41 protein-coding genes, 1 tRNA gene and 2 pseudogenes (2 of these 44 only partly in view) are annotated in these 57,671 nt (G+C 70.0%); 7 read left to right on the forward strand and 37 right to left on the reverse strand.

Annotated elements, in window-relative coordinates:
- The 7 genes from ACIBU0_RS38955 to ACIBU0_RS38985 all read right to left on the reverse strand — a co-directional run.
- Positions 1-181 carry the 5' end (the start) of a PDZ domain-containing protein gene (locus ACIBU0_RS38955; RefSeq protein WP_398828230.1) on the reverse strand. Its footprint begins 611 nt before the window's first position, so only the first 181 of its 792 coding nucleotides appear in the window; its start codon is at positions 179-181; its stop codon lies beyond the left edge, outside the window.
- A gap of 66 nt (positions 182-247) precedes the next feature.
- Positions 248-1,096 (reverse strand): chorismate synthase, encoded by an 849-nt coding sequence (locus tag ACIBU0_RS38960; RefSeq protein ID WP_398828232.1) that lies wholly within the window; start codon positions 1,094-1,096, stop codon positions 248-250.
- A gap of 74 nt (positions 1,097-1,170) precedes the next feature.
- On the reverse strand, positions 1,171-1,812 hold the full coding sequence (locus tag ACIBU0_RS38965; protein ID WP_398828234.1) for an IclR family transcriptional regulator: 642 nt from the start codon (positions 1,810-1,812) through the stop codon (positions 1,171-1,173).
- Positions 1,813-2,232: 420 nt separating this feature from the next.
- Positions 2,233-4,035, reverse strand: coding sequence for a DEAD/DEAH box helicase (locus ACIBU0_RS38970; RefSeq protein WP_398828236.1), 1,803 nt, complete (start codon positions 4,033-4,035; stop codon positions 2,233-2,235).
- A gap of 116 nt (positions 4,036-4,151) precedes the next feature.
- Positions 4,152-4,526 (reverse strand): type II toxin-antitoxin system death-on-curing family toxin, encoded by a 375-nt coding sequence (locus ACIBU0_RS38975; RefSeq protein WP_398828238.1) that lies wholly within the window; start codon positions 4,524-4,526, stop codon positions 4,152-4,154.
- Positions 4,523-4,723 (reverse strand): hypothetical protein, encoded by a 201-nt coding sequence (locus tag ACIBU0_RS38980; RefSeq protein WP_398828240.1) that lies wholly within the window; start codon positions 4,721-4,723, stop codon positions 4,523-4,525. Before ACIBU0_RS38980 ends, ACIBU0_RS38975 begins: the two co-directional genes overlap by 4 nt.
- A gap of 69 nt (positions 4,724-4,792) precedes the next feature.
- On the reverse strand, positions 4,793-6,247 hold the full coding sequence (locus ACIBU0_RS38985; protein WP_398828242.1) for an MFS transporter: 1,455 nt from the start codon (positions 6,245-6,247) through the stop codon (positions 4,793-4,795).
- 202 nt (positions 6,248-6,449) lie between these two features.
- Here ACIBU0_RS38985 and ACIBU0_RS38990 point away from each other — a divergent pair.
- Positions 6,450-6,524: transfer RNA gene (locus ACIBU0_RS38990), tRNA-Cys, on the forward strand.
- 280 nt (positions 6,525-6,804) lie between these two features.
- A complete protein-coding gene (locus ACIBU0_RS38995) occupies positions 6,805-8,067 on the forward strand; it encodes a hypothetical protein (RefSeq protein ID WP_398828245.1) in 1,263 nt (420 codons plus the stop codon).
- Positions 8,068-8,083: 16 nt separating this feature from the next.
- Here ACIBU0_RS38995 and ACIBU0_RS39000 read toward each other — a convergent pair whose 3' ends face one another.
- From ACIBU0_RS39000 to ACIBU0_RS39060, 13 genes and pseudogenes are all read right to left on the reverse strand, one after another.
- Entirely contained in the window at positions 8,084-8,560 is a 477-nt protein-coding gene (locus ACIBU0_RS39000; RefSeq protein ID WP_398828247.1) for a GNAT family N-acetyltransferase, read from the reverse strand.
- A 44-nt stretch (positions 8,561-8,604) separates the two neighbouring features.
- Entirely contained in the window at positions 8,605-9,819 is a 1,215-nt protein-coding gene (locus ACIBU0_RS39005; RefSeq protein WP_398828249.1) for an SUKH-4 family immunity protein, read from the reverse strand.
- Positions 9,820-10,070: 251 nt separating this feature from the next.
- Positions 10,071-10,385 (reverse strand): annotated as a pseudogene (locus tag ACIBU0_RS39010) (phosphotransferase); the annotation flags it as partial.
- A gap of 123 nt (positions 10,386-10,508) precedes the next feature.
- Positions 10,509-12,818 (reverse strand): xanthine dehydrogenase family protein molybdopterin-binding subunit, encoded by a 2,310-nt coding sequence (locus ACIBU0_RS39015; protein WP_398828252.1) that lies wholly within the window; start codon positions 12,816-12,818, stop codon positions 10,509-10,511.
- A complete protein-coding gene (locus tag ACIBU0_RS39020) occupies positions 12,815-14,581 on the reverse strand; it encodes a 2Fe-2S iron-sulfur cluster-binding protein (protein WP_398828255.1) in 1,767 nt (588 codons plus the stop codon). The genes ACIBU0_RS39015 and ACIBU0_RS39020 overlap by 4 nt, the downstream gene beginning before the upstream one ends.
- A complete protein-coding gene (locus ACIBU0_RS39025) occupies positions 14,578-15,471 on the reverse strand; it encodes an FAD binding domain-containing protein (RefSeq protein WP_398828257.1) in 894 nt (297 codons plus the stop codon). Before ACIBU0_RS39025 ends, ACIBU0_RS39020 begins: the two co-directional genes overlap by 4 nt.
- A gap of 226 nt (positions 15,472-15,697) precedes the next feature.
- Positions 15,698-17,308, reverse strand: coding sequence for a beta-N-acetylhexosaminidase (locus tag ACIBU0_RS39030; RefSeq protein WP_398828259.1), 1,611 nt, complete (start codon positions 17,306-17,308; stop codon positions 15,698-15,700).
- Positions 17,309-17,323: 15 nt separating this feature from the next.
- A pseudogene (locus ACIBU0_RS39035) lies at positions 17,324-18,166 on the reverse strand (carbohydrate ABC transporter permease).
- On the reverse strand, positions 18,163-19,053 hold the full coding sequence (locus ACIBU0_RS39040) for a carbohydrate ABC transporter permease (RefSeq protein WP_398828261.1): 891 nt from the start codon (positions 19,051-19,053) through the stop codon (positions 18,163-18,165). Before ACIBU0_RS39040 ends, ACIBU0_RS39035 begins: the two are co-directional and overlap by 4 nt.
- Complete coding sequence (locus ACIBU0_RS39045; RefSeq protein WP_398828264.1) at positions 19,050-20,342, reverse strand: extracellular solute-binding protein; 1,293 nt, start codon at positions 20,340-20,342, stop codon at positions 19,050-19,052. The genes ACIBU0_RS39040 and ACIBU0_RS39045 overlap by 4 nt, the downstream gene beginning before the upstream one ends.
- Positions 20,343-20,553: 211 nt before the next feature.
- Complete coding sequence (locus ACIBU0_RS39050; RefSeq protein WP_004000877.1) at positions 20,554-20,835, reverse strand: DUF3039 domain-containing protein; 282 nt, start codon at positions 20,833-20,835, stop codon at positions 20,554-20,556.
- 14 nt (positions 20,836-20,849) lie between these two features.
- Complete coding sequence (locus tag ACIBU0_RS39055; protein WP_398828366.1) at positions 20,850-22,103, reverse strand: RNA-guided endonuclease InsQ/TnpB family protein; 1,254 nt, start codon at positions 22,101-22,103, stop codon at positions 20,850-20,852.
- Positions 22,104-22,208: 105 nt separating this feature from the next.
- Positions 22,209-22,781: a YqgE/AlgH family protein gene (locus tag ACIBU0_RS39060; RefSeq protein ID WP_030054423.1), complete on the reverse strand. Its 573-nt coding sequence runs from the start codon at positions 22,779-22,781 to the stop codon at positions 22,209-22,211.
- A 253-nt stretch (positions 22,782-23,034) separates the two neighbouring features.
- Here ACIBU0_RS39060 and murA point away from each other — a divergent pair, with 253 nt between their 5' ends.
- A complete protein-coding gene (gene murA, locus ACIBU0_RS39065; RefSeq protein WP_398828268.1) occupies positions 23,035-24,375 on the forward strand; it encodes a UDP-N-acetylglucosamine 1-carboxyvinyltransferase in 1,341 nt (446 codons plus the stop codon).
- A 160-nt stretch (positions 24,376-24,535) separates the two neighbouring features.
- Here murA and ACIBU0_RS39070 read toward each other — a convergent pair whose 3' ends face one another.
- From ACIBU0_RS39070 to ACIBU0_RS39115, 10 genes are all read right to left on the reverse strand, one after another.
- The gene (locus ACIBU0_RS39070; RefSeq protein WP_007498188.1) at positions 24,536-24,817 is read right to left on the reverse strand and encodes an HU family DNA-binding protein; all 282 of its coding nucleotides are present in this window, start codon (positions 24,815-24,817) and stop codon (positions 24,536-24,538) included.
- A gap of 318 nt (positions 24,818-25,135) precedes the next feature.
- Positions 25,136-26,560 (reverse strand): NAD-dependent malic enzyme, encoded by a 1,425-nt coding sequence (locus ACIBU0_RS39075; RefSeq protein WP_398828270.1) that lies wholly within the window; start codon positions 26,558-26,560, stop codon positions 25,136-25,138.
- A 339-nt stretch (positions 26,561-26,899) separates the two neighbouring features.
- Positions 26,900-29,320, reverse strand: a complete 2,421-nt coding sequence (locus tag ACIBU0_RS39080; protein ID WP_398828272.1) for a HelD family protein — start codon at positions 29,318-29,320, stop codon at positions 26,900-26,902.
- A gap of 264 nt (positions 29,321-29,584) precedes the next feature.
- Positions 29,585-30,367 (reverse strand): anti-sigma factor family protein, encoded by a 783-nt coding sequence (locus tag ACIBU0_RS39085; protein WP_398828275.1) that lies wholly within the window; start codon positions 30,365-30,367, stop codon positions 29,585-29,587.
- 59 nt (positions 30,368-30,426) lie between these two features.
- The gene (locus ACIBU0_RS39090; protein ID WP_010039908.1) at positions 30,427-30,948 is read right to left on the reverse strand and encodes a sigma-70 family RNA polymerase sigma factor; all 522 of its coding nucleotides are present in this window, start codon (positions 30,946-30,948) and stop codon (positions 30,427-30,429) included.
- A 319-nt stretch (positions 30,949-31,267) separates the two neighbouring features.
- Positions 31,268-31,864, reverse strand: coding sequence for a CGNR zinc finger domain-containing protein (locus tag ACIBU0_RS39095; RefSeq protein WP_398828278.1), 597 nt, complete (start codon positions 31,862-31,864; stop codon positions 31,268-31,270).
- A 228-nt stretch (positions 31,865-32,092) separates the two neighbouring features.
- Complete coding sequence (locus ACIBU0_RS39100; RefSeq protein ID WP_398828280.1) at positions 32,093-33,244, reverse strand: uroporphyrinogen-III synthase; 1,152 nt, start codon at positions 33,242-33,244, stop codon at positions 32,093-32,095.
- A 170-nt stretch (positions 33,245-33,414) separates the two neighbouring features.
- The gene (locus ACIBU0_RS39105; protein ID WP_398828282.1) at positions 33,415-34,797 is read right to left on the reverse strand and encodes a nitrate/nitrite transporter; all 1,383 of its coding nucleotides are present in this window, start codon (positions 34,795-34,797) and stop codon (positions 33,415-33,417) included.
- Positions 34,798-35,007: 210 nt separating this feature from the next.
- Positions 35,008-35,940: a hypothetical protein gene (locus tag ACIBU0_RS39110; RefSeq protein WP_398828285.1), complete on the reverse strand. Its 933-nt coding sequence runs from the start codon at positions 35,938-35,940 to the stop codon at positions 35,008-35,010.
- A 481-nt stretch (positions 35,941-36,421) separates the two neighbouring features.
- The gene (locus ACIBU0_RS39115; protein ID WP_398828288.1) at positions 36,422-36,895 is read right to left on the reverse strand and encodes an ATP-binding protein; all 474 of its coding nucleotides are present in this window, start codon (positions 36,893-36,895) and stop codon (positions 36,422-36,424) included.
- 233 nt (positions 36,896-37,128) lie between these two features.
- Here ACIBU0_RS39115 and ACIBU0_RS39120 point away from each other — a divergent pair, with 233 nt between their 5' ends.
- Together ACIBU0_RS39120 and ACIBU0_RS39125 are read left to right on the forward strand one after the other, a co-directional pair.
- On the forward strand, positions 37,129-37,980 hold the full coding sequence (locus tag ACIBU0_RS39120; RefSeq protein ID WP_398828290.1) for a helix-turn-helix domain-containing protein: 852 nt from the start codon (positions 37,129-37,131) through the stop codon (positions 37,978-37,980).
- 7 nt (positions 37,981-37,987) lie between these two features.
- Entirely contained in the window at positions 37,988-38,170 is a 183-nt protein-coding gene (locus tag ACIBU0_RS39125; protein WP_398828292.1) for a DUF397 domain-containing protein, read from the forward strand.
- 231 nt (positions 38,171-38,401) lie between these two features.
- On the opposite strand, the gene ACIBU0_RS39130 is transcribed toward ACIBU0_RS39125, so the two are convergent.
- Both ACIBU0_RS39130 and ACIBU0_RS39135 read right to left on the reverse strand, forming a co-directional pair.
- Positions 38,402-38,818 (reverse strand): DUF2750 domain-containing protein, encoded by a 417-nt coding sequence (locus ACIBU0_RS39130; protein WP_398828294.1) that lies wholly within the window; start codon positions 38,816-38,818, stop codon positions 38,402-38,404.
- A 33-nt stretch (positions 38,819-38,851) separates the two neighbouring features.
- The gene (locus tag ACIBU0_RS39135; protein WP_398828296.1) at positions 38,852-46,132 is read right to left on the reverse strand and encodes a polymorphic toxin-type HINT domain-containing protein; all 7,281 of its coding nucleotides are present in this window, start codon (positions 46,130-46,132) and stop codon (positions 38,852-38,854) included.
- A 485-nt stretch (positions 46,133-46,617) separates the two neighbouring features.
- Between ACIBU0_RS39135 and ACIBU0_RS39140 the strand changes: the two genes are divergently transcribed.
- Positions 46,618-50,100, forward strand: a complete 3,483-nt coding sequence (locus ACIBU0_RS39140; RefSeq protein ID WP_398828298.1) for a DNRLRE domain-containing protein — start codon at positions 46,618-46,620, stop codon at positions 50,098-50,100.
- A gap of 75 nt (positions 50,101-50,175) precedes the next feature.
- Here the strand turns inward: ACIBU0_RS39140 and ACIBU0_RS39145 are convergent, their stop codons facing one another.
- The 5 genes from ACIBU0_RS39145 to ACIBU0_RS39165 all read right to left on the reverse strand — a co-directional run bounded on the left by ACIBU0_RS39145 (position 50,176) and on the right by ACIBU0_RS39165 (position 56,747).
- Positions 50,176-50,628 (reverse strand): hypothetical protein, encoded by a 453-nt coding sequence (locus ACIBU0_RS39145; RefSeq protein ID WP_398828300.1) that lies wholly within the window; start codon positions 50,626-50,628, stop codon positions 50,176-50,178.
- Positions 50,629-50,659: 31 nt separating this feature from the next.
- Positions 50,660-51,976 carry an acyltransferase gene (locus ACIBU0_RS39150; protein WP_398828302.1) on the reverse strand — a complete coding sequence of 439 codons (1,317 nt, stop codon included), beginning with the start codon at positions 51,974-51,976 and terminating at the stop codon, positions 50,660-50,662.
- Complete coding sequence (locus ACIBU0_RS39155; protein WP_398828305.1) at positions 51,973-54,177, reverse strand: glycosyltransferase; 2,205 nt, start codon at positions 54,175-54,177, stop codon at positions 51,973-51,975. Before ACIBU0_RS39155 ends, ACIBU0_RS39150 begins: the two co-directional genes overlap by 4 nt.
- Positions 54,177-55,625: a hypothetical protein gene (locus ACIBU0_RS39160; RefSeq protein WP_398828307.1), complete on the reverse strand. Its 1,449-nt coding sequence runs from the start codon at positions 55,623-55,625 to the stop codon at positions 54,177-54,179. Before ACIBU0_RS39160 ends, ACIBU0_RS39155 begins: the two co-directional genes overlap by 1 nt.
- A 144-nt stretch (positions 55,626-55,769) precedes the next feature.
- Positions 55,770-56,747: a LysR family transcriptional regulator gene (locus tag ACIBU0_RS39165; RefSeq protein WP_398828309.1), complete on the reverse strand. Its 978-nt coding sequence runs from the start codon at positions 56,745-56,747 to the stop codon at positions 55,770-55,772.
- A 101-nt stretch (positions 56,748-56,848) separates the two neighbouring features.
- Here ACIBU0_RS39165 and ACIBU0_RS39170 point away from each other — a divergent pair, with 101 nt between their 5' ends.
- A protein-coding gene (locus ACIBU0_RS39170) for an MFS transporter (RefSeq protein ID WP_398828311.1) crosses the window boundary here: on the forward strand, positions 56,849-57,671 show its 5' portion. The gene runs 611 nt beyond the window's last position; 823 of the gene's 1,434 nt are visible here — the first part of the coding sequence; its start codon is at positions 56,849-56,851; the stop codon falls past the right edge of the window.

Below are 57,671 nucleotides of genomic sequence, written 5' to 3' on the forward strand. Positions count from 1 at the left end.
GGGTCGGCGCACCGGAGATGGTGATCACCGGGTCGCCCTTGTTCTCTCCGAGGACGTCCGCGGTCAGGCCGGGCTGCGTCAGCGAGAACGGCAGCGGTGCGAAGGCCGCCGTGGCGAGCAGGGCCACGACCGGCAGGGCGCAGACGGCGACGGCCCGGGGGCGCGTGAGGCGAGAGAGCACGGGATCAATCTAACGTGACGGCGAGTTCCGGCCAGGCGCAGGTCGGAGCTGCCCAGGGTGCCCCATTCAGGTCACATCCGGGTCTCGCCGTTCCTTGGCGGAGCGAGGCTCCCGGCGGGTGAGCGTGTACCAGCCGTCCCGGGACATCGACGTGGCCGTGAACCCGTCGGCGAAGGCCTTGGTGAACACCTCGCGCACGGCCCGCCGCCAGCGCAGTGCGAGCGCCGGGTCCGCGGCCCGCAGCGCGACCACGTCGTCCGGGACGCGACACCATATGTACCGGTCGTCGGGATCACGGCGGGCCAGCGGCTCGCCGTCGGGGGCGGTGTGCGTGACGGGGGCGGCGTGCGGGGTGGGGGCGGAGGCCGTGTGCAGGGTGGGTGCGGCGCGGTGGTCGGCCGTCTCGGCCGGTCCGTCGTACGACGGTGAAGGCGCCGTGAGGTCCCAGGTCACCGTCAGCCGGTCGCTCTCGTCGCCGTCGTTCACGCCGTCGGCCATGGGGCCGTAGAAGTCGACGAGGTAGTCGGTCCCCTCGGCATCCAGCTTGACCAGGTTGAAGCGGGCGTTCCGGCCGACCAGCGGATCGAAGGTCCAGCGCATGGTCCTGGCCCCGTTCTCCAGGGCCCACTCCCGCTGAGCCTGCTTGACCCGGAACCCGAGGCCCCGGTCGGCGGCGGTGATGAGGGAGTACGTCTCTCTCGCCGCGGGCGGCCCGAACACCGCGACGGACGCCCCGGCCAGCCGCGCCCCGTCGTACGCGGCATGCACCGCGCCGCCCGCGTGGGCGAGGCTGTGCAGCGTCTCGGGCAGTAACGGCGGGGCGCTGCGCGGCGTCTGCCATACGTCACTGAAGAAGTCGGCGACGGCCGCGAACCCGGCGACGTCGTGCACGGTGCGGATGCTGAGTGAGGTCATGAGTCGAGTGTCGGAGGCGGCGGCTGCCCCTGCCTAGAGCGCGCGCAGGCCCGCGGCCTCCGGCCCGAGACCCCTCAGCGCAGCGCCTCCGCCACCTCCCGCGCCGCGTCCACGACCCGTGGCCCCACCCGCTCGGGCACCGCGTCGGCCAGCATCACCACGCCCACGCTGCCCTCCACCCCCGTGACCCCCAGCAACGGCGCGGCGGCCCCGCTCGCTCCGGCCTCCAACTCGCCGTGGGTCAGGGTGTAGCCGGGCTCTCCGCTCGGCTGCTGCCGCGCCGCGAGTATCGCCCGCCCCGCGGCCCCGCGGTCCAGGGGATGCCGGAAACCGGCCCGGTAGGCCACGTGATAGTCCGTCCATGTCGGCTCGACCACGGCGACGGCCAGCGCCTCCGTGCCGTCCACCAGTGTCAGATGGGCCGTCGCCCCGATGTCCTCGGCCAGCGAACGCAGCGCCGGCAGTGCGGCCTCGCGTACCAGCGGATGCACCTGCCGGCCCAGTCGCAGCACTCCGAGCCCGACCCGGGCGCGGCCGCCCAGGTCACGGCGTACGAGTGCGTGCTGTTCGAGCGTGGCGAGCAGCCGGTACACGACGGTCCGGTTCACGCCCAGTTTGTGGGAAAGCTCGGTGACGGTCAGCCCGTGGTCCGTATCGGCCAGCAGCTTGAGGACACGCAGTCCTCGGTCGAGCGTCTGAGAGGTCTCCGCGGTCACGACGCCCACTCCTTAAGTGGTGAGGTCGACGGCCCCCTCGCGGCGGATGCGTGCACCGAGTCCCGTCGGTGACGCGCTTCAGAGGCCGCCGATCGGCCGGCGGCCCGGAATCCTTTCCGGGCCGCGTCGCTTCACGGCTGCGCTCCGCGGCGGCGCTGCCACGGGGCGTGTGCGTAGCGGGACATTAGCGAAGCCGGTTCGCTGAGCGGAAGGCTCCGTCCAGAATCCGGGCAGGGGCGGGTACGGACCGCTCCGGTTTGCCCTGGAACGTACGGCGCGTGCAGCGCCCCTAAGGGGCGCCGGGCTGTGTCGATATGCGGCTCCGCCGCGCGGGCGCGACAAGCCCCACCGGCCCGCAGCCAAGACGCGACGAGCACCCCTCCCAAAAAAAACCGGCCCGGGCTCAGCGCCCAGCGTCCGTCACCTCATGCGGGTGGCCCACTCCTGCACCTTGGCGATCCGCTGCCGCAGCTGCCCCGCCGTCGCCTCGGCGCTCGGCGGTCCGCCGCACACGCGCCGCAGCTCGGTGTGGATGACGCCGTGCGGCTTGCCGCTCTGGTGGACGTACGCGCTGACCATGGTGTTGAGCTGCTTGCGGAGCTCCATCATCTCCTTGTGCGTGACGACGGGCCGCCGCTCGGCGGGCAGTTCGAGGAGGTCGGCCTCGGCGTCCGGCTTCTTGCGGCTGTGCGCGATCTGCCGGGCCTGCCGCTTCTGGAGCAGAAGCTGGACCTGCTCGGGCTCCAGCAGCCCCGGGATCCCGAGGTAGTCCTGCTCCTCCTCGCTCCCCGGGTGGGCCTGCATGCCGAACTCGGCACCGTCGTACAGCACCCGGTCGAAGACGGCGTCGGACTCCAGCGCCTCGAACGGCAGCATGTCCTGCTCGCCGGTGTCCTCGTCCTGCTCCTTGTTCGCCTCCTCCATCTCCTTCTCGGATTCGGCGTACGGGTCCTCCTCGCCCTCCTTCTTCGGCTTGTCGAGGGCGTGGTCGCGCTCGACCTCCATCTCGTTGGCGAAGGTGAGCAGGTCCGGGATGGTCGGCAGGAAGACGGAGGCGGTCTCGCCGCGCCGCCGGGACCGTACGAAACGGCCGACGGCCTGGGCGAAGAAGAGAGGGGTCGAGATGGTGGTGGCGTACACCCCGACGGCGAGCCGGGGCACGTCGACGCCCTCCGACACCATCCGCACGGCGACCATCCACCGGTCGTTGTTGTTGCTGAACTCGTCGATGCGGTTGGAGGCGCCGGCGTCGTCGGACAGGACGAGGGTCGCCTTGCTGCCGGTGATCTCGCGGATGAGCTTGGCGTAGGCGCGGGCGGAGTCCTGGTCGGAGGCGATGACGAGGGCGCCGGCGTCCGGGATGGCCTTCCTGACCTCGGTGAGCCGCTGGTCGGCGGCGCGCAGCACGCTGGGCATCCAGTCGCCGCGCGGGTCGAGGGCGGTACGCCAGGCCTGGCTGACGGCGTCCTTGGTCATGGGCTCACCGAGCCGGGCGGCGATCTCGTCGCCCGCCTTGGTCCGCCAGCGCATGTTGCCGCTGTAGGAGAGGAAGATGACCGGCCGCACGACGCCGTCCGTGAGCGCGGATCCGTAGCCGTAGGTGTAGTCGGCGGCGGACCGCCGGATGCCCGCGTTGTCCTCCTCGTACGTCACGAAGGGGATGGGGTTGGTGTCGGACCGGAAGGGCGTACCGGTGAGGGCGAGCCGTCGGGTGGCGGGCTCGAAGGCCTCCAGGCAGGCCTCGCCCCAGGACTTGGAGTCACCGGCGTGGTGGATCTCGTCGAGGATCACGAGGGTCTTGCGCTGTTCGACGCGGTTGCGGTGCAGCATGGGCCGCACACCGACGCCCGCGTACGTCACGGCGACGCCGTGGTAGTCCTTGCCGAGCGGGCCCGCGCTGTACTCCGGGTCCAGCTTGATGCCTATCCGCCCGGCTGCCTCCGCCCACTGCTTCTTCAGATGCTCGGTCGGCGCGACCACGGTGACCTGCTGCACGACGTGATGGTGCAGCAGCCACGAGGCCAGGGTCAGGGCGAAGGTCGTCTTCCCGGCGCCGGGCGTGGCGACCGCGAGGAAGTCACGCGGCTGCTCCTGGATGTACTTCTCCATCGCCCCCTGCTGCCAGGCACGCAGCTTGCTGGCGGTGCCCCAGGGGGCGCGGCCGGGGAAGGCGGGCGAGAGGTGGTGCGAGTGCGAGGCAGAGCTGGCGGCGGTGGTAGTCACGGTCTCCGTGGAGGGGTAGGGCGGCTCGGCTGGGTATGACAACCGGGCCACCCTACCGGCGGGGCGTGGGTGTCCAGGGGCGGACCAGGCCGGGTCACGTACGGGTGGGATCCACGTCACAGCCGCCGCAGGCGCCCCGCGATCGCCGGGATATCGCTCTCGTCCCCGGAGGCGACATCGATGACCAGGTCGTACGCGATGTCCTGGTCACAATCGGCGACATCCACCCCGTTGACGCCGAGGAAGGTCGCGGCGGCCAGCCAGGCGGTGCGCTTGTTCCCGTCGACGAGGGGGTGGTTCGTCGCGATGGCGTGCAGCAGGGCGGCCGCCTGCTCGTACAGGTCCTCGTAGGCTGCCGTGCCGAACATGCGCGCGCGTGGGCGGTGCACGGCGGAGACGAACAGCCCGGTCTCCCGGACCTCCGGGTCACGCCCGCCGAAGGCGATCCGGGCGATGTTCGTGACCTCCGCGACGGTGAGGTGCCTGGTCATTCGCCGAGCCTCCGGAGCAGATCGGCGTGCGCGTCGGCAAGCAGCTCGGCCCTGACCCGCACCGGCGACGACTCGCGCGCCAGCCGGTGCAGTACGGCGTCCAGCGCGATGTCCTCCGGGACACGGCCGGTGGCGTCCGCGAGGTCGTCGAGCTCATGCCGAACATCCGGCGGCAGGGGGATCGTGAACTCGTGCATGGCGAGAGAGTACGGCTCCGATGACATGCCTACGACCGCTTTCGACCGCCTGCCCTCCGGTGCCCCGACTCACCGCTCCCGCAACCGCGTAGTCACCCAAGCCCCCACCAACGCCACCCCCGCCATCGGCAGGAACACCGCCGCGAACGCCGCCGGATGCGACCCGGCGCCGGCCGCCTCCACCGCCGTATGACTCACCGCGCCCCCGCCCAGCGCGGCGAACGCGGCGCCGCCCGCCGAGAGGAGGACGACGTTGGACAGGGCGTCGGATATCTGGAGCGCGGCGGAGTTGGTGCCGGCCTCCTCGGGAGCGGAGAGGTGAAGCAGGAGCACGCTGCTGGAGGAGATCACCAGCCCCATCCCGAAGCACCCGAACGCCCACGCCACGGCGACGGTCCAGGCGGGCACGGAGTCGACCAGCACACTCGGCGCCGCGGCGATCGCGGCGGCGACCAGCACCATCCCGACCGTCATCAACCGCTCCCGGTACGGCTCCACCCGCGGCCGCGACTGCACCCACGACCCCAGCGCCCACGTCACCCCGCCCGCCGCGAGCGAGAACCCGGCGAGCGTCGGCGACAGCCCGCGCTGCGTGACCAGCATCAGCGGCACGAAGGACTCGGCGGCGATGAAGGACCCCGCGGCGACCCCGCGCAACAGCACCACGGACGGCAGCCCGCGCGCCGCCCGGTAGGTGCCGCGTGGGAGCAGCCCGAGCACGGCCGGCACGAGGAGCGCGGCGCCGACGACGCCGGGGGCGAGCGCGAGCCAGCGCAGGTCCTGGGCGGCGTACTGGAGCAGACCCGCGCCCAGGGAGATGCCCAGCGCCAGCCGGATACGCCGCCGGTCGAAGGAGGCGCTGCCCGCCGCGTCGTCGACCGGCCCTGCCGCCCGCAGCCGTATCTGCGGCAGCGCGAGCGCGAGCGGGAAGACGACCAGCACCGGAATGCCCACGAACACCCAGCGCCAGCCCAGATGCTCGGTCACCGCTCCCGAGGCCAGCGGCCCCACGATCGACGGCACGACCCAGCTCGCCGCGAACGCCGCCATGATCGCCGGCCGCAGCCGCTCGGGGTAGGCCCGCCCGACGACGACGTACAACGCGACGATGACGAGTCCTCCGCCGAGGCCCTGCACGGCCCGCCCGAGAATGAACAGCCACATGGCCCCGGCGGTCCCGGAGAGCAGCAGCCCGGCACCGAAGGCCGCGATCCCTGTCGTCAGCGCCCCCAACGGCCCCCGCCGGTCCGACCACTGCCCCGAGAGCACCATCCCGAACAGACTGGTCGTGAAGTACCCCGAGAACGCGAAGGCGTACAACGACACCCCGTCCAGCTCCCGCGCGGCCACCGGCATCGCCGTCCCGACGGCCGTCGCCTCGAAGGCGATGAGCAGCACGACGGAGACGATCCCGACACTGAGCGCCCGATAATCCCTGCTCAGCACGGTCTCCTCGGACTCGGGGACCGAAGGGACGACGGAAGTCTTCGCGACGTCGGGGCGGCGCGGCTCGAGGGCAGTCATGGTCGCCAGCGTAAGGGCCACAACTGACATTGACCCCTGTCGGGAGACGGCCCCGCCCTGAGACCTTGGTCGTACGACCGCGGCCTTTCATGAACGGGGTGTGGCAGTCCCATTGCGGCACCCCCGATTCCCTTGAGCCCCTCCCCGGCCCGCCCGTACGGTCGACTCACCGATCAAGCCGGACCAACCGGACTTGAACGACGGCCGTGTGCCCGAGTGGTTCAGGGGCTCGCCTGCAAAGCGAGTTACGTGGGTTCGAATCCCGCCACGGCCTCCATAGCGGCGTTGCGGCCGACCACTGGCGGGTGGTCGGCCGGGCGTGGTCCCGAGTGGTTCGGGCGCTCGCCTGCGCCGCATCCATCAGCGAGCTCCGCTCGCGGGGAGTTACGTGGGTTCGAATCCCGCCACGGCCTCCAGCTTCTCCCCTTGCCCCCAATCCCTTCTCTCCCTCTCCTCAAACGGCAGCACAACCCTGGACGCCCTCCGGTTGTCCAGCACATGGCCGGACGGCAAACCTCCGGTCGTCGTGCTTCCTGTCCCGACGAGGAGATCCTTCCGTGCGCCAGCGCATCCGCCCCTCGCACCTTCGCCCCTCGGCGGCCTTCGTGGCCGCTGCCGCGATCGTCGCCGCCGTTCCCGCGGTCGCCGCTCCCTCGGCGTACGCCGAGGACGGTGAACCTTCCCTGGTGATCTCGAATCTGCCGCGGACGTCTCCGAAGCCGGGTGAGGTGTACGACGAGTCCGTCGTCATCACCAACAAGGGCACCGCGGCCGCGGACGGCCTCACCTTCCGGATCCGGCTGACCCGGGGGCTCGACTTCCCCGAGCCCGTCGAGGGCTGCACCTACTCGACCGTCGAGGACGAGGTCAGGCAGGCGCTCTGCGAGCTCGACACCGTCCTCGAGCCCGGCGCCTCCGTCGAGACGCCCGTGCGGTTCAAGGCGCTGCCCAAGGCGCTGATGGAGGCCGTGGAGTACGGCACCGGGCCCACCGGTGGGACTCCGGGCGAGGGGTTCGGTGACAGCTACCGGCGTCTGGCGCTGACCGCGGACAGCTCGGCCGATCTCGTCGCGGTCGGCGAGTACACCGAGGCTCTCGCCGGCGGCAAGCAGTCGGCCACGGTCCAGCTGCGCAACGACGGCCCCGGCTGGATCCAGAACAACGACAGCGACGACCAGCCCGCCCTCATGGTGCAGATCCCGCCGGGTGCCTCCGCCGTGGAGGTCCCGAAGGAATGTGCTCCGTTCGGGATCGACGGCCCGTCCGGTCCCGGCGGAACGCCCGGCAAGCCCAAGTACGTCTGCTCCCCCGACGACCACACCATCGAGGTCGGCGAGTCCAACGCGTACACCTTCATGCTGAAGATCGACTCCGGTGTGAAGGGCACCATCAAGGGCGAGGTGAAGGCGACCTCCGTCTACGACATCCACCCGGCGTTCGACAAGAACACCGCCAACGACAAGGACTGGCTCCGCATCGACATCCCCACCGACAACGAGGAGGGCCCCGCCACCTCCGGCGGCTCCTCCACCGGCGGCGGCTCCTCGGACGGCGGCTCCACGACGGGCGGCGACGGCAACGACCCCGCCGGCCAGTCCACCGGCGGCACCGGAGGCACGGGCGGCACGGGCAGCTCGGGTGCCGCGTCGGCCGGCACCTCGACCAGCGGCTCCACCACCGGCTCCGTCGACGGCAACCTGGCCGGCACCGGCTCCGACGGCACCCCTCTCATCGCCGGTGCCGCAGCGGCCGCGGCAGCCCTCGGTGGCGTCCTGGTCATGGCCGTACGCCGCCGTCGCGCGACCGCCAAGTCCTCCTGACCTCAGGGAGAAGCCGTCACCCGCGCGCGACGCGAGCCTGGAGCAGGCGCGGCGAGGTCTCGAAACCCTGGCGGGCGTAGGCGGGGATCGCACGGGGCGAGGAGTGGACGGTGACCCGCTCCAGGCCGAGGTCCCTCGCCCTGGCCAGAGTCTCGGTGATCAGCCGGCCGCCGAGCCCCGCGTCGCGCGCCTCCGGGACCACGTACACGCACTGGAGGTCACCGGAGGCCCGGTGCAGCGCATGCGGCGTCGGCACGCGGTGGACGACGGCCAGCCAGGCCATGCCGAGGAGCTGTCCGTCAGCGCTGACGACGACCATGCAGCGGTGCGAGGAGGCGTTCCGCTCGGCCCAGCCCACGAAGTGGCGGACGAAGTCCTCGCGGTCGACGGCTGCCGGTGCGGCACTGCCGTTCTCAAGGATCCAGTGCCAGCGCAGGCCGACGACGGCCGCCAACTCGCCCGGCTCGGCCGGGCGAATGGTGATGTCGTCCATACCGGCAGGGTGGATCTGTCGCGCGTCACCGTCCGGCGGTCGGTTCACCGCACCGCCCCCACCGCCTCCAGGACCCCGCCGGCCACGTCCTGGAACACCTCCGTCCAGTAGTGCCGGCCGCCCCCGCCCGCCGCGGTGACACCGGTCGGGTCGACCGTCGACAGGACCTGGAGCATCGTCATGGCCAGCTGGTCGTAGGTGTCGGTCGTCAGCTCATGGCCCGACTCCTCGTCGATCGCCTGCTCGCGGTGCAGCAGCCAGAGCGTGAAGGCGAGGGTCGAGACGTCGGTGTTCAGCGGGAACAGCCGCGCCTCGGGCTCGCTGAAGTTCAGCACCGCGCCCGTCGCGCCGTCGATGACCAGGCTGTTGTCCTCGACGAGGTGGCCGAGGCGTATCAAGTGGTGGGCCCCGGCGGGCAGTTCGGCGCCCCGTTCGTCGTCGGCGCAGTACTCGGCCAGCGTCTGCAGCGGGGCGTCCGTGTCCAGGGTGAACAGGTAGCCGTCCTCCGGCAGGCCCACCTCGCGCAGGAAGCGGCGGGTCGGCTCGTGCGTGAGCGTGGCGGGGAAGTCGACCTCCTCGAAGCGCACCACCTTGCCCTGGCCGAATTCCTGGTCCAGGAGGCGCTGGGGCAGGTCCAGGGCCAGTCCCGAGGCTCCGGCGCGGCCGGCCACGAGCGCGAGCGGGCGGATGAGGGCCGCCATCTTCCAGAACGGCGCCGGCGCGCCGTCCGTGCCGTCCTCGAACACCGCCAGCAGGTGCCGCGATGCCTCCGCGACCGCCTTCGGGCCGTAGCGGCCGACGTAGGAGGCGAACTGGCCGCGCAGTCCCGCCAGTTCGTCCGTCGCCTCCGCGAAGCGGACCAGCGTCCGCAGGGACGGGGCCAGCGGGCGGCGGTCCATCAGGTCGGGGCGGTCGTGCAGGAGGTACGTCGTCGAGATCTCGCCCGTCGCGCCGTCCAGCAGGACCGACTCCGTCTCCAAGGCGCCGCCGGGGCCCAGGAGTCCGCCTATCACCAGCTGGTCCCGCAGCTCCGCGGCCAGCCGGCCGTCCGGATCGCCCGTCGAGTCCGCCACCGTCCGCAGGCCCTCGCGGCACAGCTCGGCGAAGCTCAACACGCCGCTGTCACACGGCAGTCCGGGGCCCGTCAGCCATCGCCGCGTGGAGGCGTGCGTGACGTACGGATCCAGCGCGGTCTCGGTCAGGACGATCGCCGTATCGCCGGTGTGATCACCGGTGTAAGTCGTAATGGTCGTGCTCATGGACTCCCCCGCATGTGCTCGCTCACAGCCCCGGGCAGGACACAGCCGATCGACCAGCCCGCCGGGCTCGGCGGCCGTCCCACTGCTCAGAACACTACGCGCCACCACTGACAACGCACCGGACCAGCGAGAACACCGGCCACGCCGCGAACGGCACCACCACCGGCCACTCTTTCGGGCCCGCACCGCCACCGGCAACTCATTTGGGGGCGTGCCGCCTTCACCACTGCTCCAACAGAGAAGACGCAGCCGACCTTGGCTTGTTCCCGTCCCGCCAGAATCGTTTCAACGGTCTCCCGCACTGTCAGTTCCGAGGAGTCCACCCACAGCCCGATACGCGGCGTCTGGGCCCGCAGTGCCCCGTCCAGCTCCTCGACCGTCCAGGCCCCCGTGAAGCCGGCCTCGGCGTAGGCGTCCGCCGTCGCCGCCGACAGCCGGTAGCGCAGCCGTAGTTGGGCGTCACCCTCGCCGTCGGCGCCGGGCTCGTACTCCACACGCCCCGAGACGATCATCCGCCGGAACACGTCCCCACGGACATGCGCCGCCCTCGGCGGCCTCTCCGCCAGCGCCTGCGCGACCGTCGACTTCCCGACCGCTCCCCCGCTGTCTGAAGGGCGCGGGCGGTGCCCTCATCGCCGGTGATCAGGACGACCCCGCCCGTCAGGACGGCCGGGAGTGCGGCCGGGGGCTCACTGCCCGGTCACCACCGCCGCCTGCGGCCGGATCGGCAGGCGGTTGACCGGGCGGCCCGTCGCGGCGCGTACGGCCGACGCGATGGCCGCCGGCGAGGTCACCACCGGCACCGCGCTCACCGCCTTCGCGCCGAAGGGCGCGACCACGTCCCGCTCCTCGACCAGCTTCACGATCCGGATGTCCGGGGCGTCCAGGGCCGTCGGCAGGGAGTAACCCGTCAGGTCCGGGTGACGGATCACGCCGCGTGCGCTGCGCAGGTTCTCCGTGAGCGCTATGCCCACGCCCTGCGTCACGCCCGCCTCGATGCGCGCCTCCAGCTGGGCCGGGTTCAGCACCCGGCCGACGTCCTGGGCGAGCGCCAGCTCGACGACCCGTACCGAGCCCAGTTCGATGTCGACGTCGACGACCGCGCGGATCGCGCAGAAGGACATGCCCACGAAGGCGTCGCCCTGGCCGGCGTCGTTCAGCGGTTCGGTCGGGTGCGGGCGGCACTGGGCCGTCGCCCACAGCTCCTTGCCGTCCATCGCCTCGGTGACGGTCGTCGACAGGACGCCGTCGTACGAGGTGATCTTGCCGTCGGTGATCTGGAGCAGCTCCGTGGACATGCCGAACTTGTGCGCCAGGGGCTGCAGGAGCTGCGTGCGGACCATCTTCGCCGCGCGTTCCACGGCGCCGCCCGACACCCAGGTGTGGCGGCCCCGGCAACCCGCGCCCGCCGGGGGCTGGTCGGTGTCCACGGGCGCGACGTGCACCTCGTCGATGCCGAGCGTCTCCTGGACGATCTGCCGGGCCAGCGTGGTGAAGCCCTGGCCCGTCTCGACGGCCGCGCACAGCACCGTCGCCACGCCGTCGTGGACCTTCACCGTCGCCGTGGAGACCTCGTCCGCGCCCTCCGCGCCGAGCATGTGCACCATGCCCAGGCCGTAGCCCACGCCCCGCCGGACGGCACCCGGTTCGCCGGCGCCCTCGGGGCCGCCGGGCAGCAGCCACTCGTCCTCGGGCGTGTCCTTGGGGAGGGCCGGAAGCGGGTAGTCCCGTACGGCCTGGAGCAGTTCCGCGACCGGCGCCGGGCAGGTCACCGTCTGGCCGGTGGGGAGGACGTCCCCCGTCGCCATGGCGTTGCGCAGGCGCAGCTCGGCCGGGTCCACGCCGAGTTTCTTCGCCAGCTTGTCCATCTGCGCCTCGTACGCGGCGCACACCTGCATGGCGCCTTCGCCGCGCACATGGCCGGAGGGCGGGTTGTTGGTGCGTACGGCCCAGCCCTCGATGAAGGCGTTCGGGACGACGTACGGGCCGCAGGCGAAGGAGACCGCGGCGGCCAGGGCCTCGGAGGACGTGTCCGCGTACGCGCCCGCGTCCAGCAGGATCTGCGCCTCGACCTTCACCAGCTTGCCCTCGGCGTCGGCGTGGTGGCGGTAGCGCAGGAGGGTGGGGTGCCGGTGGGTGTGGCCGAGGAAGGACTCCTCGCGCGTGGCCGTCAGCTTCACCGGGCAGCCGGTCTTGAGCGCGAGCAGGCCGAGCGGGAGCTGGAAGCCCTGGTCCTCGCGGTCGGCGGTCGCGCCCGGGACTCCGGTGACGACGACCTTGACGCGCTCGGGTTCCAGTCCGTAGCAGGCTGCGGCCCGGTCACGGTCGGTGTGCGGGTCGGTGGAGGCGAGGTAGAGCTCCACGCCGCCGTCGGGGCGCGGTACGGCGAGGCCCGCCTCGGCGCCGATGGGAGCCGGGTCCTGGCGGCCGATGCGGTACAGGCCCTCGACCACGATGTCGCCGGCCGCGTCGGGGTCGCCGTGCCGCAGCGGGATGTGGCGGATCAGGTTGCCGTCGGGGTGCAGCGGCTCGGCCTCGAAGGCCTGCTCGGGGTCGGTGACCGGGTCGAGGACGTCGTACTCGACGATGACGGCCGCGGCGGCCAGGCGCGCGGTGTCGGGGTGGTCGGCGGCCACGGCGGCGATGGGCTCGCCGTGGTGGCGTACGACCTCGGAGGCGAAGACCGGGCGGTCGGCCTTGCCGCGGCCGTACAGCGGGCTGCCCGGCACGTCCTCGTGCGTGACGACGGCCCGGACGCCGGGCATCTCACGCGCGTGGGAGGTGTCGATGGACTTGATGCGCGCGTGCGGGTGCGGCGAGCGCAGGACGGCCGCCCACAGCAGGCCCTCGGCCCACAGGTCGGCCGCGTACGGGAAGGTGCCCTCGGTCTTGGCGCGGGCGTCGGCGGCCGGCAGGGAGGCGCCGAGGCCGTGCGGGATCGGCTCGGGGGCGGGTGCTGCCTCCGCGGGGGTGGTCGCGGTGGCGGCTTCGTTGCTCACGCCTGGCCTCCGTCCTGTCCGTACGCCTGGTCATGCGGTCCCGGCGATCCGTGTGCCTCGAACAGCGACGGGTGGACGCCGCCGGCGCCGGGGCCCGCCTGATGAGGGATACGCGGCTCGTCGCCGTCGTGTTCGGGCGCGTCGGCCGCCGCGTGCGCCTCGCGCTCGGCGACGACCTCCTGGACGGCCCGGACGACGCCCCGGTAGCCGGAGCAGCGGCACAGGTTGCCGCACAGCGCCTGGCGGGTCTCCAGCTCGGTCGGTGCCGGGTTGCCCTCCAGCAGGTCGTGCACGGTCATCGCCATGCCCGGCACGCAGAAGCCGCACTGCACGGCGCCGCACCGCGCGAGCGCCCGCTGCACGTCGGAGGGCTGTCCGTCCTCGGCCAGGCCCTCGACCGTACGGACCTCGCTGCCGGCCGCGGTCACCGCGGGTACCAGGCAGGACGCGACGAGCCGCCCGTCGACCTGCACGTTGCAGGCGCCGCACTCGCCCTGCGAGCAGCCGTCCTTGGCGCCCGCGAGGCCGAGCCGCTCGCGCAGCACGTAGAGCAGCGACTCGCCGATCCAGGCGTCGGAGACGGGCCGGTCGGCGCCGTTGACGCGCAGGACGTAGGAGGCGAGGGGGTGCTCCTCGCCAGGAGGCGGGGGTACGTCGTCGGAGGCGGCGGGCCGCTCGGGTGCGCCGGCCGCCTCGTGGGCCTCGGGCGCCGAGTCGCCGCCCTCGGCCGGAGTGGGCTCGACGTGAGCCTCCGCGGGGCCCTGTGCGGCCGCTGGGGCGCCTTGGACGTCCGGGGCGCCCTCGTCGGGCGCGGGAGCGTCCTGCGGGGCGTGTGCGGCGGTTTCGGCGCCGGCCTCGGCGGGCGGTGCGGACGCGGGAGCGGTGTCTCCGGCGGCGTGCGCGGACTCGGCCGCGGCGTGTGCCGGGGAACCGGGTTCCACGCGTGCGTGTCCGGTCGGCGCGGGCGCGGCCCCTGCCGACTGCCCGTGCGGGGCCGGGGCGGACTGCTCGCCGGAGTGGTCTGCGGGGTGTGCGCCGGGCCGGTCGGTGGCGTGTACGGCGCGCTGGTCGCCGGGATGTGCTCCGCGCTGCCCCGGCACGTGCCCGGCGGCCGTCGGCTGTGCGGCCGTATGCCCGGTTCCGGTCGGCTCCTCGGTCACCGCCGCGGCCTGCTGGCCCCAGGGCTGCCCCGTCGCCTGCGTCGCCCACGGGGCGGGCGCGCCGCCCGGCAGCGTGGCCGGCGGGGTGCCGCCCCACTGCTCGACCAGCGACGACGTGGTGAACTCGCCCGATTCGTCCGGAAGGTCACCGTCGGCGACGGGAATCGACCACTGTCCGGTGACGTCGTGACCGGGCGCACCGGCGGCCTCCTGGCCCGCCTGGCCTGCCGCGGTCTCCGAGAAGTTCCACTGCTGGGTGGCGCCGGGGTGGTACGTGAACTGGCCGCTGCCCGTGTCCTGCGGGCCGGCGTTCGGGTCGGGCCACTGGGCACCCTCGGCCGGCGCGCCCGCGACCGGCCAGCCGCCGGGGGCCGCGGGGTCGGTGCCCGCCGTCGAGCCCGGCGCGACCGTTATCTGCGGCGGCACGTACCCGTGGCCGGGCGCGGCCAGCGGACTGTCGGAGGAGGCCAGCAGGGCGTCGATGCCCCCGTCCGGGAGTTTCACGAAGGCGGTGGCGCCGTCGTCGTACTCGCCCTGGGGCAGCGGGTCCCAGCGGCCCGCGCCGCCCTGGGGCGCGCCCTCTCCGTGCTGGTCGTCGGTCACGTCAGCGCCCTCCCCAGTGCTCGTCGGGCCAGCGCGGCGACGGTGCGCCGCAGGTGCAGTACGGCGGGCGGATGCTGCGTCACGGAACCGTCCTCGGCCGGGGCCGGGTCGGGGATGCAGGCCGCCGCCACGTACTCCCCGAAGGCGTGCAGCGCCTCCGGGACGATCGCGCGGTTGTTGTCCCAGTCGATCAGCTGGGCGACCCAGTGCTCGGCCTCCAGGGGCCTGAGCGGCATCGGCGCTATGGCGCCCACGGCGCACCTGACTCCGCGCCGGGCGGGGTCGAGGACGACCGCGACGGACGCCATCGAGCGCCCCGGGCCGGTGCGGCCGGTGGCCTTGAGGAAGACCTGCGGGGCGTGCAGCAGCGGCACGCGCACGTAGCCGATGAGTTCGCCGGCGCGCAGCATCTCCATGCCGGCCAGCAGGTGCGACACCGGGATCTCCCGGCGGGCTCCGCCCGGGCCCGCGATGATCAGGGTCGCTTCGAGGGCGGCGAGGACCGGCAGCGCGTCACCGGTCGGGGACGCCGAGGCGATGTTGCCGCCGAGTGTGCCCGCGTTGCGGATCTGCGGCGGGCCGGCGGCGCGTGCGGCGGCCGCGAGGGCCGGGATCAGGGCGGCGAAGTCGGGGCGGCCCATGCGGGCGTGCGTGAGGCCGGCGCCGAGCAGGGCGTGGCCGTCCTGGTACTGCCAGCCACGGATCTCGCTGATCTTGCCGAGGCCGACCAGTGCGGCGGGCCTGAGCTGTCCGGAGTTGACGGCGGCCATGAGGTCGGTGCCGCCCGCGACCGGCACGGCGGCGGGCATGGCACTGAGTGCCGCCACGGCCTCGTCCAGCGTCGTGGGCAGCGTGACGGCCTGCGCCGCCTGCGGTGCACTCGTGGTCAAACCGGCTGCCCCTTCCCGCTGCCCCACATGGTCCCACCTGTGCTGCCGTACGGTACGTGCTGACAGGGCGGACGTGGCAACTCTGGCACATCTTCGCAGGACCCGAAGACAGGGGTCCGCTAGGAGGCATTCGCCCACCTCACCGGGGAGATGGTCCGTTTTCGCACGGCATCACCGGTGCGTTCCGATTGACACTCTTCGGTGACGCCTTGCCGGTTTTTTTCCATTATCTGTTCGGGGGCGGGCCGTCGATCGGGCGGCCGAGCACACCGGGCCGCCGCTGCCACGGCCGCGGCCCCGTCGGTGGCCGGTACGCGACCCCCAGGGCGTCAAGTCGCCGGTAATGGGCGGCCATCCGCCGCTCGAAGCCGGTGAAGTCCCGCTCTGCCGGGGCCGGAAGGCGGCTCCAGGCCACCTCGGCGAAGGCGGCGAGGCGCGGGAACGTCTGGTAGTCCACGCGCGCGGGGTCTTCCATCACCTCGGTCCACACGTTGGCCTGCGTACCGAGCACGTGCCGGGCCTCGTCCGGCGTCAACTCCGCGGGAACGGGCTCGAACCGGTAGACGTCCTCCAGGGTGCGGACGTAGCCGATGGGGACCGGCTCGTCCGCGCCCGCGTCCTGACGGTGGTCCAGGTAGACCTGCTGCTCGGGGCACATGACGACGTCGTGGCCCGCGCGGGCCGCCGCGACGCCGCCCGCGCAGCCGCGCCAGGACGACACGGCCGCGCCTTCGGCGAGCCCGCCCTCCAGGATCTCGTCCCAGCCGATGAGCCGGCGCCCGCGCGCGGCGAGCCAGGTGTCGAAGTGGCCGATGAACCAGGCCTGGAGCTCGTCCTCGTCCTTCAGGCAGAGTTCCCTGATCCGCTCCTGCGCGGTGGCCGACTGCCGCCACTGGTCCTTGAGGCATTCGTCACCCCCGACGTGAATGAACTCCGAGGGGAACAGCTCCAGGACTTCCTCGAAGACCCCCTCGTAGAAGCGCAGGGTGTTGTCAGTGGGGGCGAGTACGTTCGGATTGATCCCCCAGTTGTCCCAGACGGAGAGGGTGGTGGTGTCGATGACGTCGGCGTTGCCGAGTTCCGGGTACGCGGCGATGGCGGCCTGCGAGTGGCCGGGTACGTCGATTTCCGGGACGACGGTGATATGCCGCTCGGCGGCGTACGCGACGATCTCGCGGATGTCGTCCTGGGTGTAGTAGCCACCGTGCGGCTTCTCCTCCCACAGCGGGGAGGCCCGATGGCCGATTTTCGTGCGCGCCCGCCATGAGCCGACCTCGGTGAGCCGGGGGTACTTCCTGATCTCGATGCGCCAGCCCTGGTCGTCCGTCAGGTGGAAGTGGAAGACGTTGAGTTTGTGGGCGGCCATCAGGTCCAGGTAGCGCAGGACGCCGTCCTTGGGCATGAAGTGCCGGGCGACGTCGAGCATGAGGCCGCGCCAGCGGAATCGGGGGGAGTCCCGGATCTGCGTCAGGGGCAGCCGCCACGTACGGCCGGGAAGGGGTGCGCGCCGGAAGGCGTCGGGGCCGAGAAGCTGGCGCAGCGTCTGGGCGCCCCAGAAGACACCGGCGGGCGAGCCGCCCTGGATGTGGACGCCGTGGGGGGCGATGACGAGGCGGTAGGCCTCGGCGTCGAGGCCGGGCCGGACGGACAGATGGAGGACGTCGTACTCGCCGCCGTTCCTGGGCGGCAGCGCGAGCCCGGTCGCCGCGCCGAGCGTCGCGCGCAGCAAGCGCGCGGTGTCCTCGGTGCCCGGCCCGGCCTCGATCCCGAAGCCGTCGCCGAGTTCGAGGAAGCCCTCGGCCCGCTCCATCTCGTGAGGTACCGGAATGAGATCCATGAATGATCAGGCCTTTCAGTCCTTGACCGCGCCGCCGAGCCCGGACACCAGGCGCCGCTGCACGAGTACGAAGAAGATCAGCACCGGAATCGTCATCACCGTCGACGCGGCCATCACCCCGCCCCAGTCCGGCTCGTCCGGCTTGTAGAACACGAGCAGGGCCATCGGCAGGGTCGACTGCGAGGTGTCGCTGATGATGAACGACTTGGCGAACAGGAAGTCGTTCCAGGCGGAGATGAAGGAAAACACGCTCGTGGCCACGAGCCCCGGGAAGACCAGTGGGAAAAGGATCTGCCACAGGAATCGCGACCGGCTCGCCCCGTCGATGCAGGCGGCCTCCTCCAGGGCCTCGGGAACCGCCTTCACAAAGCCCCGCAGCATCCAGATCGCGAAGGGCAGCGAGAAGGCGATGTGCGGCAGGATCAGCGAGCCGAGCGTGTTCAGTTAGCCGAAGTCCCGCATGAGGAAGAACAGAGGGATGGTCAGGGCCTCCACGGGCACCATCTGGGCCACCAGAAACATGATCAGCAAGGTCGTCCGAAACCGGAAGCGGAATCGTGTGACCGCGGTCGCCGCGAGAAACGCGATCAGCGCCGAGACGACCACGACGGTGCCCGCGACGACAAGGCTGTTGAGGAAGTACCGGCCGAATTCGTTCTGCTCGAAGACCCGCCGGAAGGAATCCAGGGAAGGCGCGAGCGTCCAGGGCCGAGGCTCGCTCGACTCGATCTCCCCGGCCGGTTTGAAGGCGCCGAGCACCATCCAGTACAGCGGAAACGCCACCACCACGGCGATCAGCAGCGCGGACGCCTCCGCGAGCAGCCGCCAGGGGCGCCGTACGAAACGCACCGAACTCACAGCTCCTCCCCCTGCCTGCGCAGCAGCCGCAGATACACCAGCGTCACCGCCAGCAGGATCAGCAGCATCACCACGCCGATCGCCGAACCCAGGCTGTACTGCGAGGACGCGAACGCCTTCTGGTAGGCGTACACGTTCAGTACGAGGTTCTGGCCCGCGATGCCGCCGCCGTTCGTCATGACGTAGATCTGTGTGAAGACCTTGAAGTCCCAGATCACCGACTGGATGGTGACGACCACCAGGATCGGCCGCAGCATCGGCGCCAGCACCGACCGCCAGATGCGCCACTGCGAGGCCCCGTCCAGCGCGGCGGCCTCCAGCACCTCGGCCGGTACGGCACGGATGCCGGCGTACACGGTCACCATCACGAACGGGAAGGAGCACCACACCACTTCGAGCAGGACGAGGAGGAAGGCGCTGAAACGCCCGTACGTCCAGGAGTGGTCGCCGATTCCCAGGATGCGGTTCACCGGCCCGAAGTCCGGGTCGAACAGGAACAGCCACACCGTCGACCCGGTGATCGCGGGCGTCGCCCACGCCCCCGACGCGGCCAGCATCAGCGCCAGCCGGGGCACCGCACGCACCCGCGTGAGCAGCACGGCGAGCGCACAGCCGACGGCGAGGGTCGAGACGACGCAGGCCGCCGCGAACAGCACGGTGGCCAGCAGCACCTGCCAGAACTGCGGGTCCCTGAAGAGCTCCGTGTAGTTCCCCAGGCCTTGGAAAGTGGTCGGTTCACCGCCGCTGACCTGGGCCTGCGTGTACTGGAAGAGGGAGATCAGGCCGAGCTGGTAGATCGGGTAGACGAGCAGCCCGCCGAGGACGACGAGGGCGGGGGCGAGATAGAGCCACGGGGTCCACGTGGTGCGGTCGGTCACTGAGGTCACCCGGCGGAGCCGAACGCGTCGTCCATCTTCTTCGCCGCATCTGCCGAGGCGCCGGCCACGTCCTTCTTACCGCTGATGACCTCCTGGAACATCGTCGGCAGAACGAGCGAGGAGTCGATCTCGGACCAGGCGGGCGACGCCGGGACGAACTTGGTCCCCGCGGCGAGGGTCTCCGCGAACGGCTTCACGTACGGCTCCTCGGCCGCGACCTGTTGCCTGACATCGGAGAAGGTCGGCAGGAATCCCATCGCCCCGAACATCGACGCCTGGGTCTTCTTCGAGGCCAGCCGCTCCATGAGGCCGACCGCCAGCGTCCGGTGCGACGTGCTCTTGAGCACCCCGATGTTGTTGCCCCCGGCGAACGCCGGCGCGACGGACCCCGCCTTCACCCCCGGCAGCGGCACGACCGCGTACTTGCCCTTCACCTTTCCGGCCTCCACGGCCGCGTGGCTGAAGTCGCCGCCGATCGCCATGCCCGCCTTGCCGGCCGCGAACGCGGTGATCGTGTCGTTGCCGCCCATGCCCGCGCACTTGGCGGCGGGACAGTTGTCGTCGGTGAACAGGGACGTGTACGCCTTGATGCCCTTCCGGGCCGCCGCGCTGTCGATCGCCGAGGCGTACGAGCCGCCCTTGTCCGTGGCGATCTCACCGCCGTTGGCCCACACGAACGGCATCGCGCCGTACGTGTACGCCCCGCCGACCACGAGCCCGTACAACTCGGGTTTCGCGGCGCGGATCTTGCGGGCGGTCGTCGCCAACTCGGCCATGGTCTTGGGCGCTTCGAGGCCGAGCTCGGCGAAGACGTCCGTGCGGTAGTACAGGGCGCGGACACCGACATAGAAGGGCGCGCCGTAGACCTTTCCGTCGACGGTGACGGACTGCTTGGCGGTGGGGTCGGTGTCCTTCGTCTCGCTCCAGGCGCCGAACTCCTTGGTGACGTCGAGGAGTCCGCCGTCCTTCACATAGCCGGCGGTGTCGGTGTTGCCGTACTCCATCACGTCGGGGGCGGACGCGGGGTCGTTGAAGGCGGCCTTGACGCGCTGGGCGCGGGTCTCGACCGGGATGTACTCGACCTCGACCTTCGTGCCCGCGTGGGCCTTCTCGAAGGAGGCGACGACGGCGTCGACGACCTTCTCCTTCGGCTTGTTGCCGACTTCCTGGAAGAGCCAGACCCTCAGCGTGCCGGTCCTGTCGTCCTTGTCGGAGGCGGAGTTGTCGGACGTCTGCGGGGCGCAGGCGGTGGCGGCCATGACGGCGAGGAGCACGGCCGGGCGGGCGGGGAGCTTCATGGAGCAATCCTCCGAGCGTTGCAACATACGCAATGACTGTTTTGCTCTGCACAACACCACGGAGGCTAGGGACCGCATGAACACGTCGACAAGAGGTCTCAACCACTCTGTGACCAGCCGACGCACCCCGCGCAACGGCAAAAGACACAAAGGCCCCGGAGCGCACCAAAACGCGCTCCGGGGCCTCAGGAGGTCCGGCTGTGAGGGGCTGCTACTTCTTGCCGTCGCCCTTGTCGTCGCCGCCGGCGCCCATGGACTCGTAGATCTCCTTGCACATGGGGCACACGGGGTACTTCTTCGGGTCGCGACCAGGCACCCAGACCTTGCCGCAGAGCGCCACGACGGGGGTGCCGTCGAGGGCGCTCGCCATGATCTTGTCCTTCTGGACGTAGTGGGCGAAGCGCTCGTGGTCGCCGTCGCCGTGGGACACCTGTGGCGTCGGCTCTACGAGGGTCCCCGTACCAGTCCCGCGCTCGGGCTCGAGAGTGCTCATAACGCCAAGGGTAATCAACTGCCCGAGACTGTGGGTCTCAGGCTTGCACAACGGGCATCACTGGATGTGACACGTCGCTTGCGTTCAGTCCCAATCCGCTGCTTCCCAGGTGGGACAGGGGTGGTTGACTGCACCCCGCATCGCCACAACTGCCAGGCACGGGCCTGGATGTTGCGGGAGCTGTTCCGGTCTGCGTGATCAACGAATCCGCAGTTCCGGCACGCGAACCAGGCCTGCGAGACCCGGTTTGCTTTGTCAATGTGCGCGCATTGGGCGCAGGTACGGGAGGTGTACGCCGGATCGACGTAGATCACCGGTACTCCCGCCCTACGGGCCTTGTACGCGATGAACTGCCCCAGCTGCGCGAAGGCCCAGCTGGAGTGAGTGGCCCGTTGGGGCTTCCGAAGCCGTACCCGCTCGCGGATGCCCGTCAGATCTTCCAGGGCGATGCCGCGACCGGTGCGTTCCGCCTCGGCCACCACGTGTTTCGCGATCTTGTGGTTGATGTCCTTGGCCCGCCGCGCCTCCTTGCAGCGCCGCTTCTTCAGACGCCGCTTGGCGGACGGAGTGTTCTTGCGTTGCAGCTTGGCCCGCAGGCCACGTTCCCGGGTGCGGATGCGGTTGAGTTCACGTCCAGCCATGATCTCGCCATCCGAGGTCGTGGCGATATTCACGATGCCCAGGTCGACCCCGAGGAAGGCCACCGGTTCAGTGTTCAGGTCAGCCTGCGGCACCTCACAGGTGGCATTCAGGAACCACATGCCGTCCCGGCAGAAAAGATCGGACTCGCCCTTGCGATACAGAGCCAGGGTGACCAGCTGTTCCGGCGAGGCAGTGAAGGCGACGTCCTTCATCCGCCCTGTGAGGGTCCAGATCGACAGCCGTCGCTCCGAGATCTGCCAGGACAGCATCCGGTCGTCATACGGCTGTGCCCCCTCCAGCCGAAAGACGATCGGCTTATCAGTGGCCTTGCGGTAGCGCCTCGAGCCGGGCTTCCCGAGGTTTCCCGCCCTAAGGTTCGCCTTCAGCGTCGCGTACGCGTCACACGTCTTCTTGATGACGTGTTGAGCGGCCTGAGAACCGAGCGCCCAGCGAGTCCTCACCTCTTCGTAGGTGAGCTTGCGCAGCGCGAAGTTCTTCTTCACATTCTTCTGGAACGCAACCTGGCTGGCCCAAGTCGCAGCCTCGTTGCATGCACGCAGGGTTACCGTAAGTGCCGCCTCCTGCAGGGGCGTTGGCAGTAGCGTCACCTGTACCACGAGCTTCACGCCCGCGACGCTATGGGTCGCCACCAGGCCCAGTATTCGAATGAACAGACCGCCACTCGAAAGAGTGATCTATCGCTTTACGGTGTCCGCCCTCCGAGGTCGTCGTCAGTTGAGCGACGGGTCGTCCGGATACGTGGCCACCATCGCGAGCTCGTTGCGCTGGCGGCGCAGCACCTCGCGCCACAGTCGTTCCGGAGACGGGGACGAGACGTCCCCCGGCTCGGACTCGACGACGTACCAGGCGCCTTCCACCAGCTCGTCCTCCAGCTGGCCGGGTCCCCAGCCGGCGTATCCGGCGAAGATCCTCAAGGACCCGACGGCCGAGGCGAGCAGCTCCGGCGGTGCCTCCAGGTCGACGAGTCCGATCGCGCCGTGCACCCGGCGCCAGCCCAGCGGGGCGCTCTCGCCGTTCGCGTCGCCGGGGATGACGGCGACACCGAGTGCCGAGTCGAGGGAGACCGGGCCGCCCTGGAAGACGACACCGGGTTCGCCGGCGAGGTCCGCCCACCCCTCCAGGATGTCGCCCACGTCCACGGGGGTCGGACGGTTGAGGACGACACCGAGGGAGCCCTCCTCGTCGTGGTCGAGAAGGAGCACCACCGCGCGGTCGAAGTTCGGGTCCGCCAGGGCGGGCGTTGCCACGAGCAGCCGCCCTGTGAGCGAGGACACCTCGGTCATGCCAGACATGATCCCGCATCTTCCCTTCGCGTGGGGAGGCAATCCCGGTTCGCGAGTGAATGCAGCTCAGGGCGGAAAGGAGCGTCCCCGGGCGCACGGGGGCGGCGGTGACCGTTCGTGCCCGACGGCGAACGGTTCGTGTTGTGACAGAGCTATGACGTTCCTGAGCCGTCCTTGGGCTTACAGAAGGGGGGTCGGCGGCGATTACCCTTTCCCTTCTGGCCCCTGCCCAACTCATCGGAACGCGAGATACATGACCGTCAACGACGATGTCCTGCTTGTCCACGGCGGAACCCCGCTGGAGGGCGAGATCCGTGTCCGCGGTGCGAAGAACCTCGTACCGAAGGCCATGGTGGCTGCTCTGCTGGGCAGCGCGCCAAGTCGACTGCGCAACGTGCCGGACATCCGTGACGTGCGTGTCGTACGCGGTCTGCTGCAGCTGCACGGGGTCACGGTCCGTCCGGGTGAGGAACCGGGCGAGTTGGTGATGGACCCCTCCCACGTGGAGAGCGCGAACGTCGCTGACATCGATGCCCACGCGGGTTCCAGCCGTATCCCGATCCTCTTCTGCGGCCCCCTGCTGCACCGCCTCGGCCACGCGTTCATCCCCGGCCTCGGCGGCTGCGACATCGGCGGCCGGCCCATCGACTTCCACTTCGAGGTGCTGCGGCAGTTCGGCGCGCGGATCGAGAAGCGGGCGGACGGGCAGTACCTGGAGGCTCCGCAGCGGCTGCGCGGCACGAAGATCCGGCTGCCGTACCCGTCCGTGGGCGCGACCGAGCAGGTCCTGCTGACGGCCGTCCTCGCCGAAGGCGTCACCGAGCTCTCGAACGCGGCCGTGGAGCCGGAGATCGAGGACCTCATCTGCGTGCTGCAGAAGATGGGCGCCATCATCGCGATGGACACCGACCGCACGATCCGCATCACCGGTGTGGACTCGCTCGGCGGCTACAACCACAAGGCCCTCCCGGACCGCCTGGAGGCCGCCTCCTGGGCGTCCGCGGCGCTCGCGACCGAGGGCAACATCTACGTCCGTGGCGCCCAGCAGCGCTCGATGATGACGTTCCTCAACACCTACCGGAAGGTGGGCGGTGCCTTCGAGATCGACGACGAGGGCATCCGTTTCTGGCACCCCGGTGGCCAGTTGAAGTCCATCGCCCTCGAAACGGACGTGCACCCCGGTTTCCAGACCGACTGGCAGCAGCCGCTGGTGGTGGCCCTGACGCAGGCGACCGGCCTCTCGATCATCCACGAGACGGTCTACGAGTCCCGTCTCGGCTTCACCTCCGCCCTGAACCAGATGGGCGCCCACATCCAGCTCTACCGCGAGTGCCTCGGCGGCTCCGACTGCCGCTTCGGTCAGCGCAACTTCCTGCACTCCGCGGTCGTCTCGGGCCCCACCAAGCTCCAGGGCGCCGACCTGGTCATCCCCGACCTGCGCGGCGGCTTCTCGTACCTCATCGCGGCCCTGGCCGCCCAGGGCACGTCCCGCGTCCACGGCATCGACCTGATCAACCGCGGCTACGAGAACTTCATGGAGAAGCTCGTGGAGCTGGGCGCGAAGGTGGAGTTGCCGGGCAAGGCGCTGGGGTAAGTCCAGCCCGGCATGGTCCCCCGCTCGAGCGAAGCCGGGAGCGGGGGAGTTTGAGGCCGTTCTTAAGCGCAACCACGATGGGGCGGCACCCGAAGTCCGGGTGCCGCCCCATCGGCGTTCTACGAGCCGTACGCCGTCCCGTGGCATACAGGCGGCAAGGTCACTTGCCCTTGGCGGCTTCCTTGAGCTTGCTGCCCGCGGAGACCTTCACGCTGTAGCCGGCCGGGATCTGGATCGGGTCGCCGGTCTGCGGGTTGCGCGCGGTGCGAGCGGCACGGTGGGTGCGCTCGAAGGTCAGGAAGCCAGGGATGGTGACCTTCTCGTCGCCCTTGGCGACGACCTCGCCGACGGTCTCGGCGAACGCGGCCAGAACGGCGTCGGCGTCCTTGCGGGTCACCTCGGCGCGGTCGGCCAGCGCGGCCACCAGCTCACTGCGGTTCATGTTGTTACTCCCGTGTTCTTCTTGCCGTTGAGGCGTCAGATCGAAGCCGATGCTGCCAGGGTCCTCGGACAGTCCCCGGACCCGGGTCCGTCGTCAGACCCTCGCGCCCGGGACGCATCCTGCCCCTACCTGCGGCGGGAAAGCCAATCCGGCACCCGCAGGAGTCGTGAGAACACCCATGGGAGTCACACGAAGAGAGGGCCTCAGCCTGGCCGTCACGATAAACGGCGGCTGGAGGCCCTTGGTTCCACGACGCGCCGTCACAAGGGCTTGCCGTGGCGATCCTCACAGGGCCCGCACACGTTCGGCGCCGGGCGCCTACTCGACCGGAGCCACCGCGCTGACGGCCTTCGCCGCCTCCCGCACTGCACCGGCGACCGCGCCCGCGACCTTGTCGTTGAACACGCTCGGGATGATGTAGTTCGGGTTCAGCTCGTCCTCGGTCACCACATCCGCCAGCGCCTTCGCGGCCGCGAGCATCATCTCGGTGTTGACCGTGCGGGACTGCGCGTCCAGCAGACCGCGGAAGACGCCCGGGAAGACCAGCACGTTGTTGATCTGGTTCGGGAAGTCGGAGCGGCCGGTGGCCACAACTGCCGCCGTCTGGCGGGCGATTGCCGGGTCCACCTCGGGGTCCGGGTTCGCGAGCGCGAACACGATGGCATCGTCGGCCATGGCGGCCACGTCGTCGCCGTCGAGCACGTTCGGGGCCGAGACGCCGATGAACACGTCGGCGCCGCGCACGGCCTCCTTCAGCGTGCCGGTCAGGCCCTCGGGGTTGGTGTTGTCGGCGATCCAGCGCAGCGGCGAGTCGACGGGGGCCTCCCGCAGGTCCTCGCGGCCGGCGTGCACGACGCCGTGGATGTCGGCGACGACGGCGTTCTTCACGCCCGCGGCGATCAGCAGCTTGAGGATGGCCGTACCGGCGGCGCCGGCGCCGGACATCACGACGCGAATGTTCTCAATTGCCTTGCCCGCGACGCGAAGTGCGTTGGTGAGGGCGGCGAGGACGACGATCGCGGTGCCGTGCTGGTCGTCGTGGAAGACGGGGATGTCGAGGGCCTCGCGCAGGCGCGCCTCGATCTCGAAGCAGCGCGGCGCGGAGATGTCCTCGAGGTTGATGCCGGCGAACCCTGGGGCGATCGCCTTGACGATCTCGACGATCGCGTCGGTGTCCTGGGTGTCGAGGCAGATCGGCCAGGCGTCGATGCCGGCGAACCGCTTGAAGAGGGCCGCCTTGCCCTCCATGACGGGCAGCGCGGCCTTCGGGCCGATGTTGCCGAGGCCCAGCACCGCCGAGCCGTCCGTCACAACCGCAACGGAGTTGCGCTTGATCGTCAGACGCCGCGCGTCCTCGGGGTTCTCGGCGATGGCCATGCAGACACGGGCCACGCCCGGCGTGTAGACCATGGACAGGTCGTCACGGTTGCGGATGGGGTGCTTCGACGCCATCTCGATCTTGCCGCCGAGGTGCATGAGGAAGGTACGGTCGGAGACCTTGCCCAGCGTGACGCCCTCGATGCCGCGCAGCTGCTCGACGATCTCGTCCGCGTGCTTGGTGGACGTGGCCGCGATCGTGACGTCGATACGGAGCTTCTCGTGGCCGGACGCCGTGACGTCGAGGCCGGTCACCGAGCCTCCGTGGGACTCCACGGCCGTGGTGAGCTGGGAGACCGCGGTTCCACTCGCGGGCACCTCCAGCCGGACCGTCATCGAGTAGGAGACGCTGGGCGCCGTTGCCATGGCCGACTTCCTCTGCTTTCACCGTTTCGCTGAGTTGTGCCGTCCGATCGTCGCACCTACCGCTGAGTAGGAGTTAGCCGGCCGTGGATTGCGAACGTATTGTTCGCCACGTCTTCTCATGAAAAGAGACCCACGTCACGTGGTGACGTGGGTCCCTCTCTCCGTTCATGACACCGACCCGCCATGCTCGCCTCGCGGCAAGTGGTCCCTCTAAGGGACGAAGGTTGGGCCCGGGGGCTTGGATCGAGCCGGTGTCACACCCAGGCTAACAAACAGATCCCGTACGGCCATTCCCGTACCGGTGGTTCATCCGGATCAATCTCCCGGATCGAGCTCGGATCAATCCCGGAGCAGGTCCGGCATCCCCGTGGCGTCCGGCTCGTCCCGCTCCCCCGACACGACCGTCAGCTGCTGGGTGGCCCGGGTCAGCGCGACGTACAGCACCCGCAGGCCGGCCGGTGACTCGTCCGCGATCTCCGCCGGGGAGACGACGACCGTCGCGTCGTACTCCAGGCCCTTCGCCTCCAGGCTGCCGAGGGCCACGACCCGGTCGCCGAGCCCGGCGAGCCATTTGGCCGCCTCCTCGCGCCGCTGCATGGCGACGACGACGCCGACCGTCCCGTCGACGCGGTCGAGCAGCCGGGCGGCCTCCGCACGGACGGTCTGTCCCAGGGAGTCCCGTACGACGGCGAAGCGCGGTTCGACGCCGGTCGAGCGCACCGCCGACGGTGCCGTCGAGCCGGGCATGGCGAGAGCCAGCACCTTCGAGGCGAGTTCGGCGATCTCGGCGGGGTTGCGGTAGTTCACGGTGAGCTGGAAGCGGCGGCGCGGGCGGGTGCCGAGGGCCTCGTCGCGGGCCTCGGCCGCCTCGTCGGGGTCGGACCAGGAGGACTGGGCCGGGTCGCCGACGATCGTCCAGGTGGCGTGCCGGCCGCGGCGGCCGACCATGCGCCACTGCATCGGCGTCAGGTCCTGGGCCTCGTCGACGATGACGTGGGCGTACTCGGTGCGCTCGGCCGCCAGCCGCTCGGCGCGCTCGCGCTGCGACTCCTCACGGACCGGCATCAGCTCCTCCAGGCCGGTGAGCTGGTCGAGCGGGTCCAGCTCGCGCTTCTTCCTGGGGCGGGCCGGGCTGCCGAGGACGGCCTGGAGCTCGTCGAGCATGGCGATGTCGTGCACGGTGAGGCCGTCCCGCTTGAGCGAGCGGGCCACCTTGCGGACCTCACCGGGGTTGAGGATCCGGCGGGCCCAGCGGCCGAGGCGCCGCTCGTCGGCCATCGCCTCCAGGACGGCCTTCGGGGTGAGCTCCGGCCACCAGGCGTCGAGGAAGGTGACGAAGCTGTCCTCCGAGGTCACGTCGTCGTCGAAGGACGAGCGCAGTTCGGCGGCCAGTTCCGGGTCGGTGTGGCGGGAGGCGCCGCCGGACTTCGCCCACAAGGCGTCGAGCAGCAGCCGGCGGGCGCGCGGGCGCAGCAGGTTGACGGGCGCGGTGCCGCCGAGCGTGGTGTGGCGGATACGTTCCAGCTCCTGCGCCTCCAGCTCCAGCCGGCGCCCGAAGGCCACCACGCGCAGGCGTGTGGGAGGCCCGGCCGGGGCCTGCGCGGGCGCGTCGGTGTCGTCATCCCGGACGTCGCCACCGAGATCGTCACCGAAGGCGAGCTGCCCCGCCCCGGTGTTTCCGGAGGCGCCCCGGCCAGGAGCGCCGCCCCCGCCGCGCGGTCCCAGCTCCAGTGCGCCTCGCGCCGCCTTCCGCAACACCTTGAGCATGCGGTACGAGCCCTTGGCGCGGGCCGTGGAGGGGGAGTCGTACAGCGTGGCCTCAGCGCCGTCGACGAGCGAGCCGATCGCGCGGATGGCGACCTGGCCCTCCTCGCCCAGCGACGGCAGCACGCCCTCGGTGTACGCCACCAGCAGCGGGGTCGGCGAGACGATCAGGATGCCGCCCGCGTAACGGCGCCGGTCCTGGTAGAGCAGGTAGGCGGCGCGGTGCAGCGCGACGGCCGTCTTTCCCGTCCCCGGGCCGCCCTCGACGTACGTCACCGAGGCGGCGGGGGCGCGGATGACCAGGTCCTGCTCGGCCTGGATGGACGCGACGATGTCCCGCATGGTGTGGCTGCGGGCCTGGCCGAGGGCGGCCATGAGGGCGCCGTCGCCGATGACGGGCAGTTCGTGGCCGTCGAGGGAGGCCTTGAGCTCGGGGCGCATGAGGTCGTCCTCGACGCCGAGCACCTTGCGCCCCTTGGAGCGGATGACCCGGCGCCGTACGACCCGCCCGGGGTCGACCGGCGTGGAGCGGTAGAAGGGAGCGGCGGCCGGGGCCCGCCAGTCGATGACCAGCGGGGCGTAGTCCTGGTCCAGCACGCCGATGCGGCCGATGTGCAGGGTCTCGGCGATGTCGGCGGTGTTGTCGTCGCGGACGGCTCCCTCCGCGGGCTCGACCGCGGTGTACGCGCCGTCGGGGCCCTTCTTGCCGTCCTTGCCGAGCAGCAGGTCGATCCGGCCGAAGAGGAAGTCCTCGAACTCGTTGTTGAGCCGGTTGAGGTGGATGCCCGCCCGGAAGACCTGCGCGTCCCGCTCGGCGAGCGCGCCGGGCGTGCCGACCTGGCCGCGCTTGGCCGCGTCGTTCATCAGGAACTCGGCCTCGTGGATCTTCTCCTCGAGCCGCCGGTACACCCGGTCCAGGTGTTCCTGTTCGACGCTGATCTCTCGGTCTCTCAGAGAGTCTTCGAGCGCGGTTTCCTGTTGAGCCTGAGCGGCCACCGGGCCCCCTTCTGACGTGCTGGGCAGCCGTCAACCGTACGCGAAGGGGACCCGGAAAAGCTACGGCACGGCCCAGGACCTGTCGTTTGGATCATGCAGGCGTCGCGGGCCCTGGCACGCGCATCTGCTGCGTCGTCGTCGGTTGCCGACTCCCCCACGCGCGAACCGGCTTCGCCCGGCTCGCGCGGGGGGCACCCCATCGCCCCGGCTCGGGTCGGCTGGAAGACGCGGTTTCTCTCAGCCGACCTGATCCAAACGGCAGGCCTAGACGTCGACCTCGACGAGCTTGTTCCCGTCGAAGTCCATGACCTCGACATGATCGACGTCGTCCGGGGACATGGACACGCCGCCGCTGACATAGAGCGGGTTCCTCGCCAGCTCGCTCTTGGCGTCCGGGATGCCGTAGCCCCACTTGGGGACGGACCAGGAAGCGGCCGTCTCGCGCTCGCCGTCCTTGCTGACGAAGATCATGGAGCACTTGAGCGGGCCCTTGATCCCCTTGAGCTCAAGGGTCGTCTGGGTACCCCAGGGCTTCCCCTCCATGCCGACGGTCGCGCTGGCCCCGGTCTTAGAGTCGGACCCCGAGACCTTGTTCTCCATGTTGGTGAACATGTCCTTGGCGGGGTTGGCCGCCTGCACGGTTCTGTTGCCGTCGGTGCCGCCACCGCCGTCGCTGCCGTTGGTCGCCACGGCCACGAACGGGCCGCCGACGATCAGTGCGGCCGCCGCGGCCACCATGTAGAAGCTGCGCCGGCGCTTCTGTGCGCGGCGCTCGGCGACCTCGTCGACGAGCTTGTTCACCAGGCGTGGGCTGGGCTTCGCGGACAGGGACTCGCCGATCGCGGGGGAACCGGAACCGGGCAGGTCAGCGAGCGCGGCCAGCATCGGCTCCATTCCGGCGAGTTCGTCCAGCTGCTGAGCGCACCATTCGCAGGTCGCGAGGTGGGCCTCGAAAGCGGTTGCCTCGGCGTCGTCGAGGATCCCGAGGGCATAGGCGCCGACGGTTTCGTGCTCGCTCGGGCCCGGATGTCCCTGCATGGGGCTCATGGATCCAGACATACCCGAACCGCCCATCCCGAATCCCTGGTTTCCCCCGTAAACACTCATCACGCCGTCACCCCCCGCTCCTCCAGAGCCAGCTTCATCGACCGCAGGGCGTAGAACACCCTGGAGCGCACGGTGCCGCTGGGTATGCCCAGGGTCTCGGCCGCCTCATTGACGGTACGCCCCTTGAAGTACGTCTCGACGAGAACCTCCCGGTGGGCGGGGGTCAGGTCGTCGAGTGCGTCCGACAGCGTCATCAGCCACAGCGCCTTGTCGATCTCGTCCTCCGCGGGGATGACCTCCAGCGGCGACGGATCGACCTCCTGCGGCCGGGCCTGCCGGCTGCGGTGGCCGTCGATGACGATGCGCCGGGCGACCGTCACCAGCCAGGGGCGTACCGATCCGGTCGCTCGATTGAGCTGTCCGGCGTTCTTCCAGGCACGGATGAGCGTCTCCTGCACAACGTCCTCTGCTCGTTGCCGATCACCGGCGACCAGTCGAAGGACATACGCAAGGAGGGGTCCGGCGTGCTCTCTGTACAGCGCACGCATCAGCTCCTCATCAGGTTCCGAGGGCTGGGACATGCGATGTCGGGCCCTCGATCCACGTTCATTGGCCACGACGGAATCCTTGCGCACGCCCACCTCCGATGTCCGGGGGTTCCCCCAGTCGGTCGCTCGACCACCCGTACGCAAGCGGCCCGTTGAGTGTTCAAAGCGAGGCGACACTTTTCTTCGGAGTGACGTGACGAGCGGGACATGGCAGCACATTCCCACCGTGCGATCTTTACATTTCCCCCACATAGGCAAGATCGATTCGCCGCTTCCCTACGGGAGCGTAGGTAAACGACATGTAATCGAAATCACTTCTACGGCCGTTTCACAGAAGCCGCATAACGGACCGTCAGGCCCGCGCGAGGGCGGCTCGGCGACGATGCCGGGCGACCCTTTCGCGGTTCCCGCAGACCTCACTGGAGCACCAGCGCCTCCTGCGCCCCCGGGACGTATCGACATAAACGATCGGGCAGTTGTCGCCCGCGCACTCCCTCAGCCCGGCCCGCGCGAGGGGGTCGGTGAGCAGTTCCACGGCGTCCCGCGCGAGGGCGCCGAGCAGGGCGGCGCACTCGGGCGGGCGATCCAACTCCCGGACGAGGACGCCGCCTTCCCCGCGTACGGCACGCGGGGCCGGGGGTGCGGTGCGGGCGATGTCGTTCACGCGGGCGAGCGCGATGTCGTACGACGGCCAGGGCTCGGGGTTGAGGCTGCCCCGCACCAACTGTCCGATACGTCCGCGCAGTTCGCGGAAGGCGACGAGCCAGGAGTCGTCGGCGTGGGCGAGCGGCGTGCCCGGCGGGACGAGGCCGGCGCCGGTGATCCAGGCGCGCAACACGTCGACGGAGTCGAACCGTTCCTCGGGGTGTGTCGTCGCGAGGAGATCCAGACAGATCCGTCCGGCGTCGAACCGCAGCTCGTACGCGTCCGTGGCCGTACCCAGTGCCATGTGCCTGTCACCGCCTAGGCCGTGAGGAGGGCTGGGGAACCGTTCCCTCTCACAGTGCCTTCCCGGTGGCGGGGGCGGAACCCCTCGTACCGGGGGTTGGGGCGGGGCGACGCCGGTCGAGGCATTCCAGCCCGTCCGGCGTTTGCGGACGAGGCCCGTTCAGGGCCGAAGCGGGGGTCTGGGGGCCGCAGGCCCCCAGCGAGGGCGACACCAACGCCGGGTGCCTCCTTACACGTCCGCGTACTTCGTGTCGGCCGCCGGGTCCAACGCCAGCCGATACCCCCGCTTGACGACCGTCTGGATCAGCTTCGGCGCCCCCAGAGCCGTACGCAGCCGAGCCATCGCCGTCTCCACCGCATGCTCATCACGCCCCGCCCCCGGCAGGGCACGCAGAAGATCGGCGCGGGGCACCACCCAGCCCGGCCGCCGGGACAGGGCCCGCAGGAGGGACATACCGGCAGGCGGCACGGGACGCAGCGCCCCGTCGACCATGACCGCATGGCCACGGATCTCCACCTGGTGCCCGGCGATCGGCAGGGAACGTGCCCGCCCCGGCAGTTCCTGGCACAGCAGCTGCACCAGCGGACCGAGCCGGAACCGCTCGGGCTGGACCGTGTCGATGCCGCAGGCCTGCAACGGCAGCGCGGTGACGGGACCGACGCAGGCCGGAAGGACATCGTGGTTGAGGGCGGCCAGCACCTCCGGCAGCAGCCCGCGCTCCTCGGCCCGCGACAGCAGGGACGCGGCGGCCGGGGCGCTGGTGAAGGTGAGGGCGTCCAGGCCACGGGAGACGGTGGCGTCCAGCAGACGGTCGACCGGCCCGATGTCCTCCGGCGGCAGCCACCGGTAGACCGGCACGCCGAGCACCTCCGCTCCGCCCTCCCGCAACGCCTCCACGAACCCGGGCAACGGCTCACCGTGCAGCTGGACGGCGACACGGCGCCCCTCGACGCCCTCCTCCAGCAGCCGGTCCAGCACCTCGGCCATGGACTCGCTGGACGGCGACCAGTCCTCCGTCAGTCCGGCGGCCCGTACCGCGCCCTTGACCTTCGGCCCGCGTGCCAGCAGCTCGACCTCGCGCAGCCGCGCCAGCAGGTCCTCGCCCAGCCCCCATCCGTCGGCGGCCTCGATCCAGCCCCGGAAGCCGATCGCGGTCGTGGCGACCACGACGTCCGGCGTCCGCTGGATGATCTCCTTGGTGGCGGCGAGCAGCTCGCTGTCGTCGGCGAGCGGCACGATGCGCAGGGCAGGGGCGTGCAGCACGGCGGCCCCGCGTCGCTGGAGCAGTGCCCCGAGCTCGTCGGCCCGGCGCGCGGCGGTCACGCCCACGGTGAACCCCGCCAGCGGCCCGTGTTCCGGTTGCTGCTGTTCGTCGTACATGACTCTCGTCCCGCGCTCGAGTTGTGGTGCTTGCGTCAGGTGGTCGCACCCGGGGGGTGACCGGGAGCGGCCCCCTGATCTCCCCCCTTGGTGGGGTGCACCTGCATGCCGATCGAGCCTGTCAACGGTGCGTGACAGGCTCGGTTCGGCTTGATGTCAGCAGTGTTACGTCACACCTCGGCGTAGCTGAGCTGCGGCTTTGCTTCCGTGGCCGCTGTGGCGTGGGTCTCGGAGGCGGCCGGGCGGCGAAGGTATACGGCCCAGGTGACCGCGAAGCAGACGCCGTAGAAGGCGAGGAAGGCGACGAAGGCGCCGGTGCCGGAGCCCACGGTGAGGAAGGACTGGCGGAAGGCGAGGTTGATGCCGAGACCGCCGAGCGCGCCCACCGCGCCGATGAGGCCCATGGAGGCGCCGGAGAGCCGGCGGCCGTAGGCGGCGGCCTCGTCACCGGTGAGCCCCTTGGCGAGGGCCTTGTTGTGGAAGATGCCGGGGATCATCTTGAACGTCGAGCCGTTGCCGAGGCCGGACAGGACGAACAGGGCGATGAACGCGGTGGTGAACAGCGGCAGCGACTTCTGCATCGAGGCCACGATGATCACCGCGGTCGCGGCGGCCATGGCGACGTAGTTCCACAGCGTGATCTTCGCGCCGCCGAACCGGTCGGCGAGCGAGCCGCCGACGGGGCGGATCAGGGAGCCGAGCAGCGGGCCGATGAAGGTGACGTAGGCGGCCTGCAGCGGCGTACGCCCGAACTGGGTCTGGAGCACCAGCCCGAAGGCGAAGCTGTAGCCGATGAACGAACCGAAGGTGCCGATGTAGAGGAAGGACATGATCCAGGTGTGGGCGTCCTTCACGGCGTCCTTGGCGGCACCGGTGTCGTTCTTCACGGACGAGATGCTGTCCATCTTCAGCCACGCGAGGGCGGCGGCGATCACGATGAACGGGATGTAGATGCCGAGCAGCAGGCGCGGGCCGCCGCTGGCGCCGATGACGGCCAGGCCGACGAGCTGCACGACGGGCACGCCGATGTTGCCGCCGCCGGCGTTCAGACCGAGCGCCCATCCCTTCTTGCGCAGGGGGAAGAAGGCGTTGATGTTGGTCATGCTGGAGGCGAAGTTTCCACCGCCGACGCCGGCCAGCATCGCGCACAGCAGGAACGTGGTGAACGACGTCCCCGGCTTCATCACGGCGAAGGCGGCGACCGTCGGCAGGAGCAGCATGCTCGCCGAGATCACCGTCCACATCCGGCCGCCGAAGATGGCGACGGCGAAGGTGTACGGCACGCGGACGAGGGCACCGACCAGCGTGGCCATCGACACGATGGTGAACTTGTCGGCGGGGGTGAGCCCGTACTCCGGCCCCATGAAGAGCACCATCACGGACCACAGGGTCCAGATCGAGAACCCGATGTGCTCGGAGAGGACGGAGAAGAACAGGTTCCGCTTGGCGACCTTCTCTCCGGTCTCGTTCCAGAAGGTCTCGTCCTCGGGGTCCCAGTGATCGATCCAGTGGCCTCCCCTGCTTGCGGCGGGGGCTGTGCTAGGGGCTGTCATGACGCCTCCACGGTACTTCGGGGCTCGGTCGCACTACGAGTGGCTGATCCCGAAGGTAGGGAGGGCTCGTTTCCGCGCTGTGGCACCGGGTGACCGGAAAGGAACTTTGCTCTCACCCGGCGGGGAGGGGGGATGAGAGGTTGTGTTGGTCGTCCCTATATAAGGGCGAGATATAGGGACGGGCCGCAGGGCGATGGGCGGAGGGCCGTGTCAGTGCTGCGGGGGCTGCCAGTGGGGGTTCTGCTGGGGATAGGGCTGTGGCGGGTAGGGGGCCTGGGGCTGCGGCTGGCTGTACGGCGGCTGAGGCTGGGGCTGCTGCGGGGAGCCGTACGGGCCCGGAGTCCGGGGACCGCCATAGGGACCCGGCGGGGTCGGCTGGTTGCCGTACGTGCCGGGGGCCGGGGCGGCGGGCTGGGCGGGGTGCGCACCCGGAGCGGCGGGCTGACCGGCGTACGGGCCGGGGGCCTGCTGACCGTAACCGGCGCCGGCCGGGTAACCCGGGGCCGGGGCCTGCCGGCCGTAGGGCCCGGCGGCGTACTGCCCCGGCATCTGCGCGCCGGGCGGCAGGTACCGCACCCGCCCGCTCTCCTCGGTGACCGGCATGAACCCGGCGGCCCGGAGCCGGGCCGCGAACTTCGCGTTGCGCTTGCGGTTGACGGCGAAGCCGATGCCGCCGATCGCCATGAACAACACCCACGTGAGGAACGCCGCCAGCCAGGCATCGGCGTCGCCGCCCAGCCGCACCCCGAGGATCCCGGCGCCGATCGTCAGGCCGATGGCCGCGTAGGCCATCCGCTTCTCGGCGTTCTTGCCGGTGAGGTCAAAGTTGATACGGGCCTTGAGCAGCTCGAAGGCGTCCGGGACGAGGGGCGGCAGGGAGACCCCGTCACTGGCGTTCGGGTACTGCGCCCAGTTCTGCAGGGCACGGGCGCGGGCCTGGGGGCTGGGGTCGGGCGCGATCATCATGATGAGCGCGCCGTTGCGCCCGCTGCTCTGCCGTACGTCCAGGTACTCGTACCCGAACTGCTGGGCGATGAAGGCCAGCTTCGCGAGCTTCTTCACGGAGGCCATGGGACTGGTGAGCTCGACGGGCCCACCGCCCGCCATCAACTGCAGCATCTTCTGCACTTGCCGCTTGCTCATCAGCACCTGCTCCCCACCGACCACCGGGGCCAATGGGCCCCTCGGGTCACCCCGTTCACTTGCGCAGCTTGGTCAGTGTTCCATGGGGATCTGACAGGCGGAACTTGAGTGGGCATGCTTCACAGGATCTTGGTCGAAAGCTTGCCGGGGTACACCGTCACTCGATGCCGTACAGCTCCCGGCTTCACTCCGTTTGTAAACGGCGAGGACGGCGTCATCGGCATCCCAGCCCTGGGCGCAGAGCAAGTACCGTACGTGCTCGAGGCGCCGCAGATCCGCGGTCGTTCTGGCCTTATTCATCGCCTTGGCCTCGCCGAGATGCCGTCGACTGCGCGACAAAGACGCCGGAGCAGGAAGGACCTGCCGCGCCGTCGCCGTCCTCGTACGACTCCAAGGCGCAAGCCGGGGGCCGGGTCGGTACAGAAGCGGGTGAGGTCGTCCCACTCGTGGGTGCGGCCGAAGAGCTCTGTCGGTTTGGGGATCACGCGGCTGCCTCCCGCGCCCACGCCCGCCGCCCACCCACCTCGAACCACAGCAGCTTTCCGGCGCCCCGGTCGAGCAGGCCATCGCCGAGGCGCCAGCCGCCCCAGCAGTCGGCGTACTCCTGGACAAGGAACAGCCCGCGCCCGCCGAGGGCGTCTGCCGGTGCGGGCGGGACGCGGACTCCGGGCGGCTGGTCGAAAGGGGCCGGGATGTAGGAGCACGTGTCCCAGACGCCCACCCGTAGGCGGCCGTCGCTGAGGGCGGTCAGACGGAGGGACGCGGGACCGTTGGTGTGCCGGTAGGCATTCGTGACCATCTCGGAGACCAACAGCTCGACGGCGTCCAGGACTTCATGCCTTCCGTGGCCGATCAGCACCGACCGTACGGTCATCCGTGCGACCCGTGCCGCGCGGGGGTCGTGGGGCAGACGGAGGGCGTACACCCAGGTGTCGGCGAGGGATACGGTGCCCATGGAAACCTCCAGAAACTCCAGCAGAAAGGGGACTTGGACTCGCTCAACGACCACGCCGGGCGGTGGCTCTGCCTGGGTTGGTGCGCTTCCGGCTTATAGGCGGGGGGAGTTGGGCGATGTGGCATTACGCTAGCGCAGCGTTGAGATACTTCTCAGTGAATCATGGGAAATTCATCAGTAAGTACCTCGTGTGAGGTACCCGAGCGCCGCGCCGCGGCCGGAAAGGAGGCCCCTTGCCACCCGCCAGCACACCCACCCTGCGACAACGGCGTCTGGGGGCTGAACTGCGAAAGCTTCGCGAGCGAGCGGGGCTGACGGCCACTGGCGCGGCTGCAAGGCTCGGCGTCAACCAAGGGCGGGTCAGCATGATCGAGACAGGGCGCAGCCCGCTCAGCGCCGACCGAGTCCGCTCACTCGCACGCGCCTACGACTGCGGAGACCCCCGCCTCATCGATGCCCTTGCCGCGATGGCGCAACGCCAGACGCGCGGCTGGTGGGACAGCTACCGCGACCACCTGCCGGTCGGCCTCATCGACCTCGCCGAGTTGGAACACCATGCGGCAGCCCTGCGCGTCGCCCTGGTCATCCACATCCCTGCTCTGCTCCAGACCACCGATCACGCCCGTGCCCTCTTCAAGGAGGCCGTGCCCGCACTTCGGCAGTACGAGATCGAGCACCGTGTCAGCCACCGGATCAAGCGACAGGGAATCCTCCACCGCGAGGACCCACCCCCGTACACGGCGGTGATCCACGAGTGCGCGCTCCACATGGGATACGGCGGCTCCGCTACCGTGCGCGCTCAGCTCCAGCACCTTCTGGAGATGAGCGAGCTGGACCACGTCACCGTGAGGGTCATCCCGTTCGGCAAGGGTTCGTTTCCCGGCACAGGACAGTCCGTCGACTATCTGGTGGGGCCGGTTCCTCAGCTCGACACTGTTCAACTGGACACCCACCACGGCTGCGACTTCCTGGACGCGGAAGCCCAGTTGGAGAAGTACCGCCTTGTACTCGACCGAATGGAGGCGAACGCCCTCAAACCCGCAGAGTCCCGCGACCTGATCCATCGCATCGCCCAGACCATCTGAGGAAACCGTGTCCGAACTCCACTGGAAGAAGTCCACCTACAGCCCCGACGCCTCCAACTGCGTCGAAATAGCCACCACTCCGACCACCATCCACATCCGCGACTCCAAGAACCTGGCCGGCCCCCACCTCATCCTCCAGTCCACCACATGGGCGGACTTCCTCTCGCATGTGGTAAACCCACGACGCTGAGCCCGCGGCACAATCGCTCGGGCGATCGGGGCGCAAGTACCGGTACTCATGCATGGCCGTGAGCTTTTCGGTGCCGCCCCGGGCAGTGACACCAACTGACCTGCGCCGGGCGCGACACCCGCTCAAACCATCACGGCGCGGCTAACCAACGTCAACGACATCGCCGAGACCCTCGCCCTCGTAGACGGCGCCCCGCCCGGGGAGGGCCGTCAACTTTAACCTTAACCAAATCTACCGGTCGTATGGTGGCTCACTGAGCGCGTGAATGAGACGGTTGATTACTTCCTCGACAGTGAAGTCCCATCCCGTTAGGCGCTGCCCACTCCAGTTAATCCCCACCTGGAAGTCATCCTTGGCCAGATCCGGCAATGCCGCGCTTCGCCAATGGTCCAGCGTCATTGAAACGGCACGAAACTGAGGACCCCAAAGCTGAGCAGCCCGCTGCGCACGGGCCTCCGACGACCAATAGGGAAAAGCTGGTCGACCAGAACTTGAGACCGGGGTCGGACTGCCATCGTCGTCTCGAACCCACCAAACCGTACGAGTTCGAACGACCTCACGGAAGAAGGCCGCTGCCTGAGCCCCGCTGACGCTCACCTGAATCCTCCTAGATCGTCCCGATTTGAGCATTACGCTTGAGCACGGCATTAGAGGGCCCCAGTGTCGCGCTCATTCGCAGCATCAGTAACCGGGCGGGAGCCTACGGTATCCGCCAGGATCCATGAGGACATGATCCTCTGGCCATCGTGGTGTTAGCAACATACCACCATCTCGGTCGGGAATAGGTTCATGGCTCAGCTCCATTGATTCCCACGATCCATCCGGACGCTGTCGCTGGGGGGCCAACCCACGCTTCATACGACTGATGTTCGCGGCACCGTATTGGTCTGCGGCGTCCGGCTCCGCTGCTTCGTTCTTCCAAAACCGCTTACGCATGGTGGACATTGACGGCGCGACGCCATTCTTATTGGGCTTGGAGTAATCTTCGCCCACTTTCCAACGCCCACCGCAGCCACTGTTGTGAACGAGGACCGGTGTCTCGCCCGCCAGCACGTAGTACGTATGCAGGTCGTCAACCGTGAGGTTGTACGTACGGGCGCGCTTGGTAAAGGAGCGGTTCCCGGTGACGATGACAGTGTCGCCCTCGTCGGTGAGCAGGGTCATGCCCGGCTTGAGGTCTCCCGCTTCGACCCAATCTCCCTCCGACGGAGACCAGAAGGGGTGCTCGTACGTGGAGGTCAGCTTCTCGATGCCGTCCGCTGTCGCGATGGACAGCTCGTTGAAGTGCTTGTCATGCTCGGTGATGATCAGCCGTGTGACAGTTCTCGGCCCTGACTGACCCGTCTCGGGGTCGGTGGCAAGAACCTTGTCACCGACCTTCACTTTCTCGATGTGCTTGGTCTTGCCATCAGCCATGAGGACCTTGGTGCCGGGCAGGAAACACTGGAAGCAGTCGCCACCCCGGGGACCAGATCCTCTGCTGCGAGGGCCCGCACCCACTCCGGCGGAGCCGCCGGGCCCTTCCCCTGCAAGGCCGGCGACCGCAGCCACGTTCGCCACAGCTTCTGCGAGGTTCGGTACGTAGCGACCGCAGCCGCTGTCGCTCCCCATGTGCGCACAGGCAAGCCACCTGAGATGCCGGATGATGTTCTGGGTGACCAGCTCGTCTCCGTCTTCAAGCAGGCAGCTTGTTCCGGCTTCCTGGCACCAGGTCTCAACTTCCTCGTAGAACTGGTTCGCGTACTGGGGTGCGTTCTTCCAGCTCCGAGGAACGAATTGGCCAGGGTAGATCTCGTAGTTGTTCTTGATGAAGGTGGCCGAGTGCACGTTCCCCGCCGCCTTTGCCGCCTTGTAGTTCTGCGATTCCTTCGGGTGCGACGGCGGCGCATGGGTCGGCGTGTGGTTTTCATGGTTCGGTGTAGGCCTGGTGGGGCAGTCGATGAAGGGGCAGAGGCCTGTGGGGTCGCTCTTGCTGACCGGGCCGTTGCCGCTGTATGCGTAGCCGTTCATCTGGAGCGGATTCGCGATGTCGATGATCGGGTCCGCTGAGATGAAGCGGCCCGACGCCTGGTCGTACTCGCGGGCGCCGATATGGGTCAGCCCGGTGGCCGCGTCGTCAATGCCGACACCCAAGTAGCTGCGCTTGTTGGGCCAGCTGGTCGGCTTGGTACCCCGGATCTCGCCGTACGGCTTGAAGGCGCGGCGGGTTACCGCCTGGCCGCTCGCCACCTCCACCGACGTGTTCGCGGTGCCCAGGTGGTCCGCGAGCAGGACGCTCAGCTTGTGGCCCGTCGTCGCACCGCCCGTCGCGGTACGGACGACCGCCGGAGCACCTGCCTGCGCATAGGAACGGGAAGCCTTGGTGATCGCACCCGTGGCGTTCGTCGTCACCTCGGTCTCGCCCAGGTAGAGCGTCGAGCCCGACGGAGAGTTCTCCAGGATGCGGTTGCCGGCGGCGTCGTAGACGTACGTCGTCTTCTTGCCGTCGTCGGTGATGGTGTCGAGCTTGTTCTCGGAGGTCCAGGTCAGGTTCTGTGTGGTGGCGGGCAGGTCACGGGTCTCGGTGTTGCCCACGGCGTCGTACGTGTAACTGCTGCCGTTGCCCGACGGGTTGGAGCTGACGGACTTCATCGTGTGCGGCTGGGCTGTGGTGCCGTAGCCGTACGTGTAGGTGACGTTCTTGGTCGCGTCCGCGGGGTCGTGTTCCGTCAGCGTGGCGCGGTTGCCCAGCCAGTCGAAGGTGAAGGACTGACGGTACGCCGTCGTGCCCGCGGCCACGGTTGTCGCGTCGGGGGCCGTGGCCGCCAGGGTCGACGACAAAGAAGTGTCCGGGCTGGACTTGTCGCTCGCCGTGTCCGGGGCGTGGGCCACCGGGCCGGAGGAGTTGCGGTAGTCGGTGCGATAGCCCCACGTCGTGCCGTTCGACGCCTTGCAGCCGGTGGCGTTGCCGGCCGGGGTGATGTTCGACGTCCAGGCGTTCACCAGCTCGCCCATCACGTCGTACGTGAAGCACTGGGTGTCCCACGTTTCACCCGAAGCATCTGACAGCTTGCGGGAGTTCGACGTGATGGTGCCGGTCACGTCGAAGGAGTAGTAGCTGTCCGCGATGCGGTGCGGACCGGACGTCTCGCGGTCGGTGACCGTGCGCTGGAGGCTGCCCGTGTGCGGGTCCACGAAGTTGGTGGTCCAGACCCGGTAGGGCTGAGAGCCGGAGACCGTCCGCAGGACCTCGCCGTACGGCGAGTAGGTGGCGTCGGACGTGTACCAGTTGATGCCCGAGGTCGACTCGGCCAGGCCGTCACCGTTGTAGCGGGTGACGACCTTCTCCTTCGCCAGTCCGCCCACGGCAGGCAGGGTGACCGACTGCGGCTTGCCGGTCTGGGTGTACGTGTACGCGTACGCGTACGTGCCCGCCAGGCCGGCCGTGAGCGTGCTCGACGGGATCACCGTCTCGCTGCCCGTGGGGCGGTAGTCGGTGTCGTAGCCGGTGACGCGGTTGATGTAGTCGCCGTTCGCGGTGTGCCGGGTCGAGGCGACCGGCTGGCCCAGCGCGCCCGGCAGGCTGTCGTACGTGAACGACTTGACCGGGGCGGCGGTTGCCGAGCCCTCGCGGACGAACTTGACCCGGCCGAGTTCGTCGTACTCCGTGTACGTCGTTCTCGACTTGGCGTCCGTCACCTTGACCGGGCGGTCGGCGTCGTCGTACCAGGTCTCCGTCCTGCCGGTGTCCGGGTCCGTGGTCGACGTCACGCGCCCCCGGGCGTCGTACGTGTAGCTCCAGGTATTGCCTGCCGCGTCGGTGACCTTTGTGCGGTAGCCGCGGGCGTCGTACTCGTACGTCGTCTTGCGGCCGCTGTTCTCGGAGGTGGCGGAGTTCCAGTTGGTTGAGGCGGCGTTGTCCTTGTAGTGACGGATCGCAGTGATCCGGCCAAGGGCATCGGTGTACGTGCGCGTCTGAGGGGCGGTCGAGCCCGCAGGGTCCGTGAAAGCGCTGGTGTCGTCGTAGAAGGTGTACGACAAGTAGTCGCCCCGGTAGGCATCGCCGTGGTACGTCAGCTGGATCGACGGCCGTTCCAGACCGTCGTAGCGGTACTCGACCCGGCTCGGGATCAGCGCGTTCGATCTCGGCGCGAACAGTTCGGCCGCCGGCTCGCCCTTCGCGAGGTAGCCGCTCGTCTGCTTACTTACCAGGCCATGGTCGTCGTACTCCGTGTCAGTGATGATCCGGCCGGGGCCATGCGCCTCGGACTGGGTCTGGACCTGCCGCATGAGGCCGTCGTAAATCGTCACCTGACGGCTGTACGTACCGTCGTCCTTCAGCGTCTTCGTGGTGACTGCGGCGGGCCTGGTCTCGGCGGAGGTGGCCACCGCCGGCTGGTAGGCGATCTCCACGTCGGGGGACTTGCCGCCCGAGGAACGCGACGGCGACCAGCCCTTCACCAGGCGGCCGAGGGCGTCGTACTCGTTGCGGGTGACCCGGTTGTTGGCGTCGGTGACCGTGAGTGCCAGGCCGCGGCCCGGGTCGAAGGTCGTGGTGACGGCGTGGCCCTTGGCGTTGATCGTCTTCACCGAGGTGACCGGTCCGCCCGTGTCCCCAGGCGTGTACTGCGTCTCTGTGGTGCCGGCGTCTGGCTTCGTGACGGTGCGGACACGGCCCAGTGGGTCGTACATGGTCTTGGTGACGACCGAGTACGAGGTTCCCGCGCCGTTGACCCCGGCAGAGGAGGTGACCAGCCCCTTCGTCGGCGTCTCCCCGTACCCCAGGCCGTCGTAGCTGTTCTGGACCGCCTTGATGAGCTTGGTCGCCGGGTCCGCCGTGTCGTGTGCCGCGCAGGACGTGCCCGTACTGCGCTGCTCCTTCGGCAGACCGATCAGCCATGCGGAGGTGTTGTGCACATACGACGTCTTGGTACAGATCTGGTCGGCGAGGGTCTCACCGGTGCTGCCGTTCGGCTTGACGACGGCGGTCTCCACCTGGATCGGCAGGCCGTAGGTGTCGTCGACCGCCGTCAGCGTCCGCACGGCCTGCCAGCTGCTGTCGACCTTCTGGATCTCCTCGGTGCGCTCGATCCCGCTGCGGTGCGCGAGCAGCGGATCCATGTCCGTGCCGTTCTCGGCCTCCCGCGGACGGGACGCGGTCTGCTTCGACCAGGGGAAGTTGAGCGTGCGCGTGTGGACCCGCTTGTCGCCGTCCCGGTAGGTGATGGTCTCCGCCGTCATGCCCGCGTACTGCGGTGCGTCCTCGGCGAGCAGCGTGTACGTGCCGGTGGAGTCCTTGACCGTGCCGCCCACGCCCTGGAAGTACCGGGTCTCGGAGTACGACTGCGGCTGCGGGAAGTTGAGCTGGTTGCTGGTGCTGCTGCCCTTCGTGACGGCGACCTGACGGTAGCCGCGCCAGTCGCTGTACGTGCGCAGGGACGGGCGGGTGAACTCGTCGTCGCTCTTGGCCCAGGCGGGGTCCGTGTACTTGTACGTCGTGCGGATCGACTTGCCGTGGGAGGTGACCTTGTCGGTCTCGGTCACGGAGTCGACGACGTACTTGTTGAACCAGGACTTCGCGGGCGTCTTCTCGTCCCCGTCGGGCGACCAGCGGATGGGGTAACAGGTGCCGTTCCTCTCGCCCTTGTCCTCGGACGGTTCGGCCGCGCAGCCGCCCTTGTACTCGACCTCGATGTCACCGCCGTACTCCGTGGCGACCGTCCCGATGCGCGGGCGCGTGAAGGCGGGGCGCTGGTCCTTCGGGCCGCTCGGGACCAGGTTCGGCAGCTGGCGGTCCTTCAGGCGGTCGTGCAGGGGCGACGTGGAGCCGACCGAGTACTCGGCGAAGCTGACGCCGTCCTTGTGCTGGAGGGTGCCGGTGGTGTCGCCGGGGGCGAAGCCGCGTCGGGTGATCGAGTTCAGCCAAAGGCCGGGTGCTGTGTCGTACCAGTCCTCGGGGAAGGACTGGTGGAGCTCGTACGTGTCGACCTTGCCGGGGTCCGTCTGTCCTGCGCGGGCCGCCTTCGTCGTCACCGAGTCCAGGCGCATCTGCGTCCAGAAGGACGGGAACGACGGGCACAGCTTCGACGTGGCCTTGCAGTTGAGGTTGCCGGGGGTGTCCCACCAGGGGCGGTACGCGCCCGGGTCGTCGGTCTTGGCGAAGTTCGTCGGATTGCAGGCGGTCTCGGACTTCAGGCAGCGCTGCTCGGTACCGAACTCGACCATGGCGGCCGGCTTGGTCAGATCGGACGGACGCATGCCGTACTCGATCAATGTGGGGTAGGCGTAACGGTCGTACTCCTCGGGAGATGTGAACTTCTTCTTGACCGCGTAGTAGTTCGTCTCCTGCTTCCAGTTGACGACCATCGTGTTGCCGTGCACGTCGACGACCTTGTCCAGGCCCCAGCGCCAGGCCTGCTTCTTGCCGGTGCCGCAGCGGGAGTCCGCGAAGGCGGTGTCGTGGCAGGGTTCGCCGGGGTGGTTGCCGAAGACGGGGACCGTGGAGACGGAGGTCGTGTCGGCGTGGCCGCTGCCGACCTGGCTGAGGCCGAAGTAGTACTTGGTGCCGTCCCGGGTCGTGACGATCCAGTACTCGCCGTTGTTGTCTCCGTTGGTGCCACCGGTCCGGCGCTCTACGCGGGTGCCGTCGTCGCTCTGGGGACGGTAGATCTCGGTGTCGGTCTCGGGGTTGCTGCCCGCGGCCGCGTCCCGCACCAGCTCGACGCTCCTGCCGTTCAGAGACATCACGGCGTTGTACGACACCCAGCACAGGTCGGACGTCTTGTCCTTCTTGGCCGTGTTGTTGGGCGTACCGGACTTCAGCGCCTTGCGGTCGTCCTGGCAGGTGCGGTAGCGGCGCTCGATGTGGCCGGGGTCGTAGTCCCAGCCTTCTCCGATCCAGGAGGACTGGGGAGAGGAAACCGCGACTCGGCCGTCCACCGTCTGGGAGTTGTAGGTGAAGGAGACGTTGGGAGCCGGGCCGGCCGGAGCCGCCGGGATCGTCAGCGGGTACGACCAGGTGAACGCGCCCGACGAACCGCCCGCCTCCCACTTGCCGTTGGAGACCAGAGGCGTGGCTTTGAAAGTGCCACCCGCGCCGCCGCCGGAGTCCACCGCGCCGACGACGGCCGTGTCGCCCGTCGCGGCGACAGGGGTGGCCGAGGTACGGAACGCCGCCTGGGCGATCGACGGGCCGTCGGCCGTCGTGGTGCTCTCCGCTGAGGCCGGAGTGACCGTTCCGTCCGCCGCCGTATCGACCGTCGCCGTGATCGACTGGCTCTTGGTGTCGTTGGTCGTCTCCAGTTCCTCGTACACCTGGCACGCCTCGACGTCCGGCGTCGTCAGGTAGCACTCGGGGAACTGGACGAAGCGCAGCCGGGAGGCCCAGTCGGCGCCGTACAGGTTCTTGAATTTGGCGTAGTCGAGACTGACCGAGATCGGGACCGAGCCGGTCGCCGGCGCCTGAACCTTGACGACGGCGCCGTCGACACCCTGGGCCACGGGCGCGGTGCGGTCGAAGACCTGAACGGACCAGGTGCCAGTGGGGGCCGGCTGGTCCTGGGCCTGCCCGAGGCTGACGGGGAGGTCGTCAACAGGGGTCAGGGCGACCGGCTGGGCGGTCGTGGCCGTGCGGGCCGAGGCCTGGGTCGTGGGGGAAGCCGTCGCGCCGAAGCTCACCGTTCCGGTGTCGGGTGGCGGGGCTGTCGTGGTGCCCGCCGGGGCCACCTGCTGGTCCGGGGGGACATCGACCTTCAGGGTCTCCAAGTCCCGCTCGAAGACCTCGCCGGTAACGGGTTCGTCCTGGTCAAGCGCCAGAAGGTCCAGCGTCTCGCGGCCCTTTTCGGCGACCGACGGGTCGGGGGGCACCGCCAGCGACTGCGCGGGCAGGAGTCCCACGAGCAGGGCCGCCCCGATGGTGGGCACGACGGCCGTGCGCAGGCGACGCAGACGACGGCGACGGGCATGCGAAGAGCGACCGAACACGGCGAGGTCCCCCCGGACCACTCAAGGCGGGACCGGGATCGGACCACGCGTGATGGCGTATCAGATGTTGGAGATTTTGTGACGCTCCCATGGGGTTCCGCCAGATCGCCTGTGCGCATGTGGTGATCATCACGGTACGTAGCGACCCATAACGCCATGTGGATGCCGGACTTGCACCTATCTGAGGTAACGGAAGTAGCTGCCCGTACACGATCAATCGCTCGATTTATCGGTTTCTCCAGCAAACAGTCGCCGGATCACGGGCGTTGAGAGGTACTTCGCGGTGTTTGACCACAAGTCCGGGGTCGCAGAGGTGAGTTGACGTGGTCCACGCACAACCACCCTTACGGCTCTCGGAGGCGATCGGCTCAAAGGCCCTGCGCGCTCGCGAAGGGTGACGACAGCCCGCTCATAGGTCATCATCGGCTCGCCCGGCCGCGCCCTGTCCCGCGCCGGTTCCAACGGGGGGAAGGGGAGCTCGCCCGATGACGCGCAAGACGCGCAACTGGCGCCGTATGCCCGGACGTCGGACCACTGCCGCCATACTGACCGCGGCGCTCGCCGCTACTGGGATCACTTTCCTCGGCCTCGGGCTGGACGACTCCGGTCCGCGCGACGGGTCAGGCCGAGAGGTGAAGGCGAAGCCCGTGACCGAGGCCGTCGCGGTCGCGCGGGCGGCGAAGACCGGCAAGTCCGTCGAGGTCACCGCGCTGCGGACCGCGCACTCCACCACATGGGCGCGGCCCGACGGTCTGATGGCCAAAAAGCAGTACTCGTCGCCGATCCGGGCCAAGGTGGGCGGTGAATGGAAGGACATCGACTACAACCTCCACCGCACCAAGGCCGGCTGGGAGCCCAGGGCCACGAACGCACGGATCGTGTTCTCGGCCGGCTCCGCGTCGCGCGACGGGGAACGGCGCGCCTCGCGCTCCACGGTGCGCCGGGTCTCCCTGGTGAAAGGGCTGAAGAGCGCCGCCGCTGACGAAAGCGCGAGCCCCCTGGTCACCCTGACCGTCGACGGTCACTCGATCCAGCTCACCTGGCCGGGCACGGTCCCGGCCCCGATCATCGACGGGTCACGCGCGCTGTACCCCGAGATCTTCCCGGGCGCCGACCTGGTGCTGACGGCCGACGACGACGGGTTCGCCCAGTTTCTGGTCCTCAAGAACCGGCAGGCTGCGGCCGATCCGCGGGCCCGGCAGATCTCGTACGGCATCACCTCCGCAACGCTGAACTTCCGGCTGGATCCGGTCACGGGCATCGTCACGGCCGAGGACGCCTTCGCCAACGAGGTCGCGATGTCGCCGACACCGTTGATGTGGGACAGCAGCGGCCAGCCGGCCGTCACGGACGGATCGGTCGGTGCCACCGCCCAGCCCACCACGTCGGAGAGCCCCGCACCGAGCGAGTCGGCCACAGACGGGCCGAGCGAGAGCCCGAGCCCCACCGAGGAGCTCATTGAGACCGACGAGCAGGCGGACACCGCCCCCGAGACCTTGCCGGCCGCCACCGACGGCCCCGAGCCCTCTGTGTCCGAGTCCCCGTTGCCGTCCGCTCCGGCCGAGCCGACGCCCGCCCCCTCGCAGACCGGGTCGGCGGCCACGCTCAGTCTTCCCGGGCTCGACGGGCCCTCGCCCGACTCCCGCGGCGAACTGGTCGAGCCGAGCCTGTCCGGGGCGACCTGGACGCTCACTCCCGCCCTGGCCTTCCTCGACGACCCGGCCACCACGTACCCGGTCTTCATCGACCCGTCGGTGAAGAAGCACACGCAGAACTGGACCACCGCCTACAGCCGCCACCCGAACGCCACGTTCTACAACGGCAAGGGCTTCAACCGGGGCGGTACGCACGAGGCCCGCGTCGGCTTCGAGTCGGACACCTGGGGCACCTCCCGCTCGTACTTCAACATCGCCTTCGACAAGGACCTCAAGGGCACGAAGATCACCAGCGCGAAGCTGCGCATGCTGGAGACCTACTCCTGGTCGTGCAGTGCCCGTTCGATGAGCGTGCACCTCACCGGCCCCGTCAACGGCAAGACGAACTGGAAGAACGCTCCCAAGCTGCACGACGGCAACAAGTTCGCGACCAAGAGCTTCGCGCACGGATACAAGTCCGGGTGCCGGGACGCATACGAGACGTTCGACGTGCGGAAGGCGGCGCAGAAGCAGGCCGACCAGGGCAAGGAGTCCATCACCTTCGGCCTGCGGGCACGGGACGAGCACTCGCAGTACGCGTGGAAGAAGTTCCAGGCCGACGGGGACAACGCACCCGTGCTGGAGCTCGTCTACAACCGCAAGCCCACCATCGACTCCAAGTCACTCGACCTCGGCCCGGACGGCAAGTGCACCACCACCGAGCCGTACGTCCGCATGGGCTCGGGGAGCCTGACGTTCACCGCGCGGGGGTCCGACAAGGACAGCAACCTCGACTACCTCGACTTCGACCTGTGGCCGCACGGCAAGTGGGAGACGACGGGCGATCTGCTGGGCTCCACCGGCAAGGTCTCCGTCGGCGGTGACAAGGACACCGCACTGCGCACGACGACGGGCTTCGCCACCAGCAAGCTCACCAACGGCGCCCTGTACTCGTGGCGGGTGCGCGCCGTCGACGACACCGGTACCAGCTCGAACTACGCACCGGCCAAGACGCCGTGCCGCTTCGTCCTCGACACCACCGCGCCCAGGCCGCCGAAGGTCAGCTCCACCGACTTCCCCAACGCCGACGGCAGCGAGAACGGCTTCGGCAACGACGCCGAGGACGCCAACTGGTCCACCAAGAAGTTCGGCACACCCGGATCGTTCACGGTCCGCGCGCTCAACAGCGACGTCGTGCGCTACGAGTACGGCTTCAACTCGCCCGCGTACACCGGTACCCTCAACCGGACCGCCGGCACAGCAACGAGCGTCAGTGCGACCATCTCCAACGCCAAACCGCCGACGGCCGGGCCCAATGTGCTCTATGTCAGGGCCGTGGACGGTGCGGGCAACGTCTCGGAGGCCACGAAGTACTTCTTCTATGTCACGCCCAGGGACCAGGCCGACGCGCCCGGCGACTTCACCGGCGACAAGCTGCCCGACATGATGGTCGTCACCGAGGGCGGCAACCTGGGCATGTACCCCTCGCAGGCCACCGCCACCGACCTCAACAAGGGCAGCGGCGACCTGGACTACTCGATGCCCGGCGCCTACCGGGACAATCCCGATAAGGACCCAAACGGCGACGATCTGCCGCCCTACGTGGCAGCGCCCAGCGGTCACTTCAAGGGCGCCCTGATCACCCACAACGGCGACATCTACGGCGGCGACGGCCTCCAGGACCTGGTCGTCCGCGTCGGAGGCAAGCTGTGGGTGTACCCCGGCGACGGCTACGGCGCCGTCAACATCGACAAACGTCGGGAGATCCTGCTCCCCGAGGGCGCCCCGAGCCCCGCCGCACTGACCCAGTTCGTGTCGGCGGGCGATGCCACCGGGGACGGCCGGACCGACTTCTTCGCCACCATCGGCGACGAGTTGTGGGCCTTCACCGGCTACCACGGAGCCACCATCGACCAGGCGACCCGGCTGTGGAGCTCGGGCTGGACCAGCCGGGACATCGTCACCGCCCTGGACGTCAGCGGCGACGGTGTCACCGACCTCGTCTACCGGTCCGACACATCGGGCAAGCTCTGGCTGCGCAAGGGCATCGCAGCCTCCGGCGGCGGGGTCAGCCTCGCCTCCCTGGGCAGCGCCGGAAGTTCGGCCGGGGGTGAGGACAACGAGTACGGCGCCTCGGGCTGGGCGGTCAGCAACTTCCCGCTGCTGATGGGCACTCCCGACGCCAACGGCGACGCCATCCCCGACATATGGGCCGTGCGGTCGGACGGATCCGTGCGGCTCTACGCGGGCGGCCGAACGACGGTCGCGCCGGGGTCCGGCACGGAGATCATCGCGCCGGCGAGTTACTGGAAGACACGCATCGCGATCGGCTGAGGCGGCTCTTGGCCGCCAGTGGACGACAGGACGACACTGGCGGCCAGTTGCCTTACCCGCGCGCGTGCGCCTCGTTCAGTAGAACCAGACGACGAGCCTCACATGCTCCGGTCCATGCAGTCCGGCCAGAGTCCTCATCACGTCCCAGACGGGCGCCCAATGGCTGTCCGCCCCGGCGACCGCACTCCGGCTGCGTGTGCCCGACCCGTCGGTCTCGTCCCAGTCGGCGGCGATCAGCTCGGCCCAGCTGATCCATGTCGTGCCCCACACATGCCCGGGCCCGCCCTCGGCATGGAACCTGTCCCTGACCTCGCCCGAGACGTCGTCCGGCAGGCCCCGCCCCTCGGCCAATGGCCGGAATCCGAAGGAATTGCGCACGCCGAAGAGGCAGGCGAGTGCGTCGTACGCGTTACCGGTGTTGAGGACGAAGAGGTCGATGGCTTCGTGCCATAGCGCGTCCTCGTCGTCCTCTCCCCAGATCCTGGCGCCGGGTCTGCACTCGATCATTCCGCTCACGTCCGTGGACATGCCCGCATTCTGCGGAGGCCGGGCGGGATCTTCACCCCCGTTTCGCGCGGTGGCCTCCGGACGAGCGCCCTCGGGTGCCCTTCGTGCCCTTGGTGCCGTTCGGCCACAGGCGTGGGCTCCGCTTGGCCGCGAGGTCCTCGATCCAGCCCACTGCCACGATCATCAAGCCGATCAACGGCCACACCAGGAAGAACATCCAGATCATGTAGGTCGAGTCGAGCGCAGCCGTCGCTCGCTCGCTCTCCATGAACGGGAGGTCGTACAGCCGGTCGAGGATCGGGACCGTGGCCATGATGAGGAAGTTGTGCCAGAGGTAGATCGTGACGGCGCGGTTGTTGGACAGGGTGACCAGCTTGTCCCACTTTGCCAATCTGCCCGGCAGTTCCTGCCATGACGGGGAGTACTGGAGCAGGATCACGACGAAGCCGAAGGACCAGGTCGCCTGGGCCAGCGGGATGTCGTTGAGGTCCCAGCCGTCGGGGCCCAGGTGGCCGGACGCCCACCACAGGCCGAAGGCCATCACGAGGACCGAGCAGGAGACCGCCACATAGCGCGGGATCTTCGCCAGGATGCCCTCGTGGTGGGCGAAGCCCAGCACCCAGCAGCTGCCGTAGACGGCGAAGTCACTGACCGCGTTGCCCGTTTCGCCGGGGATGGAGACGACTCCCGTGCCCACGACCGCCGTCAGGCCCAGCGGGGCGAGCAGCGTCGGCCAAGGGGCCCTGCGGAAGGCCCAGAGGAGCAAAGGGGATGCCACGACGAACCACAGGTACGCCCGCAGGTACCACAGGGGGCCTGCGGCCTGGACGGCCCAGGTGTCCTCCAGCAGGCCGGACTTGGAGCCGATGTGCCAGGGGAACGGCGGTGCGCCCACGGGAATGATGTAGTTGATCAGGTCGACCAGGACCCAGGTGCCGCCGCCGTGGTCCGGGTCCTTCGTCGGATCCCAGCCGCCCGCGAACATCAACGCCAGCGCCACCGCGCTGAACGCCCACAGCGGGGGCAGGAGGCGGCGGATCCGGCCCCTGATCACGCCCCACGCCGGGCGGTTGAGCGAGCGGGCCATCAGCGAGCCGGCCAGGGCGAACATCACGCCCATGGACGGGAACAGCACCGTCAGCCACGCCCAGCCGAAGAGGTGGTAGACGACCACACGGACCAGGGCTATCGAGCGGAGCAGGTCCAGGTAGCGGTCCCGGCCCGGCTTGGCCTGCTTGCCCCGGTTTTCCTGCTCGCCCTGGTTCTTGGGCGCGGGTGCGTCAGCGGGGGGCTCCGGGGCCGGTTCCGTCGTGCGTTGTTGCGGGATGCCGTACGGCGTCGTCCCCGCGGGCTGGTATCCGTGCGTCATCCCACCGGCCTCCGATCACCGTCACGCGTACCTGCCGCCCGCTGCCGCGGCACCGGTCCTCCGGGTGCCTCGACGACACCCGTGCGGCGCAGCTTCTGCCAGCGCAGGCGGCCGCCGGTGAGGGCCGTGATCCAGGACTGGAGCAGGACGACGTACATGAGCTGGCGGTAGAGGATCTGCTGGAGCGGGAGCGAGATCAGGTGGGTCATGCGTTCCTTGTCGAGGCGGAAGGCGTAGGCGGCGCAGACCAGCTGGATGGCCAGGACGCCCAGCCAGGCGCCGATCGTCTTCTGCGTCGGGCCGAAGATCAGGCCGTAGAGGAGGAACACGTCGATCAACGGGGCGAGCAGCGGTGCCACGACCATGAAGAGGGACACCAGCGGCAGGCCGACCCGGCCGAAGCGGCCCGACGGGCCCTTCTCCACCAGGGCCTTGCGGTGCTTCCAGATGGCCTGCATCGTGCCGTACGACCAGCGGTAGCGCTGGGACCACAGCTGCTGGACCGACTCGGGGGCCTCGGTCCACGCCCGGGCGTTCTCGGCGTAGACGACACGCCAGCCGTCCCGGTGCATCGCCATGGTGATGTCCGTGTCCTCGGCGAGGGTGTCGTCGCTCATGCCGCCGACCCGTTCCAGGGCGGAGCGGCGGAACGCGCCGACCGCGCCCGGGATCGTGGGCATGCAGCGCAGGATGTCGTACATACGACGGTCCAGGTTGAAGCCCATCACGTACTCGATGTGCTGCCAGGCGCCGATGAGGGAGTCGCGGTTGCCGACCTTCGCGTTGCCCGCGACGGCGCCCACGCGCCGGTCGCCGAAGGGCTGGACCAGTTCGCGGACGGTGGACGGTTCGAAGACGGTGTCGCCGTCCATCATCACGATGATGTCGTAACGGGCGTTCGCGAGGCCGCGGTTGAGCGCCGCGGGCTTGCCCGCGTTGAGCTGGCGGATGACGCGGACGTTGGGCAGGCCCATGGCCTCGACGATCCGTGCCGTGCCGTCGCTCGATCCGTCGTCGACGACGATCACCTCGATCGGGTGCTCGCTCGCCATCAGGGAACGGACGGTGTTCTCGATGCACTTGGCCTCGTTGTACGCCGGGACCAGCACCGACACCGGTTCGGTGACCGGCGGTCCCCAGCGGAAGCCGCGGCGGCGCACCCGGCGGGCGTGGATGCCCGACAGCAGCAGCATCAGCAGGAAGCGGCTGATGACCAGGAAGCCGATGACCGCCAGGCCGACCACGAGGACGGCCGTGATGTTGTCCGACGCCTGGACCAGGAAGATCCAGGCCTTGCCCTTCCACTCGTCGAGACCGGTGACCCGCGTGTGCGCGCTGGGGGCGTCGAGAGCCTCGGTGAGGTTGTCGAACTCGTACCCCGCGGCCTTCATGTCCGGGAGGAACTTGTCCAGCGCCTCGACCGTCTGGTGGCGGTCGCCGCCGGAGTCGTGCATCAGGACGATCGCGCCCTTGCCGCCCTTGGGAGTGGCCCGGCGGATGATCTCGTCGACGCCCGGCTTCTGCCAGTCCTCGCTGTCGGTGTTGTTGACGACGGTGATGTAGCCGCGTTTGCCGATGTACTCGGTCACCGGCCAGGACTTGTTGTCCATGGCGTCGGCGAAGGAGGAGTACGGCGGGCGGAAGAGGGACGTACGGATGCCGGCCGCGCCGCTGATCGCCAGCTGGTTCTGGGACAGCTCCCAGTCGATGCGCTTCTTCGACTGGAAGGAGAGGTCGGGGTGGTTGAAGGTGTGCAGGCCGACCTCGTGGCCCTCCTCGACCATGCGCCGGACCAGGTCCGGGTAGCGCGAGGTCATGGTGCCGGTGACGAAGAAGACGGCGTGCGCGTCGTGCTTCTTCAGTACGTCCAGGACCCTGGGGGTCCAGGTCGGGTCCGGGCCGTCGTCGAAGGTGAGGACCAGTCGGTGGTCCTGCAGGCGCAGGCTCTCGGTGCGGCCGCTGCGGGTGTCGATGACGGGGCCGCCGTTGAGGATCTCCTCCGGCACCTTGTCGGCGGAGGCCTCCGGCTGGATGCGGTGGTCGGCCAGGATCTCGTTGTGCACGTACCCCCGCAGCATCAGCATCGCCATCAGCGCGACGAGGACGAGCGAGGGCAGCAGCAGGCGCATGGGCACGCGGCGGCGCCGGGAGCCGTCGCGGGCTCCGTGTGCGGGCCCGGGACGGCGGGTGCGGGAGGCCATCAGAGGGTGTGCTCCGGGGACAGTGCGGCGGACGAGGAGGCGGTGTCGTCCCGCTCCTGGGCGATGGGGGTCGGGTCGCTCCGACCGTCGGCGACCGTGCCGGTGCCGGGGTCGACGGTGGTCGGCGGGTCGGTCGGCACCTGGGTGGCGCCGCCGTCCGTCGGGGTGGGGTCGGGGTCGCCGGCGGTGGGCTCGGTGGTCGGATCGGGGTCCGGGGCGGGATCCGTGCCCGGGTCAGGGGCGTTCCTCGTCGTGCTCGGCCTGGGGTCGGCGGACGCGGCCGGGTCCTGGGCACCGGCGGACGCGCCGGGTGCGGTGGCGTCGGCGCCCGGGGACAGGGACGTACCGGAACCGGCCGTCGGGGAGGCCCCCGGGGAGACGCTGCCGGTGCCGGAGGGCTGCGGTGCGGACTCCGCGGGCAGCGGCGGGGTGTCGACCTGGCCGGCCGGCTGCTCGTCCTTGGGACCCTCCACGGGCAGCCAGGGAGCGTCGGAGGTGCCGGACAGGAGCGTGGCGAGGATGACCACGGCGTAGACCGCGCAGGCGAGGCCCACGGCCATGCCGATACGGCGGTAGAGGCGGCTGCGGCGGCCCGACTCGTCGACGAACACCGGCCCGTCGGAGGCGTCCGCGCCGCCGCCCGGAGCGCTCTTGGCCGCGCGCAGCATGTTGTCGAGGTGCAGGCCTACGCCGTCGAGCTGGACGGTGACCTCGTGGGGATCGTGCGTGGCGCCGGACGCGGCGGGCTGCGCGGACTCCTCGGGCTCGCTCCACGGGTCGCGGACCGCGGAGGCACGCGTCTCGGCGGGCGCCGGGAACGCGTCGGTTTCGGGGGACGGGAAGCCCCTGGTTTCAGGGGACGGGAAGGCCCTGGTCTCGGGGGACGGGAAGGCCCTGGTCTCGGGGGACGGGAAGGCCCTGGTTTCAGGAGACCGGAAGGCGCTGGTTTCAGGCGACGGGACTGTGCCGGCTCCGGGCGACGACTCGTACGGACCGGCTCCGGGGGACGGGAATGTGCCGGCTCCCGAGGGCCGGAACCCGTCGGTTCCGGATGCCGGGACCGTGCCGTTCCTGGGGGTGGACGGCCGGTCGAAGGCCGACCACGCATCCCTCGTCCCGCCGGCCCGGCGCCCGTCGGCCGCCTCTCCGACCGCCGGAAGCACCGCGGTCTCGTCGGCGTCGGACGCGGCCGCCCTGGGACGGATGCGCAGGATCGCTGTCTCGTCGGCGCCCGCAGAGGCACGCCCGCCACCGTGAGGTATCTCCGTCTCCCTTGCCTCGGATCGGGAGCGATGGCCCTGACCGGGGACCTCGGTCTCCCCGGTCGCCGGAAAGGCCTGGGTGTCACCCCTGGCACCCCCCGCGGAAGCGCCGCCACCGGACCTGGAGGCGGCCTCGGGCCACTCCGGTTGGGCGTCTTCTCGCCAGTTCTTCACGTGCACGCACATCCCCCCACGGGACCGTTCTGGGTGCGCGCACGGCTCTGAGCACCGTCGCCGTACCGAGCCCCCACCCGGCCGAGCGCCCCCCTTTACCACACCGTGCTCAGGCCAAGAATGTAGCGCACGCGGAGGTTTCGTGGTTGCCGCGTGTCAATTGTGAGCGCTCCCAGCCGCCAGATCCATGGCCGGAATCCATCCCCCCGCGGGCCTGGCCAGCCAGCCTTCCTCGGCTGTGAGCTGCGCCGCAGCGCGTCGAAGGGCGTCGAACGCAGGGTGCGCCAAGCCCTTTCGCCACACCAGTGAGACGGGTGAGAGGGGCACGGGATCGGTCAAGGGGCGCAGCACGGTCCCGGGCATGGCCGGGAAGTCGATGACGGCGAGAACGGGGTTGCGCATCTTGGCCATGATCCGCTGGAACTCCTCGTCACCGACGGCGAGCGGCGCGGGCGGGGCGACGCCGATGCCCCGCCCGTCGAACAGCCGATGCGCGAGGTCGGTCCACTCCGGGGTACGGGGGTTGCCGGCGCCGGCGTACACGGTCTCGCCGGCCAGTGCGGCCAGCGGCACCTCCGGCAGCTCGGCCAGCGGGTGGTCCTCGGGCAGCAGGATCGCCATCGGCTCGTAGCGGACCGGCTGGTGGTCCAGGCCCGCCCGCAGCGCCGGATCCAGTCCCGCGAACCGGCCGAAGGACGCGTCCAGCCGCCCCGCGACGATCTCGCCGGCCGCGCCCGTCAGGCCGCTCTCGTAGCGGGCCATCAGCTCGTGCTCGGGGGCGATTTCGCGGGCCCGGTGCAGAACCCGGCGGCCGGTGACCAGGCCCGGTGAGTTCAGGTCCACCAGCAGGGGGCGGGCCTGGCCGAAGGCGGCGAGCAGGTCGTCCTGGGCCTGCAGGGCCCGGCGGGCGTACGGCACCAGCCGCTCGCCGTCGCCCGTCAGCGTGACCTGCCGGGTCGTCCGCACGAACAGCTCGGCGCCCAGCTCCCGCTCCAGCCGCCGTACGTCCCGGCTGAGCGCCTGCTGGGCGATGTACAGGCGGGCCGCGGCGCGGGTGAAGTGCAGTTCCTCCGCCACCGCGAGGAAGGCGCGCAGGAGGCGGGGGTCGAGGTGAGCGGGGTGGGCAGCGGGCATGCGGCGAACCTACAGCCCGACCACGACTTACAACACAGGTGCGTGAATCCGCGACGGACAGGTGTTGGACCCCTTGATCCACTCCGGGTGACGGTGGATCCATGCCGCACCAGCCCGCACAGCCCGCCAGGACAGTCCCCGGGAAAGCCCCCCTCCTCACCGTCACCGCCGACACCCTCGTCGCCGTCGACTTCGGCCCCCGGGCGGGAAGCCGCCCGCCCGGCCCGTACCGCCGGCTCTTCGCCCGCCCCGGCGCCCGTGCCTTCACCGCCGGGAACCTGATCGCCCGCCTGCCCATGGGCATGTTCAGCGTGAGCGCGGTGGTGATGATCGCCGGTTCGCGGGGGTCGTACGCCCTCGCCGGCGCGGTCACCGCGACCGGCCTCGCGGCGACCGCGCTGGTCGCCCCTTTCGTCGCACGGCTCGTCGACCGGTACGGGCAGGCCCGCATCGCCGTACCCGCCACGCTCCTCGCGGCGCTGGGCAGCCTCGCGCTGCTGCTGTGCGTGCGCTACGACGCCCCCTCCTGGACCCTCTTCGCCGCGTACGCCGCCACCGCGACCACGCCCAACACCGGGGGCATGTCGCGCGCCCGCTGGGCCCATCTGCTGAAGGGCGACAGCGAGTCCCTGCACACCGCGAACTCCTTCGAACAGGCCGCCGACGAGCTGTGCTTCATGCTGGGCCCGGTGCTCGCGGCGTTCCTGTGCGGGGCGTTCTTCCCGGAGGCGGGGACGCTGGCCGGGGTGGTGCTCCTCGTGACGGGCGTGCTGCTGTTCGCGGCCCAGCGGTCGACGGAGCCGCCGCCGCAGGGCCGTACGGCCGGGACATCCGGTACGACCGCCGCGTCGCCCCTTCGTGCCCCCGGCATGCCCCCGCTCCTGGCCGTCTGTCTCGCCATGGGCGCGGTGTTCGGCTCGACGG

Source organism: Streptomyces sp. NPDC049627 (assembly GCF_044465645.1).
Lineage (GTDB): Bacteria > Actinomycetota > Actinomycetes > Streptomycetales > Streptomycetaceae > Streptomyces.

Coding starts and splice junctions, on each gene's coding strand:
- ACIBU0_RS39140 (WP_398828298.1), top strand. CDS start 46,618: ATGACGCGCAAGACGCGCAACTGGCGCCGTATGCCCGGACGTCGGACC.
- ACIBU0_RS39060 (WP_030054423.1), bottom strand. CDS start 22,781: ATGACCGAGGTGTCCTCGCTCACAGGGCGGCTGCTCGTGGCAACGCCC.
- ACIBU0_RS38980 (WP_398828240.1), bottom strand. CDS start 4,723: ATGCACGAGTTCACGATCCCCCTGCCGCCGGATGTTCGGCATGAGCTC.
- ACIBU0_RS39050 (WP_004000877.1), bottom strand. CDS start 20,835: ATGAGCACTCTCGAGCCCGAGCGCGGGACTGGTACGGGGACCCTCGTA.
- ACIBU0_RS39150 (WP_398828302.1), bottom strand. CDS start 51,976: ATGACGCACGGATACCAGCCCGCGGGGACGACGCCGTACGGCATCCCG.
- ACIBU0_RS39110 (WP_398828285.1), bottom strand. CDS start 35,940: ATGAGCAAGCGGCAAGTGCAGAAGATGCTGCAGTTGATGGCGGGCGGT.
- ACIBU0_RS39145 (WP_398828300.1), bottom strand. CDS start 50,628: ATGTCCACGGACGTGAGCGGAATGATCGAGTGCAGACCCGGCGCCAGG.
- ACIBU0_RS39005 (WP_398828249.1), bottom strand. CDS start 9,819: ATGAGCACGACCATTACGACTTACACCGGTGATCACACCGGCGATACG.
- ACIBU0_RS39115 (WP_398828288.1), bottom strand. CDS start 36,895: ATGGGCACCGTATCCCTCGCCGACACCTGGGTGTACGCCCTCCGTCTG.
- ACIBU0_RS38960 (WP_398828232.1), bottom strand. CDS start 1,096: ATGACCTCACTCAGCATCCGCACCGTGCACGACGTCGCCGGGTTCGCG.
- ACIBU0_RS39090 (WP_010039908.1), bottom strand. CDS start 30,948: ATGTCCCAGCCCTCGGAACCTGATGAGGAGCTGATGCGTGCGCTGTAC.
- ACIBU0_RS39070 (WP_007498188.1), bottom strand. CDS start 24,817: ATGAACCGCAGTGAGCTGGTGGCCGCGCTGGCCGACCGCGCCGAGGTG.
- ACIBU0_RS39000 (WP_398828247.1), bottom strand. CDS start 8,560: ATGGACGACATCACCATTCGCCCGGCCGAGCCGGGCGAGTTGGCGGCC.
- ACIBU0_RS39030 (WP_398828259.1), bottom strand. CDS start 17,308: ATGGATCTCATTCCGGTACCTCACGAGATGGAGCGGGCCGAGGGCTTC.
- ACIBU0_RS39160 (WP_398828307.1), bottom strand. CDS start 55,625: ATGTGCGTGCACGTGAAGAACTGGCGAGAAGACGCCCAACCGGAGTGG.
- ACIBU0_RS39085 (WP_398828275.1), bottom strand. CDS start 30,367: ATGAGCCCCATGCAGGGACATCCGGGCCCGAGCGAGCACGAAACCGTC.
- ACIBU0_RS39075 (WP_398828270.1), bottom strand. CDS start 26,560: ATGGCAACGGCGCCCAGCGTCTCCTACTCGATGACGGTCCGGCTGGAG.
- ACIBU0_RS39130 (WP_398828294.1), bottom strand. CDS start 38,818: ATGCCGTGCTCAAGCGTAATGCTCAAATCGGGACGATCTAGGAGGATT.
- ACIBU0_RS38985 (WP_398828242.1), bottom strand. CDS start 6,247: ATGACTGCCCTCGAGCCGCGCCGCCCCGACGTCGCGAAGACTTCCGTC.
- ACIBU0_RS38975 (WP_398828238.1), bottom strand. CDS start 4,526: ATGACCAGGCACCTCACCGTCGCGGAGGTCACGAACATCGCCCGGATC.
- ACIBU0_RS39100 (WP_398828280.1), bottom strand. CDS start 33,244: ATGTACGACGAACAGCAGCAACCGGAACACGGGCCGCTGGCGGGGTTC.
- ACIBU0_RS39105 (WP_398828282.1), bottom strand. CDS start 34,797: ATGACAGCCCCTAGCACAGCCCCCGCCGCAAGCAGGGGAGGCCACTGG.
- ACIBU0_RS39095 (WP_398828278.1), bottom strand. CDS start 31,864: ATGGCACTGGGTACGGCCACGGACGCGTACGAGCTGCGGTTCGACGCC.
- ACIBU0_RS39155 (WP_398828305.1), bottom strand. CDS start 54,177: ATGGCCTCCCGCACCCGCCGTCCCGGGCCCGCACACGGAGCCCGCGAC.
- ACIBU0_RS39045 (WP_398828264.1), bottom strand. CDS start 20,342: ATGAAGCTCCCCGCCCGCCCGGCCGTGCTCCTCGCCGTCATGGCCGCC.
- ACIBU0_RS39165 (WP_398828309.1), bottom strand. CDS start 56,747: ATGCCCGCTGCCCACCCCGCTCACCTCGACCCCCGCCTCCTGCGCGCC.
- murA (WP_398828268.1), top strand. CDS start 23,035: ATGACCGTCAACGACGATGTCCTGCTTGTCCACGGCGGAACCCCGCTG.